The sequence below is a fragment of the Aliivibrio sifiae genome, from assembly GCF_002954705.1.
Taxonomy (GTDB): domain Bacteria; phylum Pseudomonadota; class Gammaproteobacteria; order Enterobacterales; family Vibrionaceae; genus Aliivibrio; species Aliivibrio sifiae_A.
In genome coordinates this window covers 2270207-2327877 of sequence record NZ_MSCO01000001.1, presented here as the reverse complement: position 1 = coordinate 2327877, position 57671 = coordinate 2270207, and the positions used below count along the sequence as shown (strand labels likewise).

General features: G+C 38.6%; 53 protein-coding genes and 2 pseudogenes (2 of these 55 running past the window's edge). 38 read left to right on the top strand and 17 right to left on the bottom strand.

Annotated features, from left to right (window positions below):
- The 11 genes from rpoE to acpS form a co-directional block, all read left to right on the top strand.
- Window positions 1-48 carry the end of an RNA polymerase sigma factor RpoE gene (gene rpoE, locus BTO22_RS10415; RefSeq protein WP_061003248.1) on the top strand. Its footprint begins 531 nt before the window's first position, so 48 of the gene's 579 nt are visible here — the last part of the coding sequence; its start codon lies beyond the left edge, outside the window; the stop codon is at window positions 46-48.
- Between the two features lie 30 nt (window positions 49-78).
- Window positions 79-699 carry an RseA family anti-sigma factor gene (locus BTO22_RS10410; protein WP_060991769.1) on the top strand — a complete coding sequence of 207 codons (621 nt, stop codon included), beginning with the start codon at window positions 79-81 and terminating at the stop codon, window positions 697-699.
- Complete coding sequence (gene rseB / locus BTO22_RS10405) at window positions 699-1676, top strand: sigma-E factor regulatory protein RseB (protein ID WP_105055409.1); 978 nt, start codon at window positions 699-701, stop codon at window positions 1674-1676. The genes BTO22_RS10410 and rseB overlap by 1 nt, the downstream gene beginning before the upstream one ends.
- A gap of 5 nt (window positions 1677-1681) precedes the next feature.
- Window positions 1682-2167, top strand: a complete 486-nt coding sequence (locus BTO22_RS10400) for a SoxR reducing system RseC family protein (RefSeq protein ID WP_105055408.1) — start codon at window positions 1682-1684, stop codon at window positions 2165-2167.
- Window positions 2168-2256: 89 nt separating this feature from the next.
- Window positions 2257-4050 carry a translation elongation factor 4 gene (gene lepA / locus BTO22_RS10395; RefSeq protein WP_105055407.1) on the top strand — a complete coding sequence of 598 codons (1794 nt, stop codon included), beginning with the start codon at window positions 2257-2259 and terminating at the stop codon, window positions 4048-4050.
- A gap of 118 nt (window positions 4051-4168) precedes the next feature.
- A complete protein-coding gene (lepB, locus tag BTO22_RS10390; protein ID WP_105055406.1) occupies window positions 4169-5071 on the top strand; it encodes a signal peptidase I in 903 nt (300 codons plus the stop codon).
- A 10-nt stretch (window positions 5072-5081) separates the two neighbouring features.
- Window positions 5082-5753: a ribonuclease III gene (gene rnc, locus BTO22_RS10385; protein ID WP_105055405.1), complete on the top strand. Its 672-nt coding sequence runs from the start codon at window positions 5082-5084 to the stop codon at window positions 5751-5753.
- Window positions 5753-6718: a GTPase Era gene (gene era, locus BTO22_RS10380; protein WP_105055404.1), complete on the top strand. Its 966-nt coding sequence runs from the start codon at window positions 5753-5755 to the stop codon at window positions 6716-6718. The genes rnc and era overlap by 1 nt, the downstream gene beginning before the upstream one ends.
- Before the next feature lie 162 nt (window positions 6719-6880).
- Window positions 6881-7597, top strand: coding sequence for a DNA repair protein RecO (gene recO, locus BTO22_RS10375; RefSeq protein WP_061003168.1), 717 nt, complete (start codon window positions 6881-6883; stop codon window positions 7595-7597).
- Window positions 7594-8325: a pyridoxine 5'-phosphate synthase gene (gene pdxJ, locus BTO22_RS10370; RefSeq protein WP_105055403.1), complete on the top strand. Its 732-nt coding sequence runs from the start codon at window positions 7594-7596 to the stop codon at window positions 8323-8325. The genes recO and pdxJ overlap by 4 nt, the downstream gene beginning before the upstream one ends.
- Window positions 8325-8705: a holo-ACP synthase gene (acpS, locus tag BTO22_RS10365; RefSeq protein ID WP_105055402.1), complete on the top strand. Its 381-nt coding sequence runs from the start codon at window positions 8325-8327 to the stop codon at window positions 8703-8705. The genes pdxJ and acpS overlap by 1 nt, the downstream gene beginning before the upstream one ends.
- Before the next feature lie 38 nt (window positions 8706-8743).
- On the opposite strand, the gene barA is transcribed toward acpS, so the two are convergent.
- Window positions 8744-11533: a two-component sensor histidine kinase BarA gene (gene barA, locus BTO22_RS10360; protein WP_105055401.1), complete on the bottom strand. Its 2790-nt coding sequence runs from the start codon at window positions 11531-11533 to the stop codon at window positions 8744-8746.
- 174 nt (window positions 11534-11707) lie between these two features.
- On the opposite strand from barA, the gene rlmD reads away from it, so the two are divergent.
- The 14 genes from rlmD (at window position 11708) to rpoS (ending at window position 26906) form a co-directional block, all read left to right on the top strand.
- Window positions 11708-13024 carry a 23S rRNA (uracil(1939)-C(5))-methyltransferase RlmD gene (gene rlmD / locus BTO22_RS10355; protein WP_181044592.1) on the top strand — a complete coding sequence of 439 codons (1317 nt, stop codon included), beginning with the start codon at window positions 11708-11710 and terminating at the stop codon, window positions 13022-13024.
- Window positions 13025-13101: 77 nt separating this feature from the next.
- Complete coding sequence (gene relA, locus BTO22_RS10350) at window positions 13102-15339, top strand: GTP diphosphokinase (RefSeq protein ID WP_105055399.1); 2238 nt, start codon at window positions 13102-13104, stop codon at window positions 15337-15339.
- A 203-nt stretch (window positions 15340-15542) separates the two neighbouring features.
- A complete protein-coding gene (locus BTO22_RS10345; RefSeq protein WP_105055398.1) occupies window positions 15543-16676 on the top strand; it encodes a flagellin in 1134 nt (377 codons plus the stop codon).
- Between the two features lie 101 nt (window positions 16677-16777).
- Entirely contained in the window at window positions 16778-17599 is an 822-nt protein-coding gene (gene mazG, locus BTO22_RS10340) for a nucleoside triphosphate pyrophosphohydrolase (RefSeq protein ID WP_105055397.1), read from the top strand.
- 130 nt (window positions 17600-17729) lie between these two features.
- Window positions 17730-19370: a CTP synthase gene (locus tag BTO22_RS10335; protein WP_060991754.1), complete on the top strand. Its 1641-nt coding sequence runs from the start codon at window positions 17730-17732 to the stop codon at window positions 19368-19370.
- 78 nt (window positions 19371-19448) lie between these two features.
- Complete coding sequence (gene eno / locus BTO22_RS10330; RefSeq protein WP_105055396.1) at window positions 19449-20747, top strand: phosphopyruvate hydratase; 1299 nt, start codon at window positions 19449-19451, stop codon at window positions 20745-20747.
- Window positions 20748-20922: 175 nt separating this feature from the next.
- Complete coding sequence (gene ftsB / locus BTO22_RS10325) at window positions 20923-21207, top strand: cell division protein FtsB (protein ID WP_105055395.1); 285 nt, start codon at window positions 20923-20925, stop codon at window positions 21205-21207.
- Window positions 21208-21210: 3 nt separating this feature from the next.
- Window positions 21211-21921, top strand: coding sequence for a 2-C-methyl-D-erythritol 4-phosphate cytidylyltransferase (gene ispD / locus BTO22_RS10320; RefSeq protein ID WP_105055394.1), 711 nt, complete (start codon window positions 21211-21213; stop codon window positions 21919-21921).
- Entirely contained in the window at window positions 21921-22397 is a 477-nt protein-coding gene (gene ispF, locus BTO22_RS10315; RefSeq protein WP_060991750.1) for a 2-C-methyl-D-erythritol 2,4-cyclodiphosphate synthase, read from the top strand. Before ispD ends, ispF begins: the two co-directional genes overlap by 1 nt.
- Before the next feature lie 15 nt (window positions 22398-22412).
- Window positions 22413-23459, top strand: coding sequence for a tRNA pseudouridine(13) synthase TruD (truD, locus tag BTO22_RS10310; RefSeq protein ID WP_105055393.1), 1047 nt, complete (start codon window positions 22413-22415; stop codon window positions 23457-23459).
- A gap of 19 nt (window positions 23460-23478) precedes the next feature.
- Entirely contained in the window at window positions 23479-24252 is a 774-nt protein-coding gene (gene surE, locus BTO22_RS10305) for a 5'/3'-nucleotidase SurE (RefSeq protein ID WP_105055392.1), read from the top strand.
- A complete protein-coding gene (locus BTO22_RS10300) occupies window positions 24252-24878 on the top strand; it encodes a protein-L-isoaspartate(D-aspartate) O-methyltransferase (protein WP_105055391.1) in 627 nt (208 codons plus the stop codon). Before surE ends, BTO22_RS10300 begins: the two co-directional genes overlap by 1 nt.
- Window positions 24879-24883: 5 nt before the next feature.
- Window positions 24884-25888: a peptidoglycan DD-metalloendopeptidase family protein gene (locus BTO22_RS10295; RefSeq protein WP_105055390.1), complete on the top strand. Its 1005-nt coding sequence runs from the start codon at window positions 24884-24886 to the stop codon at window positions 25886-25888.
- Window positions 25889-25943: 55 nt separating this feature from the next.
- On the top strand, window positions 25944-26906 hold the full coding sequence (gene rpoS, locus BTO22_RS10290) for an RNA polymerase sigma factor RpoS (RefSeq protein WP_105055389.1): 963 nt from the start codon (window positions 25944-25946) through the stop codon (window positions 26904-26906).
- Between the two features lie 83 nt (window positions 26907-26989).
- Here rpoS and BTO22_RS10285 read toward each other — a convergent pair whose 3' ends face one another.
- From BTO22_RS10285 to BTO22_RS10270, 4 genes are all read right to left on the bottom strand, one after another.
- The gene (locus BTO22_RS10285) at window positions 26990-27613 is read right to left on the bottom strand and encodes a CDP-alcohol phosphatidyltransferase family protein (protein WP_105055388.1); all 624 of its coding nucleotides are present in this window, start codon (window positions 27611-27613) and stop codon (window positions 26990-26992) included.
- Window positions 27606-28253 (bottom strand): ATP-binding cassette domain-containing protein, encoded by a 648-nt coding sequence (locus tag BTO22_RS10280; protein WP_105055387.1) that lies wholly within the window; start codon window positions 28251-28253, stop codon window positions 27606-27608. Before BTO22_RS10280 ends, BTO22_RS10285 begins: the two co-directional genes overlap by 8 nt.
- Window positions 28213-29910, bottom strand: coding sequence for an ABC transporter permease (locus tag BTO22_RS10275; protein ID WP_258132563.1), 1698 nt, complete (start codon window positions 29908-29910; stop codon window positions 28213-28215). The genes BTO22_RS10280 and BTO22_RS10275 overlap by 41 nt, the downstream gene beginning before the upstream one ends.
- A 127-nt stretch (window positions 29911-30037) precedes the next feature.
- Complete coding sequence (locus BTO22_RS10270) at window positions 30038-30598, bottom strand: DUF2301 domain-containing membrane protein (RefSeq protein WP_105055385.1); 561 nt, start codon at window positions 30596-30598, stop codon at window positions 30038-30040.
- 433 nt (window positions 30599-31031) lie between these two features.
- Between BTO22_RS10270 and BTO22_RS10265 the strand changes: the two genes are divergently transcribed.
- Window positions 31032-32246, top strand: coding sequence for a NupC/NupG family nucleoside CNT transporter (locus BTO22_RS10265; RefSeq protein WP_105055384.1), 1215 nt, complete (start codon window positions 31032-31034; stop codon window positions 32244-32246).
- Between the two features lie 93 nt (window positions 32247-32339).
- On the opposite strand, the gene BTO22_RS10260 is transcribed toward BTO22_RS10265, so the two are convergent.
- From BTO22_RS10260 to BTO22_RS20410, 4 genes and pseudogenes are all read right to left on the bottom strand, one after another.
- Window positions 32340-33668, bottom strand: a complete 1329-nt coding sequence (locus BTO22_RS10260) for an anaerobic C4-dicarboxylate transporter (RefSeq protein WP_105055591.1) — start codon at window positions 33666-33668, stop codon at window positions 32340-32342.
- 254 nt (window positions 33669-33922) lie between these two features.
- Entirely contained in the window at window positions 33923-34861 is a 939-nt protein-coding gene (metA, locus tag BTO22_RS10255) for a homoserine O-acetyltransferase MetA (protein ID WP_105055383.1), read from the bottom strand.
- 172 nt (window positions 34862-35033) lie between these two features.
- Window positions 35034-35951: a DMT family transporter gene (locus tag BTO22_RS10250; protein ID WP_105055382.1), complete on the bottom strand. Its 918-nt coding sequence runs from the start codon at window positions 35949-35951 to the stop codon at window positions 35034-35036.
- A 189-nt stretch (window positions 35952-36140) separates the two neighbouring features.
- Window positions 36141-36206 (bottom strand): annotated as a pseudogene (locus tag BTO22_RS20410) (hypothetical protein); the annotation flags it as partial.
- Window positions 36207-36258: 52 nt separating this feature from the next.
- On the opposite strand from BTO22_RS20410, the gene BTO22_RS10245 reads away from it, so the two are divergent.
- Together BTO22_RS10245 and BTO22_RS10240 are read left to right on the top strand one after the other, a co-directional pair.
- Window positions 36259-36678, top strand: a complete 420-nt coding sequence (locus BTO22_RS10245) for a YeeE/YedE family protein (protein ID WP_105055381.1) — start codon at window positions 36259-36261, stop codon at window positions 36676-36678.
- A 12-nt stretch (window positions 36679-36690) separates the two neighbouring features.
- Entirely contained in the window at window positions 36691-37119 is a 429-nt protein-coding gene (locus BTO22_RS10240) for a YeeE/YedE family protein (protein ID WP_105055380.1), read from the top strand.
- A gap of 81 nt (window positions 37120-37200) precedes the next feature.
- On the opposite strand, the gene BTO22_RS10235 is transcribed toward BTO22_RS10240, so the two are convergent.
- Window positions 37201-37623, bottom strand: a complete 423-nt coding sequence (locus tag BTO22_RS10235) for a VOC family protein (protein WP_105055379.1) — start codon at window positions 37621-37623, stop codon at window positions 37201-37203.
- A gap of 567 nt (window positions 37624-38190) precedes the next feature.
- On the opposite strand from BTO22_RS10235, the gene cadC reads away from it, so the two are divergent.
- Window positions 38191-39819 (top strand): lysine decarboxylation/transport transcriptional activator CadC, encoded by a 1629-nt coding sequence (gene cadC / locus BTO22_RS10230; protein ID WP_105055378.1) that lies wholly within the window; start codon window positions 38191-38193, stop codon window positions 39817-39819.
- Between the two features lie 91 nt (window positions 39820-39910).
- Here cadC and BTO22_RS10225 read toward each other — a convergent pair whose 3' ends face one another.
- The gene (locus tag BTO22_RS10225; RefSeq protein ID WP_105055377.1) at window positions 39911-41380 is read right to left on the bottom strand and encodes an alanine/glycine:cation symporter family protein; all 1470 of its coding nucleotides are present in this window, start codon (window positions 41378-41380) and stop codon (window positions 39911-39913) included.
- Between the two features lie 657 nt (window positions 41381-42037).
- On the opposite strand from BTO22_RS10225, the gene cadB reads away from it, so the two are divergent.
- From cadB to pdxY, 3 genes are all read left to right on the top strand, one after another.
- Window positions 42038-43372, top strand: a complete 1335-nt coding sequence (gene cadB, locus BTO22_RS10220; protein WP_105055376.1) for a cadaverine/lysine antiporter — start codon at window positions 42038-42040, stop codon at window positions 43370-43372.
- 117 nt (window positions 43373-43489) lie between these two features.
- On the top strand, window positions 43490-45628 hold the full coding sequence (locus BTO22_RS10215) for a lysine decarboxylase CadA (RefSeq protein WP_105055375.1): 2139 nt from the start codon (window positions 43490-43492) through the stop codon (window positions 45626-45628).
- 76 nt (window positions 45629-45704) lie between these two features.
- Window positions 45705-46574 carry a pyridoxal kinase PdxY gene (gene pdxY, locus BTO22_RS10210; protein WP_105055374.1) on the top strand — a complete coding sequence of 290 codons (870 nt, stop codon included), beginning with the start codon at window positions 45705-45707 and terminating at the stop codon, window positions 46572-46574.
- Between the two features lie 90 nt (window positions 46575-46664).
- Here pdxY and BTO22_RS10205 read toward each other — a convergent pair.
- The 3 genes and pseudogenes from BTO22_RS10205 to BTO22_RS10195 form a co-directional block, all read right to left on the bottom strand.
- A pseudogene (locus BTO22_RS10205) lies at window positions 46665-46787 on the bottom strand (superoxide dismutase family protein); the annotation flags it as partial.
- Window positions 46787-47860: a hypothetical protein gene (locus tag BTO22_RS10200; RefSeq protein WP_105055372.1), complete on the bottom strand. Its 1074-nt coding sequence runs from the start codon at window positions 47858-47860 to the stop codon at window positions 46787-46789. The pseudogene BTO22_RS10205 and the gene BTO22_RS10200, both read right to left, overlap by 1 nt.
- On the bottom strand, window positions 47857-48909 hold the full coding sequence (locus BTO22_RS10195) for a hypothetical protein (protein ID WP_105055371.1): 1053 nt from the start codon (window positions 48907-48909) through the stop codon (window positions 47857-47859). Before BTO22_RS10195 ends, BTO22_RS10200 begins: the two co-directional genes overlap by 4 nt.
- A 374-nt stretch (window positions 48910-49283) precedes the next feature.
- Between BTO22_RS10195 and BTO22_RS10190 the strand changes: the two genes are divergently transcribed.
- Window positions 49284-49913, top strand: coding sequence for a magnesium transporter (locus BTO22_RS10190; protein WP_105055370.1), 630 nt, complete (start codon window positions 49284-49286; stop codon window positions 49911-49913).
- Between the two features lie 117 nt (window positions 49914-50030).
- On the opposite strand, the gene BTO22_RS10185 is transcribed toward BTO22_RS10190, so the two are convergent.
- Entirely contained in the window at window positions 50031-50405 is a 375-nt protein-coding gene (locus BTO22_RS10185) for a rhodanese-like domain-containing protein (protein ID WP_105055369.1), read from the bottom strand.
- Window positions 50406-50604: 199 nt separating this feature from the next.
- On the opposite strand from BTO22_RS10185, the gene BTO22_RS10180 reads away from it, so the two are divergent.
- A complete protein-coding gene (locus BTO22_RS10180; RefSeq protein WP_105055368.1) occupies window positions 50605-51783 on the top strand; it encodes a MalY/PatB family protein in 1179 nt (392 codons plus the stop codon).
- An 85-nt stretch (window positions 51784-51868) separates the two neighbouring features.
- Here BTO22_RS10180 and BTO22_RS10175 read toward each other — a convergent pair whose 3' ends face one another.
- Complete coding sequence (locus tag BTO22_RS10175; RefSeq protein WP_105055367.1) at window positions 51869-53188, bottom strand: CoA-disulfide reductase; 1320 nt, start codon at window positions 53186-53188, stop codon at window positions 51869-51871.
- A gap of 92 nt (window positions 53189-53280) precedes the next feature.
- Window positions 53281-54693 (bottom strand): cation:dicarboxylate symporter family transporter, encoded by a 1413-nt coding sequence (locus BTO22_RS10170; protein ID WP_105055366.1) that lies wholly within the window; start codon window positions 54691-54693, stop codon window positions 53281-53283.
- Window positions 54694-54966: 273 nt separating this feature from the next.
- Here BTO22_RS10170 and sigZ point away from each other — a divergent pair, with 273 nt between their 5' ends.
- The 4 genes from sigZ to BTO22_RS10155 form a co-directional block, all read left to right on the top strand.
- Window positions 54967-55512 carry an RNA polymerase sigma factor SigZ gene (sigZ, locus tag BTO22_RS10165; protein ID WP_105055365.1) on the top strand — a complete coding sequence of 182 codons (546 nt, stop codon included), beginning with the start codon at window positions 54967-54969 and terminating at the stop codon, window positions 55510-55512.
- Between the two features lie 155 nt (window positions 55513-55667).
- On the top strand, window positions 55668-56021 hold the full coding sequence (locus tag BTO22_RS20185) for a glutamate--cysteine ligase (protein WP_258132538.1): 354 nt from the start codon (window positions 55668-55670) through the stop codon (window positions 56019-56021).
- Window positions 55999-57264 carry a glutamate--cysteine ligase gene (locus BTO22_RS10160; protein ID WP_258132537.1) on the top strand — a complete coding sequence of 422 codons (1266 nt, stop codon included), beginning with the start codon at window positions 55999-56001 and terminating at the stop codon, window positions 57262-57264. Before BTO22_RS20185 ends, BTO22_RS10160 begins: the two co-directional genes overlap by 23 nt.
- A 4-nt stretch (window positions 57265-57268) precedes the next feature.
- On the top strand, window positions 57269-57671 hold the start of the coding sequence (locus tag BTO22_RS10155) for an ABC transporter ATP-binding protein (RefSeq protein WP_105055364.1). 1397 nt of this gene lie beyond the right edge of the window; 403 of the gene's 1800 nt are visible here — the first part of the coding sequence; it begins with the start codon at window positions 57269-57271; the stop codon falls past the right edge of the window.

Here is a 57671-nt window from a genome sequence, read left to right as displayed (position 1 = left end):
GCTCGTGAAGTTGTTGAGAAAAAGATCCAACCGCTAGTGCAGCGTTAATTATTTTCCAACGGTCAAACGGTGAAGACAATGACTGATAAAGAACAAATTTCTGCTTTTATTGATAATGAAGAGATGGACAATGCGTTCATCGAATCGTTATCGCAACCTGAAAATGCAGAAGCCTGGAAAAATTACCATTTAATTGGTGATGTAATGAGGGGGGATGCACCTGCTAGCAATGAATGGAATATTGCAGCAAATGTCGCACTTGCTCTTGAAGATGAACCTGTTCATCAAATGAATGATACTGTGACGGATTTCATGCCTTCACAACCAACACCTAGTGAAGCAAAGAAGACATTACCAAGTTGGATGACACAATTTAGCCAAGTAGCGATGGCAGCCTGTTTTTCTTTAGTTGTTATTGTTGGTGTTCAACAATATAACGGTGCTGACTCTGGTGTGATTCCTGCTACTAGTGGTGATATACAAGTTCTCGATACCATTCCCTTTAGTGGAACGGCTGAACCAGTGAGCTTAACGCGTGATTCTTTAGTTAAGAAAACATCAACAGAAGCTGATGTAATGGAACAGCGTAAACGTATCAATGCGATGCTGCAAGATTATGAATTGCAACTTCGTTTGAATGCTCACGATGGTTCGATTGATCGCAATCTATTAGAGACAAATACACTATTGGCAGAATAATGAAACGTATCCTGATCAGCTTTATTGCCTTGGTCAGCTTCCTCCCAATATTAGCCTCAGCCGAAGATGCGCCTTCTGCTGAGGCTTTGTTGCATCAAATGGGAGAGGCAAGCCACAAGTTAAACTATGAGCTTTCCTATATTAGAGTTAAGCAAAATAGCATAGAACCATTTATGTATCGTCACTCTCATTTAGACAAAATGACCCTTTCTCATCTTGTTTATTTGAGTGGTTCTATGAGGGAGGTTATCCGTAGGAATGATGAAATTACCTATTTAGAGCAAGGTAATAAACCTTTTACGATTAAGTCTGAAGCGATTGTTGCTCCAGTTATTCCTTTGTTACATAAAGACGTTGCTTTACTAAAGGAATATTATGATTTTGTCTCAATGGGTAGAGCGAGAGAAGCAGGGGCACCGGCTCAGGTTGTTCGTATTGTTTCACGAGATGGCAATCGTTATTCCTACATTGTCTGGATTGATGAACGCAGTAAATTACCATTACGAACTGACTTAGTGAGTCGTGAAGGGGATATTATTGAACAGTATCGCGTTATTTCATATACGGTGAATGAGCAAATAGCAGAATATATGAAGCAACGCTTGGGTGATGCTGAATTACCTAAAGTACTGCCTCTTCCTGCTGTGACCGGAGAGAAGTCTGCATGGGAGGTAAACTGGCTTCCTAATGGATTTAAAGATGTTCATTTTAATCGCTATCGCTTAGCAATGAATCAACGTTCAGTTGAGAGTAATATGTATTCTGATGGCTTATTTAATTTTTCTGTCTATATTTCTGAGGCCGATAAGTTAAGTAATAAAGAGCAGTCAATCCGTCAAGGCAGACGTTCACTCTACAGCTATATTCAGGGTGATTATGAAATTAGCGTCGTTGGTGATATTCCACCATTAACGGCAAAGCGCATTGCAGAGTCTGTGGTATTTAACATGCCAGTACTAAAAAGTGAGAGTAAGTAGCGCTTATGATGACAGCACTAGCAACGGTACTTGATATTCAAGACGATATAGTAGTGGTTGGTTGCCAAAAAAAAAGCAGCTGTAACCATTGCTCATCGAAAGATTCATGCGGCACAGGTATCGTTTCTAAGGTACTTCCGGGAAAAGTTCATCACTGGGCTTTTCATACGGATAAAAAATTGACAGTAGGGCAAATGGTTGAAATTGGATTGCCAGAAAAAAATTTACTGCAATCTGCCGCAATTGTTTATTTAGTACCTCTGTTTTTTCTTTTGTTCGGCGCGTTGTTTTCAGAATGGTTAATCTCTCCATTAATTGGAATGGGAGAAGCCATTACCATTATGATTTCTGGACTCTCAGCATGGGGAGGGTATTTTTTTGCAAAACGTCTTTCTCATCGTATTGAACAGAACACAGAACAACAAGTTAGCCTAGTCCGAGTCCTTGGTGAGACCATTTCTGACACTATCTCAGTAAATGCTGCAGGATAAGATAGCGACTTGCGAGGAAATTGGGTAGAATCCCATTACTTGATCTCACGATCCAATCCCATTAACTAATTGAGTTTGTCACGTCATTCATGAAGCATATTCGTAATTTTTCTATTATTGCCCATATCGATCACGGTAAATCAACACTATCTGACCGCCTAATCCAAGTTTGTGGTGGCCTGTCAGACCGTGAAATGGCCGCACAAGTTCTTGATTCAATGGATCTAGAACGTGAACGTGGTATTACTATTAAAGCCCAGAGTGTAACTCTAGACTATACGGCAAAAGATGGTGAAACCTATCAACTAAACTTCATCGATACTCCTGGACATGTTGACTTCTCATACGAAGTATCGCGTTCACTTGCTGCTTGTGAAGGCGCATTATTGGTAGTCGATGCAGGCCAAGGCGTTGAAGCTCAAACGCTAGCAAACTGTTATACAGCAATCGAAATGGACCTAGAAGTAGTGCCAATCTTAAATAAGATTGATTTACCTGCTGCTGATCCAGAGCGTGTTGCAGAAGAAATTGAAGAAATTGTGGGCATTGACGCGATGGAAGCAACGCGTTGTTCTGCAAAAACAGGTTTAGGCGTTGATGAAGTTCTTGAAACTATCGTTAAGTCAATTCCAGCACCAGAAGGTGATCCTGAAGGCCCAACACAAGCCCTGATTATTGATTCATGGTTTGATAACTACTTAGGTGTTGTTTCTTTAGTTCGAGTTAAACACGGCTCACTAAAGAAAAATGACAAAATCAAAGTAATGAGTACAGGCCAAGTTTGGGGTATTGATCGCATTGGTATCTTTACGCCAAAACAAATTGATACTGATGGACTAAATACCGGTGAAGTTGGCTGGGTGGTTTGTGGTATTAAAGACATCCTAGGCGCACCAGTAGGTGATACGCTAACACACGCTAAAGGCGGGTGTGAAGAACGCCTACCGGGTTTCCAAAAAGTGAAACCACAGGTATATGCAGGTCTGTTCCCTGTTTCTTCTGATGATTATGAAAACTTCCGTGATGCACTAGGTAAATTAAGTCTAAATGATGCGTCGCTTTTCTATGAACCAGAAAGCTCAGCAGCACTTGGTTTTGGTTTCCGTTGTGGCTTCCTTGGAATGCTTCACATGGAGATTATCCAAGAACGTCTAGAGCGTGAGTACGATCTGGATCTAATCACAACAGCACCAACGGTTGTTTATGAAGTTGTTTTGAATAACGGTGATTTACTGTACGTAGATAGTCCATCAAAATTACCAGCAGTAAACGACTTAGAAGAAATTCGTGAACCTATCGCTCGTTGTAATATTCTAGTTCCAGCTGAGTACTTAGGTAATGTAATTACACTGTGTGTTGAAAAACGTGGTGTTCAAGTTGATATGGTATATCACGGCAATCAAGTTGCATTGACCTATGATGTTCCTATGTCTGAAGTAGTCTTAGATTTCTTTGACCGCTTGAAGTCGACCTCTCGTGGTTATGCATCACTTGATTATAATTTCCAACGCTATGAAGTATCTAACATGGTGCGTGTAGATGTATTGATCAATGGTGATAGAGTTGACGCATTAGCGATCATTACTCACCATGAAAATGCACAAAGCCGTGGCCGTTTGTTGGTTGAGAAGATGAAAGAATTCATCCCTCGTCAAATGTTTGATATTGCTATTCAAGCTGCGATTGGTGCTCATATTATTGCGCGTTCAACAGTTAAGCAATTACGTAAAAACGTAATCGCAAAATGTTACGGTGGCGATATCAGCCGTAAGAAGAAGCTGTTGAAGAAGCAAAAAGAAGGTAAGAAACGTATGAAGCAGATTGGTAATGTTGAATTACCTCAAGAAGCTTTCCTTGCGATTCTTCATGTAGGTAAAGATTAATTTACAACACCTGATGCTTCAGAGTGAAGTAAACTAAGCTTTATTACAGCTCAAAGAAAGCGATGATCAATGGTCTTCGCTTTCTTTGTTATTGCAACACTTAACTTAAGGGAATGAAATGGCGAACACTTTTTCACTGATTTTAGTTCTTGTAACTCTATTTACTGGTGTTATTTGGGCTATTGATAAATTCGTATTGGCACGAAAGCGCAAGCAAAAAATTGCAGCAGCAAGTGCGCAAGCGAATGGACAAGTTGACGAAGCAACACTTGCAAAAGTTGCTCCACAACCTGCGTGGATAGAGCAATCTGTTTCTATTTTTCCAGTGATTGGCCTTGTTTTAGTGTTGCGCTCATTTATTTATGAGCCGTTCCAGATCCCATCCGGTTCGATGATGCCGACGCTTTTAGTCGGTGATTTTATCTTGGTCGAAAAATTCTCTTATGGAATTAAAGATCCTGTTTGGCGTACACAACTTGTAGACATGGGTAAGCCTGAGCGTGGTGATGTTGTTGTTTTTAAATATCCACCTCAACCAAATATCGACTATATTAAACGTGTAGTAGGTGAACCAGGTGATACTGTTATCTATAGCTCTTCGAAGCAGTTATGTATAAAACCAAAGGGTGAAAGCAAGTGTAATATCATCCCGTTAACGAACATGAAAGACAGTGAATTTATGCAAGATCGCACTAATTTAGTTCAATATACCGAACAGTTAGCGAAAGATACTACGCATAATATTTTGGTTAACCCAATGAGATCTGATCGTGTGTCTATGTATCAACCAAGACCAGGTTACAACGAATGGGTTGTTCCGGAAGGAAACTACTTTGTAATGGGCGATAATCGTGACAACAGTGCCGACAGTCGTTATTGGGGTTTTGTACCTGAAGCGAACTTAGTGGGTAAAGCGGTCGGGATCTGGATCAGCTTTGAATTTGAACGTGGTAGCGATAGCGTGCTACCTTCCTTTATTCCTACTGGTGTGCGTTTTAACCGCATCGGTGGCATAGACTGATTGAACTAATATGAATTCTCCACTACAACGCCTAGAAAAGAAAATAGGCTATCAATTTAATGATGAAAATTTTCTAAAATTAGCACTGACACACCGTAGTGCTAATGGTACTCATAATGAACGCTTAGAGTTTCTTGGTGATTCAATTTTGAGCTTCGTTGTTGCTGATGAACTTTACCACCGATTCCCTAAAGTGGACGAAGGTGACATGAGCCGCATGCGTGCAACCTTAGTTCGTGGCCATACATTGGCAGAATTAGGTCGTGAGTTTCAACTGGGTGATTACCTATTTTTAGGTCCAGGTGAATTGAAAAGTGGTGGTTTCCGCCGTGATTCAATTTTAGCTGATGCCGTTGAAGCAATTATTGGTGCGATTTATTTAGACAGTGATACTGAAGTCATTCGTGAAATTATTTTAGCGTGGTACAAAACCCGTCTTGATTCTATTGAGCCTGGAGTTTCTCAAAAAGACCCTAAAACCCGTCTTCAAGAATATCTGCAAGGTCGTCGCAAACCATTACCAACGTACACGGTAACAAAAATTAAAGGTGAAGCTCATAATCAAGAGTTCACTATTGAATGTATCGTAGCAGGCTTGGATGAGCCTGTTATCGGCAAAGGAAGCAGCCGCCGCAAGGCAGAACAGTCGGCTGCCGACATAGCATTAGGACAACTAAACTAATGTCAGATGACAAAGAATTTGATCTAGATGCATACTTCGCATCAGAAGAAAAAACAGAAACAAGTGACAACCAGCACTGTGGCTTCATTGCTATTGTTGGCCGTCCAAACGTAGGTAAATCTACGCTTCTGAACCAAATCTTGGGTCAGAAAATTTCAATAACATCTCGTAAACCTCAAACGACTCGTCACCGTATTATGGGTGTTGATACAGATGGGGATTTCCAAGCAATTTACGTGGATACTCCAGGGCTTCACATTGAAGAAAAACGTGCGATTAACCGTTTAATGAACCGAGCTGCAAACTCATCATTGAGCGATGTTAACTTGGTTTTATTCTTGGTTGATGGTACACACTGGACTCCAGATGATGAGATGGTATTGAACAAGCTGAAAAAAGCAGAGTTCCCTACGGTTTTATTAGTAAACAAAGTAGATAACGTTAAAGATAAAAATGACGTTATGCAGCATCTTCAAACCATGACTGAGAAAATGGACTTTGTTGATGTTGTGCCAATCTCGGCAAAATCAGGCTCAAACGTTGATTTTGTACAAAAGTTGGTTCGTCAGCATTTACCAAAAGCAGTACATCACTTCCCAGAAGAGTACGTGACTGACCGTTCTCAACGTTTTATGGCGTCTGAAATTATTCGTGAAAAGCTAATGCGTTTTACGGGTGAAGAGCTTCCATATTCAGTAACCGTTGAAATTGAACGTTTTGATTACAACCCTAAGATGGATGGCTTCCATATTAATGGCCTAATTCTTGTTGAGCGTTTAGGTCAGAAGAAAATGGTTGTTGGTAAAAATGGCGAGAAGATCAAAGTTATTGGTCGTGAAGCTCGTATTGATATGGAAGAATTATTTGATCGCAAAGTGTATTTAGAGCTTTGGGTTAAAGTTAAATCTGGTTGGGCTGATGATGAGCGAGCACTTCGTTCTCTAGGTTATATCGACGATTTATAATTTCTAGAAACTAGAAACTATAAGAGCTAGATCCTGAATAACTTAAGTGAATTAATTTAAGTTGTTTGGGATTTTTTTGTTATAACGAAAGAGATCTTTTATAGTCTCTAGAAGCGAAGCTTTATTGTTAGCGAGCGTATATTAATTAAATAGGTAAAAAACGTGGAAGAAGGCTTACAACGCTGTTTTGTCCTGCACCGAAGACCATATAGTGAAAGCAGTCTAATTTTAGATGTGTTTAGCGAAGAGTATGGGCGTTTATCTATTATCTCCAAAGGAGCGCGAAGTAAGCGTTCTAATTTAAAAGGTGTACTGCAAGCATTTACTCCACTGTTAATGAAATGGTCAGGTAAGGGTTCGATGCGGACACTGCGTCAAGCTGAAAGCATCAGCTTAGCAATCCCATTAACTGGAATAAATTTATACTCAGCCATGTATATCAACGAACTTGTTGTACGCGTGATTGAACAAGAAACGCCATATCCAGCTCTTTTCCTTGATTATCTCACCGCATTAACAGAATTAGCTCAAACTAAGAATCCTGAACCAGCTTTGCGTCGTTTTGAATTAGCCTTGTTATCTTCAATGGGCTACGGTGTAGATTTTTTACACTGTGCTGGTAGTGGTGAAATGGTTTCTCCTGAGATGACGTATCGTTATCGAGAGCAGAAAGGCTTTATGGCATCTATTAGACATGATCCTTTAATGAGCTTTAAAGGGAATGAATTAATTGCGATTAGTGAACGTCGATTTGTTACTCCTGAACAATTAAAAGCAGCAAAACGCTTTACACGCATAGCCTTAAAGCCTTATCTTGGCGGAAAGCCCCTCAAAAGTAGGGAGCTATTTCTTCCAAGAACAAGGAGTATTCTAAAATGAGTTCAATTTTACTTGGCGTTAATATCGATCATGTAGCAACCCTTCGAAATGCGCGAGGGACTAAATACCCAGATCCTGTACATGCTGCAGAGATCGCAGAGCGTGCTGGTGCTGCTGGTATTACGATTCACTTACGTGAAGATCGTCGCCACATAAAAGATCGTGATGTGCGTATTTTACGTGAAACGCTACAAACACGAATGAATTTAGAAATGGCAGTGACGGATGAAATGGTTGCAATTGCATTAGATACACAACCTGAATTCGTTTGCCTTGTGCCAGAAAAGCGTGAAGAGTTGACGACTGAAGGTGGTTTGAATGTTTCTGGTCAGCTTGAAAAAGTCAAAGCTGCGACTCAAACGTTATCAGAGGCTGGTATTAAAGTCTCTTTATTCATTGATGCAGATAACGAACAAATTGATGCTGCTGTCGCTTGTGGTGCGCCATTTATTGAGTTGCACACTGGTGCTTATGCCGATGCTGAAACCGAAGAAGCACAACATAAAGAACTTAAAAAAATTGCCGCAGGCGCAAGTTATGCTGCGAGTAAAGGTCTTATCGTTAATGCTGGTCATGGTTTGACGTATCATAATGTTGAAGCTATTGCTGCATTGCCAGAAATCTATGAATTAAATATTGGCCACTCTATTATGGGAAGAGCTATGTTTGATGGATTAGAGAAGGCGGTCGCTGATATGCATAAAATAATGCTAGGTGCTCGTAAATAATGGCAATTGTTGGTCTTGGGACTGATATAGCTGAAATAGAAAGGGTTGAGAAAGCCCTTTCTCGTTCAGGAGATACGTTCGCTGAGCGCATCTTAAGCACATCTGAATTTAATAAATATCAATCATTAAAGCAAAAAGGACGCTTCTTAGCTAAACGTTTTGCAGCAAAAGAAGCCGCTTCTAAAGCGTTAGGGACCGGTATTGCACACGGTGTTACCTTTCATGATTTTACCATCTCTAATGATGAGAATGGTAAACCACTATTAACACTCTCAGGTAAGGCGCTTGCTTTATCACAACAAAAGAGTGTCTCTCATATTCACCTGACTATTTCTGATGAGCGTCATTACGCGGTAGCAACCGTGATTCTTGAATCTTAAGCGTGCTAATACTTTGTGCTAAGTGAGTTGACCTCTGCTCAACTTAGCCATTGTTGTGCATCTTTGGTTACTTTTTCCATTTCATCTTGAAGTTCAAATAATTCAGGCTCAATATCTGCGATTAATTGCTCTTGTCTGAGTGATGTCTCGATTAAATTACATAATTGTTTTAATCGTGGTACACCGCAATAAGAACTACTGCCGTGTAATTTATGGATATACTGACATAATTCTTCTGCTGAAGAATCTCCTTCGAGTGCTTTCTCTATCCATCCATTAACTTCAGGAATGAACTCAATAAGCATTTGTAGCATCTCTTTTGCGAGATCTTCTTTTCCTGCTGACTGTTTTAAAGCGATAGTCCAATCTATGCTTTCGGCAATATTATCTTGAACTTCCTTCATCGACGCCTCCGGAATAACGTCAGGAAGGATAGTTATTTTTTCGACATCGCTATTGTCAGTAAGTGGGCTCCAATGAATGATAACTTGTTGTAATACATGTTCTTCAATTGGTTTTGTTAAGTAATCATCCATTCCTTCATTGATCAGGCGTTCTCGTTCGCCTTCCATTGCATGAGCAGTCACCGCCACAATTGGTGTTTGAGCATTTAAAACTGTTTTACGGATCTCTTTACAGGCCATTACACCATCCATTTTAGGCATTTGGATATCCATTAATATGATATCAAATGTTTGTTCTGTGGCTTGTTGAACTGCATCGATGCCATTTTTACAAGTAACTACCGTCTCAACTTGTTCATGTAAAAGAGCTGAAATGAGTTTGAGGTTTGCTGGGTTGTCATCAACAGCCATCACTTTAATAGGTAAACGCTGCGCTGCATCATGGGATGCCATTAGATCAGGCAGAGCAGGAACCTGCTCAAACTGATTTTGTATTAAGAGCGCATCTAATAATTTTTTCTTAGCAAATGGTTTTGATAAACATGTTATATGTGGCAGCTGATTCAGTTTTTCTGTTAGGGCAAGTTCAGTGCTTGGTAAGCCAATGACAATCTTTGGACAATAAGGTGATAATTTATCTGAGATGACTTTCAATAATTCTGCACTTGGCTTTGCGTTAGAACTTAAGCTGATCAATGCAAAATCATGGGGTTCAATGTTTTCAGGCAGAGTTGAGCGATAGGTAACAAACACACCATGATGAATGAACTGCTGTTGTAAAATAGAAGCCGACTGCATATTTGGCTCTATTAATAGCAGCTTTTTCTTATCTAACTGTTGAACGTCACGTTCATCAATCATTGGTAATTCAGTTTGAGTCATTTTAACGGTAAACCAGAAGGTAGACCCTTGGTGTAGGCGGCTGCTTAAACCAATCTCGCCTCCCATTTGAGCCACTAGTTTTTGTGTAATCACAAGCCCTAGACCTGTACCACCATAGCGTCGAGAAATACTCGCATCAGCTTGACTGAATGCTTGGAAAAGTTGAGCTTGTTGGCGCTCAGAAATACCAATCCCGGTATCTCGAACAACAAACTGAAGATCAATGCTGTCATCATGCAAATGTTTCAGATCAACAGAGATATCAATATTGCCTTTTTCGGTAAATTTAATGGAATTACCCACTAGATTATTAAGCACTTGTTGAATACGTAATGGATCACCAATGAGGCCTGATGGGACACGTTGATCAATTTTAAGGGTTATTTCCAACCCTTTCTCATGGGCGCTTGGAGCAAGAAGACTAACCACTTCATCAAGGCTGTCTTGAACATTAAATGGCAGGTTCTCAAGCAGTAACTTACCAGCTTCTAGTTTTGAGAAATCAAGAATGTCATTAATGATGGTTAATAGGTTATTTGCTGAGCGTTCAATTGTTTGTAGGTAATCTTGCTGGTGTGCTGAAAGAGAGGTTTTTAGCATTTGGCGCGTAAAGCCAATCACACCATTAAGTGGTGTTCTTAATTCGTGAGACATGTTGGCTAAGAATTCAGATTTAACACGAGCTGCTTCTTGAGCTCGTTTTTTCGCAATATCTAACTCTACGTTTTGAATCTCTAATTGCTCTAAGGTTTCACGCAAGTCAGACGTCGCTTGATCGATACTTTGTTGCATCTCAACATGATATTCAGATAAAGAAATCGCCATGGCATTGATACCATTCTTAAGGGTATCTAGTTCACCATGCAATTTGTTCTCAATACGTACATTTAAATGGCCACGACGGATCCGGTCAACCACACTAACCATATGCGAAATCGGTTGGGTTACATCTTGCATTAAGCGATAAGCAAAAACACCTGACAAACTAAGCCCGAGAATCAAAACAATTAAAGCGGAAAATATTTCTTGGTATTGTTGTAATCGTAAGCTAGATAAATCGAGTTCTATAGCGATGTAGCCCAAAGGCTCATTCATATGTGATGAGTCAAAGTTTGCTGAAAATTGCCCCTCAGGAAGGATAGGGGTTCTTAATATTAATGATTCATCTTGAAATGAAATATCAAGTAATAGAGGAATAGGTTTGTCTTTAGGAAACGTTAAGCTTTCAAAGTTAGGATGGAAGTTGGAGGTTACAAACAGTTCATGTTTTTCATCAAATACGGCAATACTACGCACAATCTTAGAGTGTTTTCGATGAGCGTAGCTGATCAAGCGTCGGACCGCTTCTCGGTTTTTACCCGTCATGCCGTATTCACTCGAAATCGCTAGTGGTTCAATGATACTTGTACCGCTAGAGATTAGTTGAGCTTCCAAATCATTGTATCGGTTCATAGTAAAGAAACCACTAAGTAGTAAACCGATAATTAATGTTGGTGCCAATGTCAGGGTGATGACTCGCGCGCGCAAACCGTATTTTGTCATATTTATTCGTTCTGATTAACTTCCTTGAGCGCGTAGCTTAATCAAGTTAGAGAGTAACCTCAATTATTCTATGCGGAAATCGTAAACTGAAACGTAAATGAATTACTAATCAGCGCTACATCTTAATGTGGTTTCGGTATAATGGCGCTAATTTCAGTAAATCAGGCAATAATCATGGCTCAATTCTTCAAAGCTAAAAAGAAAGCTTCAGTAAACAGTAAGCATCAATCTGTTGATGTGGTTCGATTAGATCATAACGGCGCCGGTATCGCTTTTGTGGATAAGAAGCCAGTGTTTATTGAGGGCGCTTTACCTGAAGAAAAGGCCATCATTCAATTTACAGAACAGAAAAAACAGTATTCTCGTGCAGCCTTAATTAAGCTGACACAAGAAAGCAGTAAACGCCAAGAGCCAATTTGTCATCATTATCATGAGTGTGGTGGTTGTAATTTACAACACTTACAACATGATGAACAAATTGTAGCTAAAAATAATAAGCTACAAGAGTTAATGCAAAAACAAGGGGTTGAATGTTGTGATATGGTTGCCCCTATTGTTGGTAACGAAAAAAGTTACCGCCGTAGAGCTCGTATTAGTTTAATGGTTAACAAACAAACGCATCAGCTTGATTTTGGATTCAGAAAAAAACAGAGCAAAGCCATTGTTAATGTTCGCCATTGTCCAGTTTTAGTTAATGAACTTGACCAGCATCTAGAGTCACTTTATGTCTTATTGAATCAACTCAAAGGTAAAAAGAACTTAGGACATGTAGAGTTAGTACAAGCTGATAATGGCAGCGTATTACTTATTCGACATATGGCTGACTTTAATGAAAAAGACAATCAAGCGTTAGTTAATTATTGTGAAGAACGCAATTTGATTCTATACCTAATGCCTGAATCAGATGTATTGAATCATGTGCGTGGAGAAGAACCGTATTATCTTATTAATGGCGCTAAAATTTATTTTACACCTAAAGATTTTATTCAAGTAAATGCGTCAATAAATGAAAGCATGGTAAACCAAGCCCTGAATTGGTTAGATCTTAATGCTGACGATAGCGTACTTGATCTATTCTGTGGATTAGGGAATTTCAGTTTACCTCTTGCTCAACAAGTACAAAAGGTGATTGGGATTGAAGGTGTGGATGAGATGGTTCAACGCGCTCAATCGAATGCAAAAAGAAATGCACTAGACAATGTGACGTTTTATCAAGCAAATTTAGAAGAAAGCATTGATTATCAAGTGTGGGCTAGCACAAAGTTTACAAAGATTTTACTCGATCCTGCTAGAGCAGGGGCTGCAGGAGTGATGCAAACTGTGGCAAAATTGAAACCTCAAACCGTGGTTTATGTATCGTGCAATCCTGCAACGCTTGCACGCGATAGCCAATTACTTATTCAACACGGTTACAAGCTGACGAGGCTAGGAATGCTTGACATGTTCCCACAGACAGGACATTTAGAATCTATGGCCTTGTTTGAGCGATAACTGGTAGTAAAAAAATATCAGAAACGCTAAATGGAGCCAAACAGAATCATTATAAAATTGGATTATAGGAAACGGACATGGTCGCAGTTCGCGGAGCACATCTTAAGGAAAATGAAGAGTTCGAGTTAGGTGAATGGATCACCAGCCTTGAACAAGATAAAAACACCTCAAAAAAATTAACAGAGGTGTATAAACAATGTGAAGAGTTAGTCGCTTCTCATGAAGAAGGACAGCTCTTGCTATGGCGTGGTCGTGAGATGATCGAAATATTGATCACCTTAAGCATGGACAAGCCAACCCTTATTGCCGCTCAGTTATTTCCTTTAGTTTCCTCTGGTGTTTTAGGCAGAGAAACGTTAACTGAGAACTACAATAAAGAAATTGAAAAATTGATCGATGGCGTTGAAGAGATGGACGCGATTGGTCAACTGAATGCATCTGTAGGTGCAAAATCAGCGTCTTCTCAAGTGGATAATATCCGTCGAATGTTACTGGCGATGGTAGACGATTTCCGTTGTGTGATCATTAAATTGGCAGAGCGTATTTGTAATCTACGTGAAGTAAAAAACGAACCAGATGAAGTACGCCGAGCTGCAGCAAAAGAGTGTAATAACTTATATGCACCATTAGCAAATCGCCTAGGTATTGGTCAGTTGAAATGGGAAATTGAAGATTATTCTTTCCGCTATCAGCATCCTGATACTTATAAGAAAATTGCTAAACAATTATCGGAGCGCCGTATTGTTCGTGAGCAATATATTGAGGATTTCGTCACCGGATTGAGTGATGAAATGCATGAATATAATATCAATGCAGAGGTGAGTGGACGCCCTAAACACATCTACAGCATTTGGCGTAAGATGCAGAAAAAGAGCTTGGAATTTGACGAGCTATTTGATGTGCGTGCGGTTCGTATTATTGCTGACAAACTCCAAGATTGTTATGCGGCTCTTGGTGTTGTTCATACTAAATTTAAGCATTTGCCAAGTGAATTTGATGATTATGTAGCAAATCCTAAACCAAATGGATATCAATCTATTCATACAGTGGTATTAGGCCCTGAAGGGAAGACGATTGAAATCCAGATCCGTACCAAGGATATGCATGAAGACTCTGAGTTAGGGGTTGCAGCGCATTGGAAATATAAAGAAGGTTCATCAAACAGCAGCCGTAGTGGCTATGATGAAAAAATTACGTGGTTACGTAAGCTGCTTGATTGGCAAGAAGAGATGTCTGATTCTGGTGAAATGCTTGATGAACTTCGAAGCCAAGTATTTGATGATCGCGTTTATGCCTTTACGCCACGTGGTGATGTGGTCGACTTACCAATGGGGGCAACACCGCTAGACTTCGCTTATCACATTCACTCAGAAGTAGGTCATCGTTGTATTGGAGCTAAAGTAGGTGGACGAATCGTTCCATTTACACATCAGCTGACAATGGGGGATCAAGTTGAGATTATCACCCAAAAAGAGCCTAACCCATCACGAGATTGGTTAAACCCAACACTTGGGTTTGTTAACTCAGGTCGCGCTCGGGCTAAGATTAATGCGTGGTTTAGAAAACAGAGTCGTGAAAAGAATCTTGATGCAGGTAAAGAGATCTTAGAAGTTGAACTTGCTAAGATTGGCGGTACATTAAAAGATGCGGAGAGATATGCTTTAAAGCGCTTTAATGTTAATACCCCTGACGAATTATATGCGGGTGTTGGGAGTGGTGATTTACGTATTAACCAAGTGATTAATCATATTAATGCGCTTGTTAATAAACCAACTGCAGCACAAGAAGATCAAAAAGCTTTAGAGCAACTGCAAGAGTCAGAGGCGAAAGCTCAAGCTCATGCCCAAGCACAAAATAAGAAACGTAATGACGCGGTTGTCGTTGAAGGTGTTGATAATTTAATGACTCACCTTGCTCGTTGTTGTCAACCGATCCCTGGTGACCCCATTGCTGGATATATAACACAAGGTCGTGGTATATCGGTTCATCGCAGTGACTGTGATCAATTAAATGAATTACGCCACCATGCGGCAGAGCGTATTATTGATACCGTGTGGGGCAGTGGTTTTGTCGGTTCTTATATTTTGACATTGCGGATCACTGCAATGGATCGTTCTGGTTTATTGAAAGATCTGACAAGTTTATTTGCTAATGAAAAAGTAAAAGTGTCAGGCATGAAAAGCCGAAATGATTATAAGAAACAACTAACTATCATGGATTTTGATTTGGAAGTATTTAATGCGGATATTCTTGGCCGATTAATTACTAGAGTTGAACAAGTAAAAGACGTAATAGAAGCGATTCGATTATCGTAATGATAAAAAAATGAATTGTTAACGTTAAGTTGTTGATTGTTGATAATTATGTTTTTTAAGCCGAATGTTATTTATGACATTCGGCTTTTTTATTGAAAAAAGATCTCAAGTTCTGAAAACTCAGGCCGTAAATATGTGTATCAACGATGAATTATAGGCTTCTTATCCTATAACAATAAGTGAAGCCGACCGGAGCAAACATTATGTCAATTTCAGTAAATACAAATATCTCAGCAATGACAGCACAACGTTACATGAACAATGCAACGGCTGCTCAAGCTGATTCAATGGAGAAATTGTCTTCAGGTTCAAAAATCAACAGCGCAGCTGATGATGCTTCTGGTCTGCAAATTTCAAATCGTATGACAGCACAAACTCGTGGCTTGAACGTAGCAGTTCGAAACGCCAATGATGGTATGTCTATTGCACAAACGGCTGAAGGTGCAATGAAAGAAACAACAAACGTACTGCAGCGTTTACGTGATCTATCATTACAATCTTCAAACGGCTCAAATACTGATGCTGATCGTCAAGCGATGCAAGAAGAAGCAAGCTCACTGACAGATGAGTTAAACCGTATTGCAGAAACAACCTCTTTTGCTGGTACTCGTTTAATTAATGGCGAATTTGGCACAAAATCTTTCCAAATTGGTGCTGATTCTGGTGAAGCAGTCGCAATGACACTAAACAGCATGCGTGCTGACGCAGCAACAATGGGTGGTAAATCGTACTTCGCAGAAGAAGGTCGCGATATCAATTGGACTGTAGGTAAAGAAAATACGCAGTTTAATGTGACATACAATGATAAAAACGGCAGCCCTCAAGAGATCCAAATCTCTGCAAAGGCAGGAGATGACATCGAAGAATTAGCGACGTACATTAATGGTCAAACAAATGAGCTAAGCGCTTCTGTGACTGAAGATGGTGTACTTCAAGTGTTCATGTCAGGTGAAAATATTTCTTCACCATTAGAGTTTAATGGTTCTTTAGCAAACGAATTAAAGATGGGTGGTGAGTCAGACGATACTGTTGCGTCAATGGACTTAACAACTGTTGGTGGCGCTCAGCGCTCTATTGATGTGATTGATGCTGCTCTAGAGTATGTTGATGGCAATCGTGCTTCATTAGGTGCATTCCAAAACCGTTTTGAAAGTGCCGTTAAAAATTTAACGAACATCAATGAAAATATAACTGATTCAAATAGCCAAATTAAAGATACAGACTTTGCTAAAGAAACAACGAACTTAACGAAGACGCAAATTTTAAGTCAATCAAGTTCGTCAATTTTGGCACAAGCAAAACAAGCACCAAGCATGGCAATGAGTTTGTTAGGTTAAGTTAACAAAAAGCCTTCTTAATTTAAGGCGAATGTATTTTTAAAAAAGCGGTGACTATAATGGTCACCGCTTTTTTTTGTTTTTAAATCGAAGGGATAGATATGACCGCTCAAAATAGCATTGAACAGTTACTCTTAATAATGGCTCAATTAAGAGATAAAGAATCAGGTTGTCCATGGGATAGAAAGCAGACGTTTGATTCTATTATCCCACATACTATAGAAGAGACTTATGAAGTAGTGGATGCAATTCATAAGAAGGACTGGGAGAACTTAAAAGAAGAGTTAGGTGATTTATTATTCCAAGTCATTTTCTATGCGCAAATGACGAAAGAAGAGGGGTTATTCGATTTTAATGATGTAGTAGAGACACTAAATGAAAAGTTGGTTCGTCGCCATCCACACGTCTTTGGAAGTGATGTATTTTCATCAGAAGAAGAAATTGCAGCGAATTGGGATAAAGTGAAGCAGAAAGAACGCTTGGATAAAGGATTATTGAAGCAATATTCATCTTCTCAACAGAGTATTTTAGATTCAATTCCAAGTGCTTTACCTGGGTTATTACGAGCAAATAAAATTCAAAAACAGTGTGCAAAAGTTGGTTTTGATTGGGATGAACTAAAACCGGTTGCTGATAAAGTAAATGAAGAGGTTGCAGAGGTATTAGAGGAAGCTTTAAAAATACCAAGAGATGAAGATAAATTAGAAGAAGAGTTAGGCGATTTACTTTTTGCGACAGTAAATTTTTCTCGTCATTTAGGAAAAAATCCAGAGCAAGCGTTATGCAAGGCAAATGATAAATTTGAACGCCGTTTTCGTCAAATTGAAGTGAACGTCGCCAAAAAACACAAAACTATACAGCAATGTGATTTAAATGAACTAGACTCAGAATGGGAAAATGTGAAGCGAAGTGAGCAGAATTGATTTGGAGCAAAAAATAAATCAATTAACTGTGATACTTTTCACGTTGTGGCGATAAAGCGGTTCTGGTATATTCATTTCCCGTCCAGATAAAATCCATTTTATTCCTCATTACACCAATTTCAGGTAACGTATGACGACGAATTACATTTTTGTAACTGGCGGGGTTGTATCCTCACTAGGTAAAGGTATTGCAGCAGCATCATTAGCAGCTATTCTTGAAGCTCGTGGCTTAAAAGTCACTATGATGAAGCTTGACCCATACATCAACGTTGATCCAGGCACTATGAGCCCAACTCAACACGGTGAAGTATTCGTCACGGAAGACGGCGCAGAAACTGATCTAGATTTAGGTCACTACGAGCGCTTCATTCGCACCAAAATGACTAAACGTAATAACTTTACAGCGGGTCGAGTATACGCAGATGTTCTACGTAAAGAACGTCGTGGCGACTACTTAGGTGCAACTATTCAAGTTATCCCTCATATTACGAATGCGATTAAAGAACGTGTTATTTCTGGCGCTGATGGCCATGATATCGCAATCGTAGAAGTTGGTGGCACTGTTGGTGATATTGAATCTCTACCATTCATGGAAGCGATTCGTCAACTTGCTGTTGAGCTAGGCCGTGAACACACAATGTTTATGCACTTAACTCTTGTTCCTTATTTAGGTGCAGCGGGTGAGCTTAAAACTAAGCCGACTCAACACTCAGTAAAAGAACTTCTATCTATTGGTATCCAACCAGATATCCTAGTTTGCCGTTCTGATCGTGTTATTCCAGCAAACGAACGTAAGAAAATTGCTCTTTTCTGTAACGTACAAGAAAAAGCAGTTATCTCAATGAAAGACGTAGATTCAATCTACAAAATCCCACAATTAATCCGAGCGCAAGGTACTGATGATTTAGTATGTCAACGTTTTGGAATCACAGCTCCAGAAGCGGACCTGTCTGAGTGGGAACAAGTAATTTATGAAGAAGCGAACCCAACTGGTGAAGTTACTATCGGTATGGTTGGTAAATACATAGAATTACCAGACGCTTATAAGTCAGTAAACGAAGCATTAAAACATGCGGGCTTGAAAAACCGTCTAAACGTCACTATTAAATATGTAGACTCGCAAGATGTTGAGTCTAAAGGTACAGAGATCCTAGAAGGTCTAGATGCAATTCTAGTCCCTGGCGGTTTCGGTGACCGCGGTGTTGAAGGCAAGATCCTTGCTGCTCAATACGCTCGTGAAAATGCAGTACCATATTTAGGAATCTGTCTTGGTATGCAAGTTGCGTTAATTGAATATGCGCGTAACGTTGCTAATATGGAAGGGGCTCACTCTTCTGAATTCTCTAAAGACACGAAATTCCCAGTTGTTGGTCTAATTACTGAGTGGATTGATGGCGAAGGTAATGTTGAAGAGCGTACTGAGAAGTCAGATTTAGGAGGCACTATGCGCCTAGGTTCTCAGCTATGTCACCTTGCGAAAGGTTCTAAAGCTCGTGAGCTTTACGGTAACGCAACTGTTGAAGAGCGTCACCGTCACCGTTATGAAGTAAACAACAATTTACTTCCTCAGCTTGAAAAAGCCGGTCTTAAAATTTCTGGTCTATCAGCTGATAAGAAGCTTGTGGAAATCATTGAACTTCCTAACCACCCATGGTTTGTGGCTGCTCAATTCCACCCAGAATTCACATCAACACCTCGTGATGGTCACCCATTATTTGAAGGTTTTGTTAAAGCAGCAGGCGAAAATGCTCGCGGTGAATTCGAAAAGTAATAGGATTTACGGATGGCTGCTCAATGTTGTAGCAGCTATTTTTAGCTTTTAAATTAAAGATAAAGTAGAGGAAACACAATGTCTAAGATCGTTAAAGTTCTAGGTCGTGAAATCATCGATTCTCGTGGTAACCCAACAGTTGAAGCTGAAGTTCACCTAGAAAGTGGTTTTGTAGGTATGGCTGCTGCTCCATCTGGCGCATCTACAGGTTCTCGTGAAGCTCTTGAGCTACGTGATGGCGACAAATCTCGTTTCCTAGGTAAAGGTGTTCTTAAAGCTATCGCAGCTGTAAATGGTCCAATCGCAGAAGCTCTAATCGGCAAAGACGCGAAAAACCAAGCTGAAATCGACCAAATCATGATCGATTTAGATGGTACAGAAAACAAAGCAAACTTCGGTGCTAACGCAATCCTTGCTGTTTCTCTAGCAAATGCTAAAGCTGCTGCAGCTGCTAAATCTATTCCTCTTTACGCTCACATTGCTGAACTAAACGGCACTGCAGGCGTATTCTCTATGCCTCTACCAATGATGAACATCATCAACGGTGGCGAGCACGCTGATAACAACGTTGATATTCAAGAATTCATGATTCAACCTGTTGGCGCTAAAACACTTAAAGAAGCTCTACGCATCGGCGCAGAAGTTTTCCACAACCTAGCTAAAGTTCTTAAGTCTAAAGGCTACAGCACTGCAGTTGGTGATGAAGGTGGTTTCGCTCCTAACCTTAAATCTAACGCTGAAGCGCTAGAAGTTATCGCAGAAGCTGTTGCAGCTGCTGGTTACGAGCTAGGTAAAGACGTTACTCTTGCTATGGACTGTGCTGCTTCTGAGTTCTTCAACAAAGAAGACGGTATCTACGACCTTAAAGGCGAAGGTAAGAAATTTACGGCTGAAGAATTCAACCATTACCTAGCTGGTCTTGTTGAGCAATTCCCTATCGTATCTATCGAAGATGGTCTTGATGAGTCTGATTGGACTGGTTTCAAACACCAAACTGAACTTCTAGGCGATAAAATCCAACTAGTTGGTGACGATCTATTCGTTACAAACACTAAGATTCTTGCTCGTGGTATCGAAGAAGGCATCACTAACTCAATTCTTATCAAGTTCAACCAAATCGGTTCACTTACAGAGACTCTAGCTGCAATCAAGATGGCTAAAGATGCTGGTTTCACAGCAGTTATCTCTCACCGTTCTGGCGAAACTGAAGATGCAACAATTGCTGATCTAGCAGTTGGTACAGCTGCAGGTCAAATCAAAACTGGTTCTATGAGCCGTTCTGACCGTGTTGCTAAGTACAACCAACTAATCCGTATCGAAGAAGCTCTAGGTGAACTAGCGCCATTCAACGGTCTTAAAGAAGTTAAAGGTCAATAATCTCAATTTTTGAGAAAATGCCTTAATTCTTTAATCGTTCGATTAGAATTTAGATATAAAAACCGTCTCATTTGAGGCGGTTTTTTTTATTTCAGCTAGACAGCTAGTGAAGTTCTAATGAGGGGTTGATATAGTTAAGGGTAGCTTTTTATCATTGTCAATTTTCGGAGTAACTATGCGTACATTTGCCATTTTATTATTGGTCACATTAGGTTGGCTTCAATATACCTTATGGTTTGGAAAAAATGGGATGTCAGATTACGCACAGGTCTCAAACGATGTCACATTGCAAGAAGAGGTCAATCAAGGTTTACGCAATCGAAATGAACAAATGTTTGCTGAAATCGATGATTTGAAAAAAGGCTCAGAAGCAATTGAAGAGCGTGCTCGACATGAGTTGGGAATGATAAAAAAAGGTGAAACATTTTATCGAATCATTGATGAAAATAGTGAAGAATAAGTCATGATCTCTTTACCTTCTATTACTGCTATCGTTCCTGCTGCTGGTGTCGGCAGTCGTATGAAAGCAGATCGTCCTAAGCAATATTTATTATTGAATGGAAAAACGGTCTTAGAGCACACGCTTGAACAATTACTGTCTTACCCTTTAATTGATACTGTCATTGTTGCAGTTAGTGATACTGACCCGTATTTTGGTGAATTAGCGATAGCTAAAGATAAACGGGTTATTCGAGTTTCTGGTGGGGCAGAGCGAGCCGATTCTGTACTTTCTGGATTAACTTATGTAAAAAATAATCAGCTGAGTGAATGGAGCATGGTTCATGATGCCGCTCGTCCTTGTATCCGTCATACTGATATTGAAAAACTGATTGAAGAAGTAGTACCCCATCATGTGGGGGGGATTCTTGCTTCTCCTGTCCGAGACACTATGAAGCAAGCGACACCTGAAAATAAGATTGATACAACCATTGATCGTAGTGTGCTATGGCATGCATTAACACCTCAACTTTTTACCACAGATCTTTTATATACAGCCTTAAAAACAGGATTAGAGAAGTCATTCTTAATCACTGATGAATCGTCAGCGATTGAATTAATGGGATATCAACCTAAATTGGTTCAAGGTCGTGCCGATAACCTAAAGATCACCCAGCCAGAAGATCTTGATTTGGCTGAGTTTTATCTTAAAAAAATGAAAAAGGAAACCAAATAATGAGAATTGGACACGGATTTGATGTACATAAATTTGGTGGTGAAGGCCCTGTCATTATTGGTGGTGTCAGTGTTCCTTATGAGCAAGGTTTGATAGCGCACTCTGATGGCGATGTCGCATTGCATGCATTGAGTGATGCTCTACTTGGAGCGATTGCTGAGGGGGATATTGGTCGTCATTTTCCTGATACTGATGATAAATGGAAAGGTGCAGACAGCAGAGCTTTATTGCGTGATGTCTACCGTCGTGTAAAAGAAAAAGGATTAGTTTTAGGTAATGCTGACGTCACTATTATTGCACAAGCTCCTAAAATGGCACCACATATTCAAGCAATGTGCGCAGCAATTGCAGAAGATTTAGAAACAGAACTTGGTAATGTTAATGTAAAAGCGACAACGTCCGAACGTCTCGGTTTTACAGGAAGAAAAGAAGGCATTGCTTGTGAAGCAGTAGTGCTGTTAGTTAACGCATCTTAATTAGAGATACATTCTATGTCAGACATTATGTCTAATTTTTCGTGGTTATACGGAAAGCCAGTGGCTACAGGTAAATTAAAACAATTACCTGAGCATTTTATCGTTAAAGAAGTATTAGGTTTTACGTTCACAGGAAAGGGTGAACACTTAATGGTTAAGATCCGTAAAACGGGTGAAAACACTAAGTATGTAGCAAACGAGCTAGCAAAGTTTTGTGGTGTAAAATCAAAAGATATTAGTTGGGCGGGCCTTAAAGACCGTCATGCAATAACAGAGCAATGGTTGAGTGTTCATTTACCAAAAAGTGATCACTTTAAATTTGCTTTGTTTGAAGCGACGCACCCAGGTGTTGAAATTTTAGAAATGACGCGCCATAACAAAAAATTGCGTCCAGGTGATCTTCTAGGGAATAGCTTCCAGTTAATAGCGACTGAAGTGACGGATATGGATGATGTTCTGTCTCGCTTGGACAAAGTAAAAGTATCAGGGGTTCCTAATTACTTTGGCTCTCAACGTTTTGGTCATGAAGGCAATAACGTAACAGAAGCTCGTCGTTGGGGTCGTGAAAACGTACGCACTCGTGATAATACAAAACGTAGCTTCTATTTATCAGCGGCTCGTTCATGGATTTTCAATCATATTGTTTCTCAAAGAATAACAGAGGGTTACTTCACTCAACCTGTTGATGGTGATATTCTACTTGATCAAAATGGTCGTACGGTTAATGAGAATGTAACCTCGGAAGAGAATGTTCAAAAAGTTCAAGATGGTGACTGGTCAATTAGTGCTGCATTAGCGGGTGATAATCAATTACCAACAAGTGAAACTGCATTAACTCTAGAGCAACCACAACTTGATGCTGAACCAGATTTAATGGCCTTGATCCGTGGTAACCGTATGCGCCATGAGCGTCGTGCTATTGAGTTACACCCAGAGAATCTTAGTTGGTCAGCTGAAGGTGATACGTTAACGCTTAATTTCTCTTTAACATCGGGCAGTTTTGCAACCGTAATTATGCGTGAGCTATTGCAAGAAATTGAAGTAGAACGTACATACGAGTAATTCAATTTTAAAGAAAGGAATGGAGATAAGAGTGAATAAGTTGCGCATATTGTTAAGTAATGATGATGGTGTCTTTGCTGAAGGGATAAATACCCTCGCGGTCGTATTATCAGATATTGCGGATATTACTATTGTTGCTCCTGATCGTAATCGTTCTGGTGCATCAAATTCATTAACTCTTGAATCTCCACTTCGAGTTCGTCAAATTGAAACAAATATTCATTCAGTGCAAGGGACACCAACAGATTGCGTGCATTTTGCATTGAATGAATTAATGAAAGATGATCTTCCTGATTTGATTATTGCTGGTATAAACCATGGCGCAAATTTAGGGGACGATACTTTATATTCAGGCACGGTTGCTGCTGCAACAGAGGGGCATTTTCTTGGATTACCCGCTATTGCAATGTCTTTAGTTGGTCGCACACATTTTGATACTGCAGCTCGAGTTGCATTAGAATTAGTAAAAACACATTTAAAGAATCCGCTAACAACCAAAAGGGTGTTGAATGTTAATGTGCCGGATTGTGAGTATTCTGAAATAACTAAGTGGGAAGTCACTCGATTAGGCGCAAGGCACCACTCTGAAAGTATGATAAAAGAGACTGATCCTCGCGGAGAAATTATTTATTGGTTAGGTCCTCCTGGGAAAAAGCAGGATGCAGGCCAAGGTACCGATTTCTACGCAATTAAACATAATTGTGTGTCTGTAACGCCATTACAAGTTGATTTAACCGCTCATGATTCATTAACAATGATGAGCGATTGGCTATCAATTGAGAGTACTAACTAATGCTTCATTCTCGAACTGAATTACTTGATCAATTTTTGCGTCAACAAGGCATCAAAGACGAAGCGGTTTTATCAGCTATTCGTTTATTGCCGCGTGAACGTTTTGTTTCTGAGGCATTAGCTCATCAGGCCTATCAAAACAATGCATTGCCTATTGGTGAAGGACAAACGATCTCTCAGCCTTATATTGTCGCTAAAATGACTGAGCTACTCATGTTACAGCGAGAGTCTAATGTTCTAGAAATAGGAACCGGTTCGGGTTATCAAACTGCAGTATTAGCGCAATTGATAGATCACGTTAATTCAGTTGAACGAATTAAATCACTTCAATGGAATGCAAAGCGATTATTGAAGCGATTAGACATATATAACATATCAACAAAACATGCTGATGGGTGGAAAGGATGGGCCAGTAAATCGCCATTTGATGCCATCATTGTTACCGCTGCCGCAGAATCCATTCCTGATGATCTATTATTGCAATTAAAAGATGGTGGGAGGTTGGTTATACCCGTAGGGGAGACAGAGCAGCAGTTACTTCGAATTATTCGTCATGGTGATGAATTTCATTCAGAGGCGATAGAAGAAGTTCGTTTCGTCCCATTAATTGCAGGTGAATTAGCATAATCATAATGAAAAAAATAACCGTGACTCCTTCTCGTTTGTGGCTTATTGCCGCTACTTTTATTCTATTACTTTCAGGCTGCTCTATGGGGCCTCATCGTCCTGCTCCTGTATCTAGTGTAAATAAGAGTTCTTCATCGTATGGCGGCGCTGAGCGTGGCAGTTATCGTGGTAGTTACTACCAAGTTGAGAAAGGTGACACTTTATATTTTATTTCTTATGTAACCAATAAAGATGTTAAAGAATTGATCGCACATAATGAATTAAAAGCACCTTATGTGATTCATCCAGGTCAAAAGCTTAAATTATGGGGGCCTAAATATATCGCTCCTGCGTATGGCGATGATGGTTATTTAGTTAGTAACAATAGCACCTCTAAAACCACGAATACTGCTGCTGTAGCAGTTGTACCAGTGGCTAATAATAAACCTGTTACCAAGGCTACACCAACAGTGTCGAGTAGCACAAAATCACCATCTGTACAAAAACAAAGCACAAAAAAGGTTGAAAACACCAAATCGAAGGAGTATGTTAAAACTAACAAACCGGTAACAACTGCTAAGTCGAAACCAGTTGCTAAAGCAAAACCGGCAGTTAAACCAAAACCAGTATCTAAACCTAAATCAGTAGAAAAAAAATCGGAAAAGGTAGGTTCCTGGTTATGGCCAACAAAAGGGCGAATAATCGCTAAGTTTTCAACAGGAGATCAAGGAAATAAAGGGATAGATATCGCAGGTCAACGAGGCCAAGACATCATCTCTACCGCTAAAGGAACAGTGGTATATGCAGGTAATGCATTAAGAGGTTATGGTAATTTAATCATTATTAAACATAACGACGATTACTTAAGTGCTTATGCTCATAATGAATCACTGTTTGTTAAAGAAGGTCAAAATATTACCGCGGGACAAAAAATTGCATCAATGGGTAGCTCAAGTACGAGCAGTGTTCGTTTGCACTTTGAGATCCGCTTTAGAGGGAAATCGGTAAATCCACAACGGTATTTACCGTAACAGGGATGACATAGCTGAGTTGTAATGTCTTGCTGGCTCGCCATGGGGAGGCGCTATGAGTAAAAGCAATGCAGTAACTAAAGAAATTGAAGAGTTCGATTTAGATACAGTAAATGACAGTGACGTTGTTGCTGCTGATGAGTCGGAACGTTTAGAGGTCACCAGTTCACAGAAGGTAATGGATGCTACGCAACTTTACTTAGGTGAAATTGGTTTTTCTCCACTACTAACTGCTGAAGAAGAAGTTTACTTTAGCCGCTTAGCTTTAAAAGGTGATGTTGCCGCGCGATCTCGAATGATTGAAAGTAATCTTCGATTGGTAGTGAAAATAGCTCGTCGTTATAATCACCGTGGTCTTGCGTTATTGGATTTAGTTGAAGAGGGTAATCTTGGCTTAATCCGTGCGGTTGAAAAATTTGATCCAGAGAGAGGATTTCGCTTTTCTACCTACGCTACTTGGTGGATACGTCAAACCATTGAACGTGCCATCATGAATCAAACTCGAACTATCCGCTTGCCTATTCATGTCGTTAAAGAACTGAATGTTTACTTACGTGCAGCTCGTGAATTATCACAAAAACTTGATCATGAACCAACACCTGAAGAAATTGCAGAAAAGCTTGATAAACCAGTGAGTGATGTAAGTCGTATGCTGCGTTTAAATGAACGAGTCGCTTCTGTTGATTCTATGGTGGCTGGTGAATCTGATAAAGCTCTGCTTGATATCTTACCTGATACTAAACATGCAGATCCTGAGTCAGAAACTCAAAAAGACGATATTAATGCCTCTTTGGTTGGTTGGCTTGGTCAGCTTAACCCAAAACAAAAAGAAGTCGTTGCGCGTCGTTTTGGTTTATTAGGATATGAAACTGCAACGTTAGAGCAAGTAGGTAAAGAGATTGGATTAACACGTGAGCGAGTAAGACAAATTCAAGTAGAAGGATTACGACGTTTAAGAGAGATAATGACGCAGCAAGGATTGAACATGGAAACCTTATTTGCAGTTGAAGAGTATTAATTACCTCATAGAAATAACTCAGCGTAATAAATAATAAAGCCCCAGCAATATAAGTGTTGGGGCTTTTCTTTTAATAACGTCGTTTAATCTCGTTTTTCATTTTCTTGTAAAGTATGAAATCCTGACCAAATTCGGTTAAATGTGGTTATCCAACATAAAGTCGAATATACATATGCAATGATGATAAAGTGAGTAGGGAATAAGCAAAATAAAACAAAGCAACCAATGGTTTCAGTTCCCTCGGTTAAGCCGCTCATGTAGTAGAGAGATTTGTTTTTATAGACGGGATTATCGATATTTCGTTTTCCAGCCATGATTGCAAAAGCCAAAAAACTACTTCCTGTCCCTATGAAAGAAAATATTAATAACGCACCTGCAATGGCATTCTGCTCTGGATTGGCCAGAATAAAACCAAATGGAATAAGGGAGTAAAAAAGAAAATCCAGACTGATATCTAAAAAACCACCAGAATCTGTTATTCCTGTGATTCGAGCTAAAGCCCCATCTAAGCCATCGCAAATCCGATTTAACAAAATAAAAACCAGTGCGATATTATATTCTTGAAATAGTAATGCAGGAAAAGCTAAAAGCCCTAAAGCAAAACCAAATAGGGTCGTTTGATTCGCTGTTACCCCTAATTTATGTAAGCCAGTTGCCGCTATTGATAGGGGCTTTTTTATTATTTGAATGCTGAATTTATCAAGCATGGTTTATCTCCATAGGCCAAAGGAATGTTTGGCTCTCTTTTGGAATATCGTCAATATCATGAGTTACTAGTAGTGTTGGAATGTTGGCTTCTATTAATTGTTCAAAGACCCAATCTCGAAACTGAATGCGCAATGCTTTATCTAGCTTACTAAAAGGTTCATCCAATAAAGCGACATCAGGTTTAGCTAATAACATTCTAACTAAACTGATCCTAGCACGTTGCCCACCAGATATTTGGTCTGGAAATACATTGGCTAATGAGTCTAATTGAACATTTTTAAGCGCATTGATTGCATCAACCTTACGTTGAGATCCTTTTATTTTATCTGGTAATGCAAAGGCAAGGTTTTCCCAAATACATAAATGAGGAAAAAGAAGATCCTCTTGAAATAAAATCCCGACTTTTCGTTCGTGAGAAGCGATTTTATTAATTGTTTTATTGTTAACTTCAATGCTACCTGAATAGTTAAAGTCACCGCTTAAATGGCCTGCAATCACGTTTAATAAGGTCGATTTACCACAACCACTTGGTCCCATAACACTAAGTATTTCTCCTTTATTGACAGATAGAGAACAATTACTTAGTAAAGGCGTGCCGTTATGAGTGAGAATGCTGAGATTTTGTATTGATAGGCTCATTACCCGCCACTTTCCTTGTTGTTAGGTTTAGATGAGGACGATAAGAATAGAATCGACCAATGAAGATCGTCAAGCTGAAGAAAATAAATGGCAATAGTGCCTGCCATAACCCATAGAGTGCAGTAATTCGACGATCAAATCCGCTTGAAAGAGCGACGGCTTCTGTCGTTAATGTCATTATTCGGCCTGCTCCTAGCATTTGTGTTGGTAAATATTGTGCGAGGCTAACACTTATGCCTATAGCCCATGCATATAACATTGCGGGCAATAATAAAGGCAGTTTTATTTTTATCCAGCAATGCCATGGTGATTTTCCAAGACTTAACCCTGTTTGGGTCAGTCGTTGATCAAAACTGCGCCATGGCCCATCTAATGCGAGAAATATATAAGGGAAAGAAAAAAACACATGCGCCCAAATAACCCAAAACCAATAAGAATCACTCGAGAAATAGAGTGCACTGACCTGAAGACCAAATAATAATGAGAGTTGAGGGACTAACATTGGAATAGCGATTAATAGAGAAGGAATATGCCATTTGTATTTAATTTTAAACTCATGCCCAAGTAAGGCAAAGGCAAGAGCTATTGTGGCAGAGATAATTGCGATAATAACGCTGTCTGTAATAACTGGCAGTAGAGTTCCCCATTCACTATTCCAAAAACGAAAAGTAAATGTGCTTGGTAAGAGATCTGGGAAGCGCCAACGTTGTGCAACACTCCAAAGTACCATTACAGGTAATGATAGAGCGACGATACTTGCACCAGCAGTAAAAAAAGCTAAGCCAGGGAGGCGAAGTCCCATGCGTCCAGATATTTGCCAGTGACGACAGTAGGTTGTAATTCCCCACTCTAGAAAACGATGAAAAGCTATGAGTAAAAAGCAAATAACAAGGAGTATGATAGCCCCTGCACCTGCTCTAGGCTGTAATTGAATATCAGGATCACTAAACCATTGCCACACTAATACTGCAAATGTTGGTGGGTTAGTTGCCCCTATAATTAAGCTTACATCAACCACTGATACGCTATAGGCAATCACCGCTAATAGCGGAAATCGTATTTTTTTAAGCCATTGTGGAAATATACATTTCCACCATATTTGGTGACGTTGATACCCTAGGCTTGCTGCTATTTTTGCCGTTTGATCGACATTGAGTTGTTGCATAATAGAAATGCTCATTAAAAGAAGAAAAGGCACTTCTTTAATAATCAAAACTAAAATAAGTCCGACATTAATGGCGTCATTAATAATTACGGGAAAATTAAAATCTCCGACAGGGTTAAGTAGTCTTGCAACTATTCCTGTTGGTGAAAAGAGAAAAGCGAACCCAATAGCAAAAGCGACATGAGGCATAGCAAGAAGTGGAGATAGTAAAGGTTCTATTTTTTTCCAAACAGATAATTGCCATGTACTTTGTAGAATTATAAAAGTAATCAAACAAGAGATAAGCGTACTGATAAAGGCACTGCTTATTGTTAAGGAGATGGAGTGCCAAATACCACTCCATTCAAAGACAGATATATATCCATTGAAAGATAAGGTATCTAGACCAATTGGGGGCATATAGCTTAAAGATGCACTTAAAATTCCGAGCATCCCAGGAAGGAGCGGAAGAATGCAAACCATGATAAGTAAAATATAAAAAAATGGTAATATCATGGTCTTGTTAGTAATACCTTAATTAAAAATAAGCGAATAGTAGTGAAATAAGATTATGTACTATCACTGATAATGTATTGAATAAGACAAAAAGTAAACTAATTAGTTCATTTTTAGTGAGGTGCTAGTTTTGATAATTCCCTTTATTACCAATATCAAAATGAAGAGGCATTCTCCATTTCTGAATGGCTAAAAAAAGAAAAATCACACCAGATAGAGCTAAGCATATTAATGCAATAAGCCATACCTCCATCGCTAACATCAGTGTAGCGATACATAATAGAAATGGTACAAGCCTTAATCCCATCACTTTAAAACAGAATGATTCCTTTAAGGCTATGCCAGAAAAAGTAACAAAAATAAACCCAACAGGAAGCCAAAAGAAACGGCTGTCATCTAATAAGCTTAATAGTACTAATCCTATCCAAGCTGACCAGGTAATGAGCATTCTTATTTTCTTATCATAAACATGTAAATTTGCAGCACTCATTGCGGCGGAAAGAGCAAGAGTTATAAAAGTAAATTCTTTTAATGAGCCATCAATTAATACCAACGAAATATCATCGGTAATAGCAAGGCTACTTAGAAATAGAGTTAGAGAAAATAACGTAATGCCCAATCGGTAGGTAATAACGCTGATTTTATCTAGAGAATCTAATATCTCAATATGTTCTGTATTTGCCATATTTAAGTACTCAAGGTAGATATTCTATTATTAACTTTAGCATGCTTAGTGAATGTTTATTGTGTGAATTTCGTTGTAAATGTTTAATTTTAATGTTGCTCGTAAGGGGTTACTTTTCATGTTTGTAATTATTTGCTGTCAATATTTTTCTAGGAAGTAAAAATTAGTGATTTGTATCACATAAAAGATGATTTTAAATCTGCGCTATGTATACTCCTTCCCCCAATACAAGCCGTCACATGGAACAGTGAATGACCCCAAGGATTAGGACCAGCTACTGTTAAACAGCTTGTAAAGGAACCCAAATGAACATCTTTTTATATAATGTTATTCCTTCCTCTTGGAGTAACTACTTTATACCTTTATCGTCATCCTCTATGGCGAGTCCTTTCGTTTCTTCACCTTTACCTCAATCTATTAAATAGGCATTATTATGACCATTTTATTTAGCCTTATAGGCATGTGTGCGCTTATCTTTTGTGCATGGGTATTTTCAGAGAAGCGTTCAGCTATCAATTGGAAAACCGTTCTAAGAGCTCTTTTTTTACAACTCTCTTTCGCTGCTCTTGTTCTTTATTTTCCTTGGGGACAAGCAGCGCTAGCAGCTCTTAGTAGTGGGGTTTCTAGTTTATTAGGTTTTGCGGATGAAGGTATTGCATTTTTATTCGGTGACTTAGCTTCAAATGGTTTTATCTTCGCAATTCGTGTCCTACCAATCATCATCTTCTTTAGTGCTTTAATTTCTGCTTTATATTATTTAGGCATCATGCAAAAAGTCATTGCTGTTTTAGGTGGTGCAATTCAAAAATTCCTGGGTACAAGTAAAGTTGAGTCATTAGTTGCTACTGGTAATATCTTTTTATCTCAAGGTGAATCTCCTCTACTTATTCGTCCATTCTTACCTCAAATGACTCGCTCAGAATTGTTTGCAGTAATGGCGGGTGGTATGGCATCGGTTGCAGGTAGTGTACTTGGTGGTTATGCAGGTTTAGGTGTTGAGCTTAAATATTTAATTGCAGCAAGCTTTATGGCTGCACCAGGCAGTTTATTGATGGCTAAGATTTTAGTCCCAGAACAAGAAACGCCAGTTGATCAACATGAATTAACTATTGATAGAAGTGAACAAAGTAACGTTATTGATGCATTAGCAAGTGGTGCAATGAATGGTATGAAAATCGCAGTAGCGGTAGGTACTATGTTGATCGCATTTGTTAGTGTGATTGCTATGCTAAACAGCGGCTTAGAAATGGTTGCTGAATGGTTTGGTTTTGCTGGCGTAACATTACAAACTGTTTTTGGTTACTTGTTTGCACCAGTAGCTTGGATTATTGGTATTCCAAAAGCTGAAATGGTGATGGCTGGTTCTTATATCGGTCAAAAAGTAATATTGAACGAGTTCGTTGCATTTATTGATTTTGTTCAACATAAAGATCAACTATCAGCATACAGTCAAGTGATTATCACATTTGCACTATGTGGTTTTGCGAACGTAAGTTCTATCGCGGTTCAGTTAGGCTCAATTGGTGTTATGGCACCAGAGCGTCGTGCTGAAGTTGCAAATATGGGTTTTAAAGCGGTACTGGCAGGTACGTTAGCAAACCTTATGAGTGCATGTTTAGCGGGATTATTCTTTAGCTTGTCGTTGTAATCATTTAACTTCAAGTTAAAAATAAAAAGCCCATGCTGTATGAAAATACGCATGGGCTTTTGTTTATTTAGCGTTTAAAAATATGAGGTCAAATTAGCCGATGACAATTTGGCCTAATACATAACCAACCATACAGGCAGAAATGACTCCGATTAAACCGACAGACATAAATGAATGGTTAAAGTAGTACTTACCAATCTTGGTGGTTCCTGAGTTATCAAAGTTAACTGTTGCAATGTCTGATGGGTAATTTGGAATAAAGAAGTAACCATAAACGGCAGGCATTAAACCAATTACTAAGGCTGGCTCTAACCCTAAAGCCAGACCAACAGGTAGCATCATACGAGCCGTTGCTGCTTGAGAGTTTACAACTACCGATACAATGAATAGTGCCAAAGCAAATGTCCATGGGTGAAGTGTCACCATATCGACAATGCCCGCCCTAAATTGAGGCATCGCATATTGGAAGTAAGTATCAGACATCCAAGCGATACCGAAGATAGCTATCGCTGCCACCATACCTGATTTAAATACCACACCATTAGGCACGTCACGAGGATCAGTTTTCGTCGCTAATAGAATCACACCACCAAACGCTAACATCATCATTTGGATCACAACAGACATTTTGATCGGAGCGCCACCTTCAGTGATAGTTCTTACTTCTGGCCACATCGCGATAACGACAATAGAAACAATTGCCCCTAGGAAGATAAGTACCGCATTACGTGCTTTAGTTGGTAGTTGTTCATCTAAAGAGGTTGATGTTGTATTTAAGATTTTTTCACGCCAAGCAGGATCTTTTAAGCGTGCTTGGTATTCTTCATCATCTTCCAGTTCTTTACCACGACGCAAGCTGTAAAGTGCCAACATTAATGTACCAAACAAGGTAGAAGGCACAGTTACCATTAAAATCGACATTAAGGTAATTGATGCGTCAATATCGACTAATTGTGCAAGATAGTAAACTACTGCAGCTGAAAGTGGAGAAGCCGTAATTGCAATTTGAGAAGCGACAGATGCCGCTGCCATTGGACGCTCGGGGCGGATACCATTTTTTAGTGCCACATCACCAATGATTGGCATAATTGAATACACTGCATGGCCTGTACCTAGTAGAAATGTCATTGCATAAGTAACAAATGGTGCAATGATGGTAACGCGTTTAGGGTTCTTTCTTAAGATCCGTTCAGCCACTTGTAGCATGTATTTCAAACCACCTGCGGCTTCTAATATAGAGGCACAAGTAACAACGGCTAAAATGATTAACATTACGGTGACGGGAGGAGAGGTTGGAGGCATTTTGAAGATAAAGACTTCAATAACTAAACCAATTCCAGAGACGACCCCTAAGCCTATCCCACCAAATCGAGACCCGATATAGAGTACGAGTAACAAAAAGAGAAATTCAAAATACAACATAGAACCACCTGCATTAATGCAATTATAATTAAAATTAACTACAGACATTAATACCTTATATTTCATGGGGTTTAATTGAGCGAGTTCTCATTTAGATTGTTGTTGGTTTTATAAATAGAGGCTTGGTTGATCTGAATTAAATGAAAGGTCATTTTTTATCAAAAAAAGAAAAAATGGGCGCTATCTATCGGATTGTATTAGCTATCATATGTTGGGGTTTGGGTATTAACTAAGAGCTAATACCCAAAATTAGATTAATCTCGAGTGAAGTTTTGTTCTGAGAAATGGTCAAGATCGTATGGTGTTTGTTGGTAAACACAGTAGTTTAGCCAATTAGAAAACAGTAAATGGCCATGACTGCGCCACGTTGCTTTTGGCGAGATCTCTGGGTTGTCATTAGGATAGTAATTTACTGGAATAGTTGGTTCCATACCTTCACCTAAATCACGAATGTATTCATTATGTAGAGTGAAAGAGTCGTATTCAGGGTGACCTGTTACAAAAACATTTCGTTTGTCTTTGGTTGAGGCTAAGTAGACACCTGCTTGTTCAGACGTTGCTAGAATATCTAAGTCAGTATGTTCGCTCAAATATTTGGCTGAGAAATCAGCGTAACGAGAGTGAGGTGCTAAAAATTGATCATCAAAACCACGTAAAATAGGATGGTGTTGTTCAAGGTTATCATGCTTATACACACCGGATAATTTTTCTTTACGAGTACGTTTTGGTAAGTCATAAAGTAACTTTAATCCTGCTTGTGCAGCCCAACAGACATATAAACTTGAAGTCACATGATCTTTTGCCCATGTCATAATCGTTTGTAAGTGATCCCAATAAATCACATCTTCAAACTGGACTAAACCTAGCGGTGCCCCTGTAATAATTAATCCATCAAAATTGCGGTTTCTAATACCTTCAAATTGGCGATAGAAAGTATCTAAATGTTCTGTAGGTGTATTTTTACTGGTGCGGTTATCAATTCGTAATAGCTCAACATCTACTTGTAGTGGGCTATTAGACAGTAAGCGCAAAAATTGAGTTTCTGTTTCAATCTTCTTTGGCATTAAATTTAGGATAATGACTTTAAGAGGACGAATGGCCTGTGTCGTGGCACGGGATTCTTGCATGATGAAAATGTTTTCTTCACGCAATACTTCAGCGGCGGGGAGTTGGTCTGGTATTTTTATCGGCACAACTTATCCTTAAGTTATTTTTAATCTGTAGCATTCTATACGTCTATACACCTAAACTACCTTATTATGAATAGAGTGTCGATACAAGAAAGGGCACCAATGTGCCCTTTTCTCTTTCTTTAATAAGGAGAGAGCGTTTTTACTGAGTGTAAAGAACTCTTCTTTGATACAACTACGCTGACTTATAACGCATTTTAAATAAATTTAATGAGAGTTTATTTCGTGGAAGCTTAGCCAGTAAAATACCGCTAAGTAGTGGAAACAACATCATTAATGATTGATCTGAAATCACAGTGCCAGAGGTAAGTGCCGATAGGCTTAAAGCGACTAATGGAAAAATTAAGAAGCAGATTGAAGCCGCAAATGGTGTTGAAAGCTGACCTAATTTGAAATAAGCAACAATGCCACCAACGCTAGCAAAGACACCTAAATAGGCGACGGCAATCAGCGATGATGGTGAAAATGCTTGTACCGTAATATTTTCAAATGCAAATGAAGTGATAAATAGTAGTAATGAAGCAATAAAGCTAGGGATAGCGTTGTAAGTAATTACTTGAATATCTTTGCAGTGTTTCTGAACCATGACATACATGATTGCATGAATAATGACGGCTAAAGCCAATGCTCCTGAACCGATTAATAAATTATTACCTCCAATACTCAATTCATTCGATAAGATGAGATACAAACTTGCTACCGAAATAAATAAGCCAGCAAACTGGTGTGGTGATAGTCTAAGCCCTAAAAATAGGGTTGATGTGATCATCACTGCAATAGGCATGTTAGCAAAAATGATAGACGCTAAACCTGAAGATATATACATCTCACCAGCAATCATTAATGTAAATGGGATTGCGAAATAGAAAACGGCGACAATAACCATCCATTTATTTTTTCCTTTGGGAAAGAACAGCGGTTGGTTAAATATTTTTGAGAGTAAAATCAGAATTGGAGAGGCAATTAAAAAACGTAAAGCCGTCGAAAAAATTGGTGGGATACTCTCTACCGCGATTTCCATAGCAAGCCATGTCGTTCCCCAGATGAAGCACACCGAGCAAAAAAGAAGCAGAGAAAGGTATTTCTTATCCATATGTATTTCCATTATATATTATTAATATGTATCTATTTTTTATGTGTGCTATCGCAACAAGATGAAAGTGGAATATACGTGCTTCACCGGAGGATAACTTACTCATTTGAATCTTATAATTGTCTTTTTATAGAAAATTTTTCTCTTATTACTGCTTTACGATTTCTATATGTTATTTTTACCCCTTGTTTAATTAGCTCTTTCTAAATTTGTATTTGTTAAATTAGCTAATTCTAAATAACTATTGACTAATGTACTGTTTTTAGTATGCTTATCTTTTAATTATCAATGAAGGTAGAGGTTTGTAATGGGGATAGTAATTCCATGGGAGTCCTTATTTGGCGGTATGCTGTTAGGTGTATCGGCGACTTTACTGCTTTTACTCAATGGTAAAATAGCAGGGATCAGTGGTGTATTAACTGGTGTGATCATGCCTAAGAATCAGGATTATGTATGGCGTGTATTATTCATTGTTGGAATGATCTGTGGTGGTGTGATTGGAACTTATTTTCTCGGTGCAGAAGTGCCAAGTGAATATTCAACGACAACCGGATTGCTAATTATTGCAGGAATACTCGTAGGCATTGGAACAAGATTAGGTAACGGTTGTACAAGTGGTCATGGAATTTGTGGTATTGGACGGTTGTCGATACGTTCTATAACGGCGACAGCTATCTTTATGTGTGTTGCGGCGATTACTGTCTTTATTCGCCTCCATCTTCTTTAAATAAGGCAGATTATGACTACTTTATTATTTCGTATCGTTTCGTTATTTTCAGGGCTTTTATTTGGTACAGGTATGGTGATATCTGGTATGGCGGATCCTCAAAAAGTGACTGGCTTTCTTGATATTACAGGGCTATGGGATCCAAGCTTAATGTTTGTGATGGGCGGTGCATTACTCATCTTTATGCCTGCGTATTTTTTACTGATAAAATCTAAAGAGAAACCAATAAATGCAGAAGAATTTTGTTTATCAACCAATACTCAAATAGATAAACGATTAGTTATTGGTGCTGCTATTTTTGGTTTAGGTTGGGGGATTGCTGGTGTATGTCCAGGGCCTGCAGTATCTAGTCTTGCTTTAGGTAATATGGATGTCATTGTTTTCTTCATTGCCATGATGGCAGGGTTAGCTATTACACATAAAGTGAGCCTGCGAAAATAAAATCATAGCAGTTCATTTGTAAAACAAGGCGTTCATAATAAAAATGAGCGCCTTTTTATATTTGGTTAGCAAATATAGAGGTTAGTTAGTGTAGTTATAACGATCACTTAGATTTTTAGTATCGTACTCAATTAGCTCCCATTCAAAACCGGATTTATCGTAAAAGTAGATTCGGCGTCCATGTTTTTCTTGGGTAATGTTACCATTTTGTTCATAGCCTAACGCGAGTAGTTTGAGCTGGATATTATCTAAATCGTCAACGATCATACCAATATGATTAATCGAAATGTTTTGGTATGGCCTACGTGTGTCTTTTGCTGTTAAGGGATCGTTTGGTTCTTGCAGAGCAAAGTAACAACTCTCATTTCCAACATGAACCCATCGATAGCTATTTTCAGGCGTTTGATCTGCTTTTATTCGAAAATCAGGTGCTGCATTTAGAAGAAAAGCGAGAGCAGCATCAATATTTGGAACGGTGATATTTGCGTGTTCAAATTGTGTCATGGTGACTCCTTGTCTATTTATTGCTTAAGTTATGCACACTTTAAAACCTCAAGTTAAGATTAGGTCAATCATTAATTTAAGGCACAATGAACTATTTATATAATCAGATATGTTTAATATAAAAACTTAATGATGGATATATTATTTGTAGTTTTAGGTTTTATTTATCTTTATTGTCCATGCTTTATTTAAGGTTATGAATTGATAAAACTTGATCTGTTTATATTCTATTTATGTTGCGTTCATAATCAGAACGTTCCATTAATATTAAAAATGAGATTGTTCATGCTGAAAATGATGATTTTATGTTATCAATTCTATCTTGTTTTTATGTTTAGTATTTATATATCAATAGTATGCAGCATTTCTTTGATGCTGCTTATAGGGCGTTTCTTGTTGGATCCTAAGATTCCATTTTTGAGAAGGGAATGATATATCCACGAATACATAGTTTATTTATAATCCCTACCTCTTTTATAAATAGTATTTTAATTAATCGTGAATCTTTATTTTTTGAGATGTATAGACTATTTATATTAATAACGATTTAACACTAATGAGTATCTTATGGTCGGATTATGTTTTCAAATTAATGACTGGACTCTTGTCATTGAGGAAAATAAATTATATCGCCAAGATAGGGAAGTCTCTGTTGAGCCACGTTTAGTCAATTTATTACGTTTTCTTGCTCAGCATTCAGGTGAGGTTTTTTGTCGTGATGAGCTTATTCAACACGTTTGGGATGGCGCATTTGTTACAGACCAAGTAGTCACACAATCCATTTTTGAGTTACGCAAGATTTTAAGAGACGGTCGATTAGATAACGCAAGATATCTTGTGACAGTGCCAAAACGTGGTTACAAGTTGGTGGCAGAGACCAAGTTAGTGAATCTTGAGGACACTGAATTCTGGAAGCCTTCTGATCGTTTTGTATCAGCAACACCTTCGGCTAATTCTGAATTAAAACCACAAAATGATTGTAATCAAATGATTGATAATAAAGGGGAAGATGTAAAGCCAGATCTTTCTTTTCCATCTGGGCCATTAACACGAGCAATAGCGACGATATCTAAAGATGTAGAGAAAGAGAAAAAGAAACAAGGCTCAGGTTTTAATTTTTTTCATCGATGGAAGTTACTCGCCTTTGATGCTTTTCTCGTCTGTATATTAATTGCTGTGATTGTGTCTACAGCATATCAGCAATCCGCGACTCATATTACGAAAGCCATTGATATTGACCTGATCCAATTCACTTACAGTGAAAGCAGAAATCAAAAAGATGATACTGAATTTTTAGCTGATGGGATCAGCCAAAAATTAATGTCAGATCTCGCTAGCGTAGGAGAGTACCGTGTGCAGTTAGATAAAACAGCATTTACTACAGGGATATTACCGGGAAAAGTAGTTAATGTTCGGGTAGAAGAGCAACAGAGTAAAACCTATTTAGATATTGAGTATCGTAGTAATACTTCAAATAAGGTTCTTTTTAGCCGTCAATATAGAATGACGAATGCAAATTTAGAGCATGTATTGCGTCAATCCTCTTTGGATCTAATGAGAGCACTTGGTGTTTCAGTCTCTGAAGAACAAATTGATATTTTAATGCTTGGTTTACCTAAAGAAAAAGGGTTACTTGAGATGCTGGTTCAGGCAAATCATTATATTAATCAACCGGATCCTAAGCGATTTGAACAAGGTATTCGATTATTGGAGAAAATATCAGAGCAAGAACCTGACAATGCTTACATTTTGGCTGAGTTATATATTGCTTATAATGCCTTTTCTGCATTAAATCCTGAACTGGAATTAACGGATAATACGTTAAAAACAGAGAAATTAAGTGAGGAGCTCGTTACTTCTTATACGAATAACATGGATAAGGTATTACCGACACGTATTTATGAAGCATTAGCGATGAATGCCATTAAACAAGATGAAAAAGAAAAAGCGCAGCAATATCTGGATCTTGCTTTTGAGAGAAGAGAATCGACTCTTTCTTATATTCTTCAAGGAAAACTTGCGGAATTGAATGGTAATTTAGATCAGGCTGGTGATGCTTATAGTCGAGCATTTTTTATGGATACATCATTAGAAACGTACATGTTAAGTGAAAATATAGCTTTTTATAGTGACTTAGAAACAGTCGCTTATTTCATGTATAAAGCGGTAACCCCGAGTGAAATTCGATTAATGTAAATCAGCAGTAATTAATAAAAAGCCCGTCGAGCATTAGTTCGACGGGTTTTTTTTAGTTTGTGGCTAAGAAATAATTAGCTAGAGAAAATATCTATGCTTTCTTTTTCTTTGGGTGCCATGCACCGTCTAAGTCATCAAGTTCTGGAAATTTAGTACGGTCAAACTCTGGTGTTTTACCCGCTTTAAGTTGAACTTCGTAATCTTTAATGATTTTGATAGCCAGCTTAGAAAGAAGGATTAATGCAATAATGTTGATTAATGCCATCATACCCATAGAGGCATCAGCTAGGTTCCACACAACAGGTAGTGAAGCTACTGAACCAAACATAACCATAGCTAGAACACACAAACGGAAACCAAACAGACCTTTCTTAGAGTTGCCGTTTAAGAACATTACGTTCGTTTCAGCGTAGCTGTAGTTTGCAATGATTGAGGTGAAACAGAACAGAAGAATAGCCAGTGCCATAAAGTAGCTTGTCCAACCGCCTAACTCATTGGTTAGCGCTTGTTGAAGAAGACTGATACCTGTAGCTGCATCAGGTTGGTCCATTACGCCTGAAAGCATAATCATTGCCGCAGAAGCAGTACAAATAACTAGCGTATCAACAAACACACCTAGCATTTGCACAAAACCTTGTGATGCAGGGTGGTTAGGGTTTGGTGTAGCACTTGCTGCGATATTAGCCGCAGAACCCATCCCCGCTTCGTTCGAGAAAAGACCACGAGCGATACCTGATTGCATTGCTTGAGCGATAGTGTATGCAACACCACCCGCTGCCGCTTCTTGCCAACCGAATGCACTTTTAACGATAAGTGTTAATACGGCAGGAACTTCAGTAATGTTCATTACAACAATAATTAAGGCAATAGCAAGGTAACCAATTGCCATTACAGGAACTATTTTTGATGATGCGTTAGCTACACGACGTAAACCACCCATAATGAAGAAAGCAGAAACAGCAACAATCACCATGCCCATAATAGTTTTATCAAAACCAAATGAGTGGTTTAACGCATCAGTAATTGTGTTTGCTTGAACCGCGTTAAACACTAAGCCAAAAGCAATAATTAAGAAGATAGAGAAAAGAGTTCCCATCCAACGCTGACCCAGACCTTTTTCCATGTAGTAAGCTGGACCACCACGGTATTGACCATCAACGTCTTTTACTTTGTAGACTTGAGCGAGTGTTGATTCGATAAATGCTGTGGCCATACCAAATAGAGCAATAATCCACATCCAAAAGATAGCGCCAGGGCCACCAACAGTTAATGCAACAGCCACACCTGCCATGTTACCCGTTCCCACTCGAGCTGCCATAGAGGTACAAAATACTTGATAAGAGCTGATGCCATTTTCGATTTCTTGGCCGCTGCGTAAGATTTTAATTGAATGCCCAAGTTGGCGAAGTTGAATGAAGCCAAGACGTAGGGTGAAGTAAACACCCACACCAACAAGAAGATAAACGAGGACTTGTCCCCAAAGAAGGCCATTGATCGTGCCAATAACGGACATTAACGCCTCGTTCATTAACTCAATGAGCGTTGAATCTGTGTTTGTCATGAAATTTCCTTATTATTAATCGTTAATTTACTTTTCTTAAATAATGGATAACGAAGCGCCAATCTTTAAGAAATATAAGTAACTTTGTTGTAAAGTTGTATAAAATATCGTTTGTTAAGGATTTGCGGCGATTAATATAGTTCAGTCAGCTTTGGATAGTCAATAATAATGAAACAATATGTCGTATTTTTTTTACGTATGGACATAAAGGTTTACAAATTTTAGTTTCCATTTTTTATCTTTTAAGTCTCTTAGTTTTAATCAGCATAATGAATAGATATTTTGAATATCATGAAGAGATAAACTTTTTTATCTCTTCCTTATTTTAATGATATTGATAAATTTATATTTTTTATGTTTTCCCCGTTAAATCTAAATTGATCACTTTAATCTATTGAAAGTGTAGTGTTTTTTATTTTTATCCTTATCTTTTTTCAGTCTCTTTCCTTATTTTTTTATCATTATTTTATTGATAATTTTATCCTTATTTTTTTTAGATTCTTTGGGCGTAATCTTCATCTCAACATTCGAGCAAGATGTTGTTTATTTACTCCGATAGAGTTTGCATGACCTATCCAAATAACATCTTGCCCCCTTAAATAAATAATTTCGTATGACGGGCTAAAAATGGTCCATTCGATAATTCCTGGAGATGTTATGGAATCGAATACAAAAAAAATTGGCTTAATTGCCTGTACGGGTGTTGTTGCCGGCAACATGATGGGGAGTGGTATCGCACTATTACCTTCTTCATTAGCGGCAGTCGGCTCAGTATCCATCTTTAGTTGGATCATCTGTTTAGTGGGTGCATTAAGTTTGGCGTTTGTTTTTGCCCGCTTGGCAACTAAGAATCCGCAAGAAGGTGGCCCAATTGCTTATGCTGGTGAAGTATCACCTGTGTTTGGTTTCCAAACTGGTGTTCTTTACTATCACGCAAACTGGATTGGTAACTTAGCAATCGCCATTACTGGTGTTTCTTATTTATCTGTTTTCTTCCCTGCTTTGAATGACCCTATCCCGGCAGCTGCCGCGACGATTGCATCAGTATGGTTATTTACTCTAGTTAACTTACTAGGTGGTAGCTGGGTAAGTCGTCTTTGTACTTTAGGCTTAGGTCTTATCCTTATCCCTGTTGTTGGTACTGGTGTAGTAGGTTGGACTCATTTCGATCCTGCTTTATATACTCAAAACTGGAATGTATCTTCAGGTACAAATAATCATGCTGTAATTAGTGCGGTTCTTATCTGTCTATGGTCATTCGTTGGTGTTGAATCAGCAGCGGTATCATCTGGTATGGTTAAAAATCCAAAACGCACCGTTCCTCTAGCAACAATGCTTGGTACTGCGATTGCGGGTGTGATTTATATCCTATCAACTCAAGTGATCAGCGGCATGTTTCCAGCAGCAGAAGTCGCGGCATCAGGCGCGCCATTTGCTCTAGCAACCACTGAGATCTTCGGAGGCTGGTCGGCTCCATTTGTTGCGGCATTTACAGCCCTAGCATGTTTCACATCGCTGGGTTCTTGGATGATGTTAGTTGGTGAAGCTGGTAAACGTGCCGCTCACGATGGTAACTTCCCTAAAATCTACGGTGAGACTGATAAAAACGGTGTTGCGAAAAAAGGTCTTGTACTTGCCTCGTTAAAAATGACAGCGTTAATGGTTGTATTAACCGTCTTCAGTTCTCAATCTGCACATACTGCTGACTTATTTAACCAGTTAACGACTGATGCCGTACTACTAACAATGCTTCCTTACTTCTATTCAAGCATTAACTTAATTCGATTCGAAGGTATGACAACACGCAGCGGCTTCACCATGTTCTTCTCTGGTATTGCTTGTGTGTTCTGTATGATTGCACTTGCTGGTGCAGAAGGCGCAACACTGACTGCAACCTTTATCGTGTCACTTGTTATCCTTATGTTCTACGCAAAAAAAGTGGGCCTGAAACAATCAGAGCAACACGTAAGCACTGAAGCTGCTGCCCATTAATGTCACTCGATAGCGTAAACACTTAACGCTACCTACTTAATAATTTTACCCTCAGGCGCTCCACTACCTCACCATCAAAAAGATGGGGAGCGCCTTGTTTCGTCTTGGAGATATAAAATGAATATTTTTGCTATCCTAAATCACTCAGGTGTTTTCTTTAAAGAAGAGCCAGTACGCGAATTACATGCTTCTTTAGAAAAAGCAGGCTACAAAGTTGTTTACCCAGTAGACGCGCAAGATTTATACAAAATGATCGAAATGAACCCACGTATTTGTGGTGTGCTATTTGACTGGGATAAATACTCACTAGACCTATGCACTGAAATTAATACCTTGAATGAAAAATTGCCTTTGTATGCATTTGCAAACCAACATTCAACATTAGATATTTCACTAACTGATTTACGTCTAAATTTACACTTCTTCGAATATGCTCTAGATATGGCTGATGATATCGCTTTGAAAATTAATCAAGCGACTGAAGAATATAAAGATCAAATAATGCCTCCTTTTACTAAGGCATTATTTAAATACGTTGAAGAAGGTAAATATACGTTCTGTACTCCGGGTCACATGGGCGGTACGGCTTTCCAAAAAAGTCCTGCAGGCAGTATCTTCTATGATTTCTACGGTCCAAACGCATTTAAAGCCGACGTATCAATCTCAATGCCTGAACTGGGTTCATTACTTGATCACTCAGGTCCTCATAAAGAAGCTGAAGAGTACATCGCTCGTACCTTTAATGCCGACAGCTCTTACATCGTAACTAACGGTACTTCTACATCAAACAAGATTGTAGGTATGTTCTCTGCACCAGCAGGCAGCACAGTACTTGTTGACCGTAACTGTCATAAATCTCTGACTCATATGATGATGATGAGTGATGTAACACCTATCTACTTCCGTCCAACGCGTAACGCTTACGGTATTTTAGGTGGCATCCCACAAAGTGAATTCACTCGTGAAGTGATTGAGCAAAAAGTAGCAGCAACACCAAACGCAACAATGCCAGGTTATGCGGTTATTACTAACTCTACTTATGATGGTCTGTTGTACAACACTCAATACATCAAAGAAACGCTAGAAACTAAGTTCATTCACTTTGACAGTGCTTGGGTTCCTTACACTAACTTCAACTCTATTTACGAAGGTAAATGTGGTATGAGTGGTGAAGCGATGCCGGGTAAAGTGTTCTATGAAACACAATCAACTCATAAATTATTGGCTGCGTTCTCTCAAGCATCAATGATCCATGTAAAAGGGGAGTTTGATAAAGAGTCATTTAACGAAGCGTTTATGATGCACACATCAACATCACCTCAATACGGTATTGTTGCATCAACTGAAACCGCTGCGGCAATGATGCGTGGTAATACTGGTAAGAAACTAATTCAAGATTCAATTGATCGTGCGATTCGTTTCCGTAAAGAGATCAAACGTCTACAAGGCGAAAGTGATAGCTGGTTCTTCGATGTATGGCAACCTGAAAACATCGATACAACAGAATGTTGGAAACTGGATCCTAAAGATTCATGGCACGGCTTCAAGGATATTGATGATGATCACATGTACCTTGATCCAATCAAAGTCACGCTATTAACTCCAGGAATGAACGAAAATAGCGAAATGAGCGATACAGGTATTCCTGCATCAATTGTTGCTAAATACTTAGATGAACACGGTATCGTAGTAGAGAAAACAGGTCCATATAACCTATTGTTCCTATTCTCTATCGGTATTGATAAATCAAAAGCAATGCAATTGCTACGTGCGCTAACTGACTTTAAACGTGGCTTTGATCTAAACTTAACAGTGAAAAACTTCCTTCCTTCACTGTACAACGAAGATCCAAGCTTTTACGAAGGTATGCGTATTCAAGAACTGGCACAAGGTATTCACGATCTAACTCGTCAATACCGTTTACCAGAACTAATGTTTAAAGCGTTTGATGTATTACCTGAGCTTAAAGTAACCCCACACGCAGCATGGCAAGAAGAGCTACGCGGTAATGTGGAAGAAGTGAAACTGGAAGAAATGGTTGGTCGCGTCAGTGCCAATATGATCCTTCCTTATCCTCCAGGCGTTCCACTAGTTCTTCCTGGTGAAATGGTAACAACAGAGTCTCGTCCAGTACTTGATTTCTTAGAAATGTTATGTGCTATCGGTGCACATTACCCAGGTTTTGAAACTGATATTCACGGTGTATATGCTCAAAAAGATGGCAGTTACACAGTGAAAGTTCTAAAAGAAGATTAAGGCCTAGGGTTTTGAAGGAATATCGTTTATTTTAGGGCACGGAAGCCCTTACTCTATTTAAAATTATGGTGATGTTATGAAACGTATTCTTTCCATTCAGTCTCATGTGGTATTTGGTTGCGCAGGCAACAGTGCTGCGGTTTTTCCAATGCGAAGAATGGGAATGGAAGTATGGCCTATTAATACGGTACAGTTTTCAAATCACACACAATATCAACAAGGCTGGAAAGGCATTGCGATGCCTGCTGGCCATATTTCAGAATTGGTTGATGGTCTATCAGCGATTGAAGCAACTCATGTTTGTGATGCGGTGTTAAGTGGTTACTTAGGATCAGCAGCGCAAGGTCAAGAGATCATCACAGCGGTTCAGAAAATAAAACAAGACAATCCAAACGCAATTTACTTTTGTGATCCAGTGATGGGGCATCCTGAGAAAGGCTGTATTGTTGCACCAGAAGTGACTACTTTTTTTAAAGAGTCTGCACTCGCATCAGCAGATATTATTGCGCCTAACTTACTTGAATTAGAAAGTTTATCTGGCATGACAATTAACACTTTAGAGCAAGTGATTGAAGCGAATAATCAACTGCTTGAGCAAGGCGTTAAGATGGTAGTGGTAAAACACTTAAGTCGTGCGGGTATTAAAAAAGATCGCTTTGAAATGCTATTAACCACCAAAGAAGGTAGCTACCACGTTTCTCGTCCTTTATATGACTTTGATGCTAAGCGTCAGCCAGTAGGGGCAGGGGATTTAATCAGTGGTGTAATGCTTGCCAACTTAATGGCGGGTTACTCTGCAATTGATGCGTTTGAACGTACTAATGCTGCGGTTGATTCGGTAATGCAAGAAACCTTCAATCGTGGATCGTATGAACTGCAACTTATCGCATCACAAGAATGTTTTAATACACCTGACATTATCGAAAAAGCTGAAAAAGTTGCGTAATTCGGTTAATACTGAACTTGATATTTAATAGATAAAATGCATAGCCCACGATTTGTAATATTGCGGATCGTGGGCTTTTTCTTTATTAGATTATTTAATTACACCGCATACTAATCGTGATCCGCCACCACCTAGTTTTGCAGGGTGATCAGAATGGTTATCTTCGCCAGCATGAATCATGATTGAACGACCTTTAAGATCATCTAGTTTAATTATTGTTGAGCAATATCATTTAAAAATTGAAGACGCTCTTTCTCTTGTTCTGACATTTGATAGGGTTCGTCAGTTAAGCTTGACGTATCAAATGAGGAGATAGGAAAAACTGTTTCTTTACTCGCTCCATAACGTGTTTTTTCTCCTGGAAAATCCGACATTCTTTCTACTGTAATCGTGCGTAATTCAAAATTATCACCTTTCCCTTTTAACACTGAACTATGTGCTTTTAGCTCAAAAATACCAACGCCTTGAGAGAGCTTTGCTTTATTACTTAATGAGGCAATAGGATCCCCATTTTCTTGATATAGATTTGCTCTAATACGGTAATTGCCTGATTCTTTTATATCCATATTTAACGGTAATATCATATCATCACCTGAAGAATAAACAGGGGATAGGGAGTCTACATATGCAACTGGATTTGAAAATTGGATATCAGCAATGAGCGTATCTTTCCCTTCTAAAAAAGAGATGGCTGCTTTTATTCTGACCTCTTGAGGCCAATCTTCTTGCGGTGAAAATTCAGTAGTTAGTTCTTGAGTATATTTTGAGGTAAGTGACTTTCTGGTTTCAGGATCAAGTAATTCATAATCGATATGGTCAATCGGCAATTCTGAAGTAAGAGTAACGATAATTGGTTCCGGGTAATCAAATCGATATTTTTCTAAAGATAAAGCTACGGTATGTGAGCCATCTAATACCGGAATATTAACCACGCTAAAATGATTAGGTTTTAAGTAATTAATATTCGAACTCAATAGAGGTATTGAATAAGATGGGTAACTGATGTCGTCAACATAAGCTTGAGATAGTAAGCTAAATTGTTCGGTCAATTTTTGAGGAAATTCTTGTTTTATTTCTTTTGGTTTTAGTTCATTTAATGATGTTGATACCACATGATTAATGTTTTCTTTTAAAGCTGGTTGTAAGGTGGTATTTGCTTTAGGTATGTGACTATTTAAGGTAGACGCTCCCTTTATTATTGATGATGAGTTGTCACGCATGATCCAATGAAAAGTGGTGGCTGAGAGCATTAACAGCACGCCAATAAATAATATATTTTTATTCATAACAGTAAATCACTAGCAAGTTCAGATATGGTTTTTGTATTGGATTTATCGACATATCGATAAGTTGTTCCAGTCATTGGGTAGGTTACAAATTTGGTCGTTACCTCAATGGGTGTTCCATTTAGTAAGGTCGCGTATTTATTTGCAGCCACAACACGACCTTGGATATCAGAACCAATTAAACCACTGTGGCTATAATCACCCCCCATTAATAATGGATAATGGTAGGGCATAAAACTGGTGACCGCTTTTGCTTGGGGAGCCACATTTCCATTGAATGCAATGGTTGAAGAACATCCACTAAATGAACCTGATTGGCTTGAACCACAAGAAGAATGACTTGAAACTACTCCATCATCTTCACCCGGTAGAAAAGGGCTTGTGGACTCCAGATAGTCACTTCCTTTGCCAACAAAGCGAATGCGAGGTATGCGATTATCAGGAAGAGGAGCTAATTGACGTGCATTTGCTACTTTCAAATCATTTAGCACACCAGTGTTTTGACTATTAGGAATTTCACCAAGCCATTTTTTCATCGCGTACTTTAAAGGTGCATTTAAATATCCATTACCTTCTGAAATATTAATCGCAATATCACCCAGTTCAGAACCGCCTCCTGCTCCTGCAAAATCAAATGTCGCAATAAAATTAAGAGGTGTTAATCCGGCATTAGTTAACCAGTTTTCTTGATTATCTAATAAATAACGAGCAATAAGATCTCCTGTTGAATGAGTAACTAAAATACACCCATTCTCACAGGTATTATTTTTTGATAATTCTTGTAATTTTGGCCAAATATAATCGGTTGAAACATTGTCAGCAATACGCTCTTGTGAAGGCCAATCAATGCGGTCATCCGCTTTAGATAACCAAAAGCCTTGCCAATAATCCGCGCCTTCTTTTATCACGGTATCATGATCTGGTTTTGTCTGAAGCTGACTGGCTTGAAAACCGTGAATAAGAATCACAGGATGCTCGCCAAGTGCAGCAACGCTTGATATCGGAGTTGCTAAAGAAGCACATAGCACTAACAGCGAAAGTAATTTCATATAATTTGATTACTTTTGAGTAATTATGTTTGTAGAATATGATTTTCATCGTTATTTATCAAATGAATGAATCGATTGCGTTCTCATTTGTATAAGAATGAATCACTTTATTTTTTAATAAGATAGAGTTGTGAGTGTAACGATATACAAGCTTTGCAACTTTTTCTTACAGTCCTTAATGGTATCCAGTTGCGTTATTCGTTACAGTCCGTCCGTCTTAATTCTGCTCATTTATGAACAATCCGATTAATCATTGTTTCGGATAAGGAAGCACATCATGAACACAAGTAAACAGGAACCCCCAAGTTGGTGGTCTAACTCTTTTTCTACATGATGATCTGAGGGTGATATGTCTTCAGATCTGGAGACGTATTATGGAATTTGTACAACAAAAAACAGACACAGAACATATTAAAACATCAGAAAATATGCATAAAGGTTCTGGTGTTGAAGACATTAGTATCAGCATAAAAAATGCATCAATTGGCGTGCTTTATAAGAAACGCGTATTTTGGTTAGTGCTGCTTGTTTTTGGTAATGTATTTTCAGGGGCTGGTATTGCTTACTTTGAAGAGATAATTACCTCTTATGTTGCGTTAGTTTTCTTTCTCCCTTTACTTATTGATAGTGGTGGTAATGCGGGATCTCAATCTGCAACCTTAATGGTTCGAGCTTTGGCTATTGGTGAAGTAAAACCAAATGATTGGGGAAAAATGCTAGGTAGAGAAGTCTTTGTCGCTCTAGGGCTTGGCTTGAGTATGGCCGCTGCTGTTTACCTTTTAGGTTTATATCGCGGAGGTTATGAGATAGGGATGGTGGTTGGTTTAAGTATGATTGCCATTGTATTAATCGGTAGCTTAATTGGCACTATACTTCCTTTTGGCTTGCATAAGCTTAAGTTAGATCCAGCTTCTGCTAGTGCCCCAATGATTACTTCTATTGCCGATATTTCAGGGGTATTGATTTACTTTTCTATTGCCTCTGCGGTATTAGAGATAGGGTAAGGCCTTTTTAGTCGCCCTTTATTGATGAATGGATTTAAGACAGTAAAGCCCAACTTCTTTCGAGGTTGGGCTTTTGTTTTATGCAGCTAACCGCTATTTTTCCCCTTAGATAACAGACTAACCTTTTAACCAGCCAAAGAAACCGTCGGTCAGGTTTTTTACTGGGGATAATCCCATTTCAGAGGCCAACTTTGCCGCATAAAGTGAACGTAAGCCATGAGCACAATAGAAAACATACGTTTTATCTTGATTGAAAATTTTATTGTGGGCTGGGCAGTTCGGGTCAATTAAGAACTCTAACATCCCTCTTGGGCAAGTAAATGCTCCCGGGATCACGCCATGCTCTTCTCGTTCAGCTGCTTCTCGGACATCGACAAAGATATAATTATCATCTTGATACAATGTTTTAGCTTCTGCTATCGACATTTCATCTACTGTTGAACGCGCTTCTTCGTTTAACTCTTTAATGCCTTTTATTATTGTTTGTGACATGTTTTTCTCTCTTCATTTTGCATTAATACAATACTGTTATTAATGAATAGACGCCGTTGGTAAGAAAAAGATGCATTATTTTTTACTCATTTTACGTAAAAATTACGATATAAATAAGGGATAAAATTAGTGCGTCTTTTTTTCTTACTGAACGTCTAAGTTATCGTAAAGATAAATTTTTTATTGAGGATAACACCACATGTTTACAGATACGCCGAAAAATAGTGACGCTCAGAATAAATTCATAAAATACGATTCTGATATGTTAAACCATATTTATAAAACAGAAGATGTTACGCCATATTGGGTGGCGGATATGGATTTTCCTATAGCTAATCCAATCACATTAGAGTTGCAGCGCCTTGTTGATCGTGAAGTGTATGCTTATGAATTTGATTCATCTTCTGTATTTAAAGCTATCTCGCAGTGGAACAAGCGTCAGCATAATATTGATTTGAATCCTAAAACATTTGTTCAGGTGCCTGGTGTGTTAAATGCGATTGCATTATTAATCCGTGAATGGTCTGAATTGGGCGATGGGGCATTAATTCAAACGCCTGTTTATCATCAATTTAAGCGTTTAATTGAGTCGTCTGGTAGAAAGGCGATTAATAATACGATGAAAATTGAAGACGGCCAGTATCGTATGGATTTTGATGATTTCGAAGATAAATTAAAAAACGGCGACGTAAAAATGGTTCTGCTTTGTAATCCTCATAACCCTGTGGGCAGAGTATGGAAGAAAAGTGAATTACAACAATTAGTCGATATAGCTAAAAAATATGATGTAGTGATCATCAGCGATGAAATTCATGCTGATATCGTATTTTCTGGACATAAATTCACGAGTATTGTGGAATTTGGTTATGAAAAAAGTGTGTCGATTATAGGCTCTCCCGCGAAGAACTTTGGCTTAAATAGCATTTCAAATGGGTATATTTATACCGATAATGAAAAAATGCATGAGCAAATAAAAGCAACGGTAAATTCATTATCTTTAGACCATGGTAATGCTTTTACTACATTTGCCACCATAGCGGCTTATGAAAAAGGACAAACGTGGTTTGATGGATTTTTATCTTATACCGAAAAAACCGTTAATTGGGTTGTTGATTTCATTGAAAAAAAACTATCGCAGGTATTGGTTTACAAACCAGAAGGGACGAATCAAATATGGTTTGATTTCTCTGGGTTAAATTTAGATGAAGAGGCGTTAAGAGAGTTGATCGTTACTAAGGCAAAAATGGGATTAACACCAGGTTCGTGGTTTGGTGAACCTAACGCTAATTTTTATCGCATGAATATCGCGTCTCCATTAGAGCAAATTCAAGCGTCTTTTCTTTTATTGAAAAGTGAAATTGATAAGTTAAATTCATAATCAATTATTCGGTTATATTTGTGAAAAAACACCGAACAGGTAATGTTCGGTGTTTTTTTATGTAGAGAGGTATGGTTGTTATCTATTATTTAGCCACGTTACCAGCAACATTGAGAGCATCCCACGTTCTTGCAAAAGGAGGAGCATAACTGAAGTCAATATAGCCTAGTTGCTGTGTCGTCATCTTTGCGGTGATGGCAACCGCTAGCGCATTAAGACGACTAACAGCCCCTTTTTTACCGACTATCTCACCGCCTAATAAAACATTAGATTCAGGGTGATAAACCAATTTAATCTTTATGTCTTCTTGGCCGGGATAGTAATCAGTTTGGTTTTTATCTGTAATAACTGAGGTGTTTATTGGTAGTTGGTGTTGTTCTGCTAACCATTGAGAGATCCCTGTACTCGCGAGTTCATAGTCAAGAACTTTTAATGATGATGAGCCTAAAAATCCACTCAAATAGGTGTCTTTACCTGATAATTTATCTGCCATCATTCGAGCTTGTTTATTTGCTGTTGTCGCTAAAGGAATATAAACAGGTTTATCTAATGTGAGGTGATGCACGGTAGCACAATCACCCACAGCATAAATATTAGGATCTTGAGTTGCCCCAAATTGATCAACTAAGAGTGCACCATTTGCCATTTTAGGTAATTCAACAAATTCAGTATTTGGTTTGAATCCAAGCGCTAAAATAATAAGATCAGCCGTTATCTCACCATTATTTGTGGTGATGGTGTATCCGTCTTTATTATCCGTAATGTCATTTACTTCAGTATTAAGTTGTAAGTTCGTACCTGTTTGTCGAATTGCTTCTTCTACGTTATGTATCATCTCTGAGCTGAATTGACGACTCAATATATGCTTTTCACGTTCAATTAAGGTTACGTTCTTTCCTAAGTCATGTGCAGCATCAAACATCTCTAAGCCAATAAACCCAGCACCGATAATCGCTATCTTCGGTTTGCTTGGATCTTGCATTGCTTTTTTTACAGCGATGCCATCTTCCATGCTCGTTAAGGTATAAACCTGTTTAGTATTGTATTGACCTAAATCTGGAATAATTGGTCGAGCGCCGGTGGCGATAATTAGTTGATCATAATGTAATGATTGCTCTTCATTCTGATGTCGAACCGTGACAACGTTATCTTTTTGATTCAAAGCTATAACTTCAGTGTTTAAACGAATATCTAAACCAGATTCGATGGCTTGCTTAGGCGTTCTCGAGATCATTCGTTCGGTATCACTGAATTTATCCGCTACAAAATAAGGCAAACCACAGGCACCGAAAGAGATGTAGTCACGTTTTTCAATTACGATCACGTTGTTGGTTGGTTGGTTTCTTTTGTATTTAGCCGCAAAGCTCATACCGGCAGCGCTGCCACCTAAAACAATAATATTCATAAATATGGATTACCTGTTTTTCTGATAAATAAAGGGCATTAATAAATAATGCCCTTATTGATTAAGTTTTTAATTGGTGAGTTGAGTCGTTACTACGCTGAGATTTCACTCTCTTGTTGTGTTGATATCGTGCTTTGAGCGTTATATTGCGTCGTATTTAATGAGCCATTACGCTTTGCTGTGATAACACCGGATAGCATTGAACCTGAGATATTAAGTGCGGTTCTAGCCATATCGATTAATGCTTCAATTGAGACAAGAATAGCAACAATCGTAATATCTAATCCCATGATAGTCAGTACCGCTACCGCGGCAAAAGTAGCGCCGCCACCGACACCTGCAATACCAAAAGAGGCAATGGCAATAACAACAACAAGTTGAACGATGAAGTTAAAATCAACAGGAATCCCCATGACTTGTGCTGCCATAATAGCCAGCATTGCAGGGTAAATACCGGCACATCCATTTTGACCAATACTGGTTCCAAACGTAGCTGACATATTTGCTGTTTCTTCATCGACACCAAGGCGCTGTGTTTGTGTTTCTACATTGAGTGGGATCGCCGCCATGCTTGAGCGAGATCCAAAACCAAAGACGAGAACTGGCCACGTTTTCTTCGCGAAGGTTTTTGGCGATAAACCAAAGAAAGAAACTAAGACAAGATGAAGACCAAACATCACAATAATCGCGCTATAACTGGCCAGTAAAAATCGTCCCATTTCAGCCAAAGCAAAAAGGTCGTTGGTCATCATGAATGTAGTCATTAAAGCGAAGACACCATAAGGGGTGAGCTTTAGGATCTCACGAACCATTGATAATACGACTTCTTTCGCTGAATTAATGAAATCGATGAAGCCTTGTACTTTTTCTGGTTTACGCTTTTTAACTTGAAGAACACTAAAGCCTAAAAACATACCAAATAACACGGTAGATAAGGTTGAGGTTCTCTCTGAACCTGTCAGCATTTCAAAAATATTGGCAGGAATAATAGAAAGGATTAATTCAGACAATCCATTGTTAGCCATCAATTCTTGAGTTGAAACCAAATTATTACTTCGAGTTTCTATTGCAGCGTTAGAACCAATGATCGTAACTAAACTGTTAGCATCAATATTGAATAAATAAATGCTCGCAATACCTATAAGAGCAGCTATAGCTACAGTGAAAATTAATACCCCAATCACTTTAGGTGCAATTTTTGATAATGATCCGTTTCCTTCTACATTCATTATTGAAGCTGTCATGGCTACAAAAACCAGAGGGATCACGATCATTTGCAATAGCTTAATGTAGCCGCTACCAAAAACAGAAATAATTTCAGCAAAGTTACCATTAATGCTGTTGCCGTTTCCTAGAATTAACTGAATTAAACTACCAAAAACTAACCCACCAATTAAAGCGGTTAATACACGATAATTGAAACTTTTCTTGTGTTTTTTTAGCTGAAACAGTAAGAAGTAAAATCCTAAAAAGGCGATGAAGAGGCCAATTAATGTGAAGCTCATATGAGACTCCTGATGTTTAAAAAATAAATTTGGGTTACGATAACAAGGTAACTGCTAGTTTTAAGTAACCAATGTGCCTATCGTAGGAAAGTGTTCAAAGGAGATACTTTCTTGAATGGCTAATATCAAAGAGACGCATTGAAGAAAAAAAAGATGCAAAAAAACACTTAAAAAACAAAGATAAAAAATAAACTATATTTATTGCGTCTTTTTTTGTATTGCATCGTCTTACTTTAATCCCCACATTATTTTATTTATCTGAGGCCTGTTTCTATGTTGTCAGAATGGCAAAATCACAAAGCGCAATTGCGTAATTACGTTTACAAACGAGTGGATGATGCAAGTGCGGTAGATGACATACTTCAAGATGTTTATATAAAAGCCAGCAGTAATTTGCATCAATTAAAATCGCAAGGAAGTTTGAAGGGGTGGTTATACAAAATTGCGTATAACACTATTATGGACTTTTATCGCGACAAGTTACCTTATGATGAGTTACCTGAAGATTTAATCGCAGAAGGTGAAGATACGGTGGGTGAAGCTCGTAAAGAGTTAGCTGAATGTTTACGTCCGCTTATTGATGATCTTCCTGAAAAATACAGCACTCCTTTGCGTTTGGCTGAATTAGAAGGGGTTCCTCAACAGGAAATAGCTGACCAGTTAGGCATTTCATTATCGGGAGCAAAAAGTCGAATTCAACGCGGGCGAGTAAAGTTCCGCGAGCATTTAATGACATGTTGTGATTTTGAACTTAACGAAGGAGGATCGGTAACGGGGTATTCTCCTAAAAAAGAAAGTTGTGCTTCACAATCTAAATGATTTCATTTCTTCCTTAAAATAAACGGTAAATAGCCACTCTATTTTCCGTTTATTTTACTTTCTCTTTTTTATTCCTATTATTTAAATTTTTTTGCGTCTTTTTCTCTATTCGTGCGTCTTCAATTTGTTAAAAATATTTCTTATGAAGAACATAAATGAAAAACTCAGATGTGAAATACCTAGAACCTAGCATGCTTTCTTTTTTAAATGATGAAGATGCCATGAGTACACTGCATGACATTCGACGTGGAATTGAAAGAGAACTGATCCGCACTACGCCTGAAAGCCGTATTTCAAACTTATCTCATCCAGAAGTGTTAGGCTCTGCGTTAACGCACCCTTACATCACTACTGATTTTGCAGAAGCGCAATTAGAGTTAGTGACACCTGCAATGACAGAAAGAAAGGCAATGTTTGATTCGTTGGCTTCTTTGCATCATTTTGTCGCTACTCATTTACCTGAAAATGAAATCATGTGGGGGGCGTATGCCGCCAGTACTGCCAAGTGATGATGAGATTACGATTGCAGCATATGGAACATCGAATGCAGGGCAACATAAGGTGCGTTACCGTGAAGGCTTGGCAAACCGTTATGGCAAAAGAATGCAGTTAATTTCAGGTATTCATTATAACTTTTCATTACCAGATTCGTTTTGGGAAACACTGCATACGCACATGAGCAGTGAATTATCATTAAACGATTTTATTTCAGAACGTTATTTTCATTTGATCCGTAATGTTCTTCGTAACGGCTGGGTTATTCCTTATTTATTTGGGGCATCGCCAGCGGTAGATAAAAGTTATTTAGTAAATCAAGAGCATCCTTTAGCTACTTTTGATGAAGATACTTACTATTTACCATGGGCAACGTCGTTACGTTTAAGCAATATGGGGTATAGCAGTAATGAGCAATCTCTTTACCCAACGAGCTTTAATAGTAAACAAGAATACTTAACGGATTTATGTCACGCCTTAACGACCCCAAGTGCGCGTTATACGCACCTAAATGCAGATCAGCAATTAAATGGCTCAGTCTTACAATTAGAAAATGAATTGTATGGTTCTGTAAGGCCTAAAATCGTTAATGATCAATTGCGTCCTTTGTATGCGATGTGTCACCACGGTATCCAATACATTGAATTGCGCAGTCTGGATAATAATCCGTTATTACCGTTAGGGATCAGTGAAGAGCAAAGTCATTTTCTGGATGCGTTTCTTACCTATAACGCCTTAGCACCAAGCCCTGAACTAACAAATGATGAGCGGATATTAATTGCCCGTCGCCAAGAGTTAGTAGCAACAGAAGGGCGAAAAGAAGGACTATTATTACCAACGCTGCAAGGTGAAATTAAACTTAACAATCTTGGTTTTGAATTACTTGATGCAATGATGCCTATTGCGAGTTGGCTAGATAATGCATTTGTTACCGAAGGGCATAAACAAGGTATTGAGCGTGAACGAGTTAAATTTGTTGATAGTAATTTAACGCCATCAGCACAAATGCTAGCAATAATGAAAGATGAAAAACTCTCTTATAAATTAGCGACCCAGAGATTATCTGAAGTGCATTTTAAACAGCATCAAGATGCAAAGATTGATGAAGAAGAAATGGGTAATCTAACTCGTTTAGTGACAGAGTCTTTAGTTAAACAACACCAAATGGAAGCACAACAAGACATGAGTTTTGATGAGTTTATTCAGAAAAAAAACTATTTACAGTGTGACTGTGAAATAGAAGAGGCAGTAGCGTAATTTAATGAATATTTTGTGGAAATTGCGTGGTTACATAAAAATGTTTTCACGCCAATACATCATTGCCATCATTGCATTACAAGTGGTGGCATTACTCAGTTTAATACCTTCTTGGTTGATTGGACGAATCGTAGATAGCATCAGTGCCAACGAATTAACCATGTCATATTTGCTGATTCATATTGGTGGCATTGTTGTGTCAGCCATTGCTATGTATGGCTTACGTTATGTATGGCAAAGTCACTTGTATGGAGCATCTATCGCTATTGCGAAAGTACTGCGTCGAGACTTATTTCGAAAGTTTTCAATGTTGTCACCGTCGTTTTACTCTCGTCGAAGCACTGGCGATTTAATGGCCCATGCAACGAATGACTTGAATGCAGTCGAGGAAGCCACTGGCATGGGGA

What these genes read in the sequence shown, in the direction of transcription:
- BTO22_RS10410 (WP_060991769.1), top strand. Translation starts at nt 79, where the DNA reads ATGACTGATAAAGAACAAATTTCTGCTTTTATTGATAATGAAGAGATG.
- rseB (WP_105055409.1), top strand. Translation starts at nt 699, where the DNA reads ATGAAACGTATCCTGATCAGCTTTATTGCCTTGGTCAGCTTCCTCCCA.
- BTO22_RS10400 (WP_105055408.1), top strand. Translation starts at nt 1,682, where the DNA reads ATGATGACAGCACTAGCAACGGTACTTGATATTCAAGACGATATAGTA.
- lepA (WP_105055407.1), top strand. Translation starts at nt 2,257, where the DNA reads ATGAAGCATATTCGTAATTTTTCTATTATTGCCCATATCGATCACGGT.
- lepB (WP_105055406.1), top strand. Translation starts at nt 4,169, where the DNA reads ATGGCGAACACTTTTTCACTGATTTTAGTTCTTGTAACTCTATTTACT.
- rnc (WP_105055405.1), top strand. Translation starts at nt 5,082, where the DNA reads ATGAATTCTCCACTACAACGCCTAGAAAAGAAAATAGGCTATCAATTT.
- era (WP_105055404.1), top strand. Translation starts at nt 5,753, where the DNA reads ATGTCAGATGACAAAGAATTTGATCTAGATGCATACTTCGCATCAGAA.
- pdxJ (WP_105055403.1), top strand. Translation starts at nt 7,594, where the DNA reads ATGAGTTCAATTTTACTTGGCGTTAATATCGATCATGTAGCAACCCTT.
- acpS (WP_105055402.1), top strand. Translation starts at nt 8,325, where the DNA reads ATGGCAATTGTTGGTCTTGGGACTGATATAGCTGAAATAGAAAGGGTT.
- barA (WP_105055401.1), bottom strand. Translation starts at nt 11,533, where the DNA reads ATGACAAAATACGGTTTGCGCGCGCGAGTCATCACCCTGACATTGGCA.
- rlmD (WP_181044592.1), top strand. Translation starts at nt 11,708, where the DNA reads ATGGCTCAATTCTTCAAAGCTAAAAAGAAAGCTTCAGTAAACAGTAAG.
- relA (WP_105055399.1), top strand. Translation starts at nt 13,102, where the DNA reads ATGGTCGCAGTTCGCGGAGCACATCTTAAGGAAAATGAAGAGTTCGAG.
- BTO22_RS10345 (WP_105055398.1), top strand. Translation starts at nt 15,543, where the DNA reads ATGTCAATTTCAGTAAATACAAATATCTCAGCAATGACAGCACAACGT.
- mazG (WP_105055397.1), top strand. Translation starts at nt 16,778, where the DNA reads ATGACCGCTCAAAATAGCATTGAACAGTTACTCTTAATAATGGCTCAA.
- BTO22_RS10335 (WP_060991754.1), top strand. Translation starts at nt 17,730, where the DNA reads ATGACGACGAATTACATTTTTGTAACTGGCGGGGTTGTATCCTCACTA.
- eno (WP_105055396.1), top strand. Translation starts at nt 19,449, where the DNA reads ATGTCTAAGATCGTTAAAGTTCTAGGTCGTGAAATCATCGATTCTCGT.
- ftsB (WP_105055395.1), top strand. Translation starts at nt 20,923, where the DNA reads ATGCGTACATTTGCCATTTTATTATTGGTCACATTAGGTTGGCTTCAA.
- ispD (WP_105055394.1), top strand. Translation starts at nt 21,211, where the DNA reads ATGATCTCTTTACCTTCTATTACTGCTATCGTTCCTGCTGCTGGTGTC.
- ispF (WP_060991750.1), top strand. Translation starts at nt 21,921, where the DNA reads ATGAGAATTGGACACGGATTTGATGTACATAAATTTGGTGGTGAAGGC.
- truD (WP_105055393.1), top strand. Translation starts at nt 22,413, where the DNA reads ATGTCAGACATTATGTCTAATTTTTCGTGGTTATACGGAAAGCCAGTG.
- surE (WP_105055392.1), top strand. Translation starts at nt 23,479, where the DNA reads ATGGAGATAAGAGTGAATAAGTTGCGCATATTGTTAAGTAATGATGAT.
- BTO22_RS10300 (WP_105055391.1), top strand. Translation starts at nt 24,252, where the DNA reads ATGCTTCATTCTCGAACTGAATTACTTGATCAATTTTTGCGTCAACAA.
- BTO22_RS10295 (WP_105055390.1), top strand. Translation starts at nt 24,884, where the DNA reads ATGAAAAAAATAACCGTGACTCCTTCTCGTTTGTGGCTTATTGCCGCT.
- rpoS (WP_105055389.1), top strand. Translation starts at nt 25,944, where the DNA reads ATGAGTAAAAGCAATGCAGTAACTAAAGAAATTGAAGAGTTCGATTTA.
- BTO22_RS10285 (WP_105055388.1), bottom strand. Translation starts at nt 27,613, where the DNA reads ATGCTTGATAAATTCAGCATTCAAATAATAAAAAAGCCCCTATCAATA.
- BTO22_RS10280 (WP_105055387.1), bottom strand. Translation starts at nt 28,253, where the DNA reads ATGAGCCTATCAATACAAAATCTCAGCATTCTCACTCATAACGGCACG.
- BTO22_RS10270 (WP_105055385.1), bottom strand. Translation starts at nt 30,598, where the DNA reads ATGGCAAATACAGAACATATTGAGATATTAGATTCTCTAGATAAAATC.
- BTO22_RS10265 (WP_105055384.1), top strand. Translation starts at nt 31,032, where the DNA reads ATGACCATTTTATTTAGCCTTATAGGCATGTGTGCGCTTATCTTTTGT.
- BTO22_RS10260 (WP_105055591.1), bottom strand. Translation starts at nt 33,668, where the DNA reads ATGTTGTATTTTGAATTTCTCTTTTTGTTACTCGTACTCTATATCGGG.
- BTO22_RS10250 (WP_105055382.1), bottom strand. Translation starts at nt 35,951, where the DNA reads ATGGATAAGAAATACCTTTCTCTGCTTCTTTTTTGCTCGGTGTGCTTC.
- BTO22_RS10245 (WP_105055381.1), top strand. Translation starts at nt 36,259, where the DNA reads ATGGGGATAGTAATTCCATGGGAGTCCTTATTTGGCGGTATGCTGTTA.
- BTO22_RS10240 (WP_105055380.1), top strand. Translation starts at nt 36,691, where the DNA reads ATGACTACTTTATTATTTCGTATCGTTTCGTTATTTTCAGGGCTTTTA.
- BTO22_RS10235 (WP_105055379.1), bottom strand. Translation starts at nt 37,623, where the DNA reads ATGACACAATTTGAACACGCAAATATCACCGTTCCAAATATTGATGCT.
- cadC (WP_105055378.1), top strand. Translation starts at nt 38,191, where the DNA reads ATGGTCGGATTATGTTTTCAAATTAATGACTGGACTCTTGTCATTGAG.
- BTO22_RS10225 (WP_105055377.1), bottom strand. Translation starts at nt 41,380, where the DNA reads ATGACAAACACAGATTCAACGCTCATTGAGTTAATGAACGAGGCGTTA.
- cadB (WP_105055376.1), top strand. Translation starts at nt 42,038, where the DNA reads ATGGAATCGAATACAAAAAAAATTGGCTTAATTGCCTGTACGGGTGTT.
- BTO22_RS10215 (WP_105055375.1), top strand. Translation starts at nt 43,490, where the DNA reads ATGAATATTTTTGCTATCCTAAATCACTCAGGTGTTTTCTTTAAAGAA.
- pdxY (WP_105055374.1), top strand. Translation starts at nt 45,705, where the DNA reads ATGAAACGTATTCTTTCCATTCAGTCTCATGTGGTATTTGGTTGCGCA.
- BTO22_RS10200 (WP_105055372.1), bottom strand. Translation starts at nt 47,860, where the DNA reads ATGAATAAAAATATATTATTTATTGGCGTGCTGTTAATGCTCTCAGCC.
- BTO22_RS10195 (WP_105055371.1), bottom strand. Translation starts at nt 48,909, where the DNA reads ATGAAATTACTTTCGCTGTTAGTGCTATGTGCTTCTTTAGCAACTCCG.
- BTO22_RS10190 (WP_105055370.1), top strand. Translation starts at nt 49,284, where the DNA reads ATGGAATTTGTACAACAAAAAACAGACACAGAACATATTAAAACATCA.
- BTO22_RS10185 (WP_105055369.1), bottom strand. Translation starts at nt 50,405, where the DNA reads ATGTCACAAACAATAATAAAAGGCATTAAAGAGTTAAACGAAGAAGCG.
- BTO22_RS10180 (WP_105055368.1), top strand. Translation starts at nt 50,605, where the DNA reads ATGTTTACAGATACGCCGAAAAATAGTGACGCTCAGAATAAATTCATA.
- BTO22_RS10175 (WP_105055367.1), bottom strand. Translation starts at nt 53,188, where the DNA reads ATGAATATTATTGTTTTAGGTGGCAGCGCTGCCGGTATGAGCTTTGCG.
- BTO22_RS10170 (WP_105055366.1), bottom strand. Translation starts at nt 54,693, where the DNA reads ATGAGCTTCACATTAATTGGCCTCTTCATCGCCTTTTTAGGATTTTAC.
- sigZ (WP_105055365.1), top strand. Translation starts at nt 54,967, where the DNA reads ATGTTGTCAGAATGGCAAAATCACAAAGCGCAATTGCGTAATTACGTT.
- BTO22_RS20185 (WP_258132538.1), top strand. Translation starts at nt 55,668, where the DNA reads ATGAAAAACTCAGATGTGAAATACCTAGAACCTAGCATGCTTTCTTTT.
- BTO22_RS10160 (WP_258132537.1), top strand. Translation starts at nt 55,999, where the DNA reads ATGCCGCCAGTACTGCCAAGTGATGATGAGATTACGATTGCAGCATAT.